Source organism: Comamonas sp. MYb69 (assembly GCF_037479315.1).
GTDB lineage: Bacteria > Pseudomonadota > Gammaproteobacteria > Burkholderiales > Burkholderiaceae_C > Comamonas.
In genome coordinates, this window is record NZ_JBBGZG010000014.1 from 1 (window position 1) to 56,038 (window position 56,038).

The window sequence follows — 56,038 nt, forward strand, 5'->3', positions numbered from 1 at the left end:
CTTTACCATTCAGTTCGGAGACCGCATCTCCATCAACTGAAGCCCGTCCCGTTTACACAAAATATCGGACACGCCCCTTGTCGGGAGTGTGAGTCTCGGAGCTGGAGCCGATAATTTACAGGCGAGCGGGGGCGCAATAATTGGCAGCATATCCATGGGGGATGGTGATGACGTCATCACTCTCTCTGGGGACATTGATGTGACCCAGGTTCCCCTGTTCGATGGAGGGGCAGGCACGGACCAGTTCAATATTGATGGCATCAGCTTGCGTGCTTTCACTGCCAGTGCGAACAACCCCTCTCTTGGAGCCAACCTGACACTTTGGGAGACGGTTGATGTCCAAAATGGCGGGGCACTGCGTTTGACCGGTGATTTGTTCGATACTGCCAATACGGGTATCTTGAAGCTCTCCAATGCGGCATCAACCCTGGATCTGCAAGAAGGGACGACCGCGACAACCACTATCCATGGCGACTTTGATAGCGTCGGTGTGGCGAAGGTCGATACCGTGCTGGGAGACAGCAGCTCTGCCTCGGATGTTCTTCATATCACAGGTGGTACAGCAGGTTCCACCGTTTTGCAGGTTAACAACCTGGGTGGAACGGGTGCGCTTACTACCGGCAATGGCATCCTGGTTGCGCAGGTTGACGGAAGCTCTTCGGGTACGTTTGCCTTGCCCGGTGGGGCACTGATAGCAGGTCAGTTTCTCTATTCTCTCCAGAAGATTGGCAACAACTGGTACCTGCAATCCCAGGCTAATACGGGCACGGTACAGGTGTCCAAGACGGTCGTGGGCCCTGAGGGTGCTCCAGCATTTAGTGGCAGCATTCCGTTCACGCTCACCTGTGTCTCGCCCGACCTCAGCCAGCAAGGCAGCATCGCCGTCGTGAACAATGCAGGCGCAGCCGATCCGATCACGGTTACTGCTGGCAGCACCTGCTCAGTAGCAGAGGGTGCGTTGCCTGCTGCGCCCAGTGGTTATGGGTGGGGAGCTGCCACGCTGCCCGCAGCGACTGGGCCTGTGCCATTGGGAGGCAACTTGACGCTGGCCATCACAAACACGCTCGTCAAGCAGAACACCCCGACTGCGATCCCCACACCAGTGCCTTCGCTCAGCCAATGGGCACTTGCACTGCTGTCCTTGGTTATGGCCGGCTTCACCGCGATGGGCTTGCGCCGCTCCAGAATGCGCTGACCTGTTGAGGGTGGAGACTGCTCGTTGCCCCAGGTGGTACTCGTCAGCTCCACCCCTCCAACTCACCCATCCCTGGTCTAGCCAGGGTAGTAGCTACAGAGACCCAGGCACCGGAGAGCATCTTCGCAGTGCTTGCCCGTCACCAGCCGCCATGGTCCCCGTGCTGGTGATGGGCACCCTCTTGTACATCACAATTTCCAAGAAATCTGCGTTTCTTCCCGAGACCCGCAAATTGCCTGCTATAATTTCAGCTTCGGCGCTGCGGAGAGGTGGCAGAGTGGTCGAATGTACCTGACTCGAAATCAGGCGTACGTGCAAACGTACCGAGGGTTCGAATCCCTCCCTCCTAGTTAAGAATTTATGAAATACGGGCCCATGTGGCCCGTTTTGCATTTCTACCTTCCAGGTTACCTACTGTGATCCTGGGCATATGGGAGTATCACTGGGAGTATTTGCAGCGTCCTTGCTTATCGCATATCCGGATATCGCTGTATTTAATATAGCACCCGATGTTTTGGGTGCCGTCTATCTTTCGGCTTATCCTGCATTCTTTACGATTACATGGTCATAGTCGATTCGACATCGCTAATTTTGCGGCGAGCCAGTGCGAGGTTAGCGCGGCTCTTATCGAGTACGTAGTAAATGAACACGCCATCGACCTTGTGTGAGGGGCGCAGGACGTGATACTGCTTGCCCAATGTAATCAAGATATCGTCAATCTGTTCATTGAGGCCGAGCGACTTCATTGTTTTGACCTTGGCGCGCATGACTTCGGTGTTGCCAGCTGCGGCCAGTTCCATGTCGATGCCTGAGCCAGCGCTGGCCAGGGTCATCCCGCTGGTGTAGTCGACGATTGCTGCGCAAGTTGCGCCTTCGAGAGTCATCAGTTCGTTCAAGCTGTCTGTAAGGTTTGCCACAATTAGTCCTATCAATCTGGAGTGTGATCTGATCTGATCTTGGTGATCATTTCTGATCGATTGATCATAGTTGATCAGATCTGACTTTCTCTGATGGATGACCTTAGTTTACAATCTGATGTCGGGTGATTTGATATCGATGCTTGACTTCTGATGCGGAACCACCTTGTGCTCATCCAGTATTGACGGGGAATAGGTCAGCAGTCGCATCACCTCGATAAATATCATCGATGTTTAATGATCTCTGATGGGTAATGGCATTATTTTCCAGTAGCGATCTGGTTCACTTCTTGCTGCCAATAGCATTTGATAGCAGTTCATTGCGCCATCCTATGATTGTTTTGCGATGCTCTTTATTTCCGATTGCAAATTGAAGCAGATACTCGAAGCTGTCAATGCCCAGAAAATTCGCATATTCAATGAGAATGTTAGCCGTTTCAATGTGTTGAAGGTCAGATATTTTTATTCCTAAAATATCTGCCATTTTTTCAGACCTTTCTTTCACTTGAGTCTTTGCGTGGGGGTGGTGCTTAAGGAATCGCTGATAGCCGAGCTCAATTTGTTCTTTGGTCAATAGTTCGTAAATCATTGATCTTGCCCGGTGTCGATAGTGCTTAATTTCGGTTAAATAACATTTGCAAATAGCTATTTGAACGCTCCGTGCAATGCTTGCTCCGTCATGCTTACTTTATCGTGACATTGATCTGGGCCGTTGGCTTGTTGTCTGCACCTATGATTAGTTAACATTTTCGCGGGTTGCCAACCATCCCATGCGTATGTCGTGCTCCTGAAGTTACTCCTCGTTCACTAGACCTCATCCGTGCAATGATTACGCTAGTCGCTATCATTTAGGCAATGGAATTATCCTTGGCTTCGCTTCACTGCCGCCAAGCAATACGTTGTCTTGCCTTCATCTTTGATCGCGTAGCAAGCGCCCATGACCTGCCCCGTAGATGCGACTCATAGGCTGAAAATTGAGAATTAATGAAATATGGGTGTATATGGATAGTGTGGCATTTCTATTTTCCAGCTCACCTACGGTGTTGCAGTGTTTGGCGTTGCCTCCTGAAGCCATGCTCCGAGATGGCAAGCTTTAGAGCCTGATGGTTGACCTTAAAACTCTCTATCTTTTGACCTTCCTTCAGTACGAGAGGTGCTCAGGCAATTTGAAGTGCTATTGTATTTGTGCGTTACTATATTTTTAGTTGTTGGATGTAATCTGGCTCTTAATTTTATTCACGTCGCGAAGCAATGGCGGGATAGATAATGTGAGTAATAGTGCGGCCAACGGGAGAACAAAAATGAAACCGAAGAACTTAAAGCCAAGAGCGCCTGTACCGCCTCCAACTATGAACATCCCAAGCAAACCTAAAGACACATGGAGTCTCCGCCAATTGTGTTGAACTCTTCGGGTCTTTTTAGAGCTCATACGGGTAATGAACATTATTTTTCCAAGTTCCATGCCCAGGTCAGTAATGTTTCCAGTCATATGCGTGGTCCGGATGCTTCCGCCTGATGTCTTTGACCCTACCGCGTTTTGTAGGCCCATCATGAATGAAAGTAGCAAAACTGTAAGTGGTAATGCGAAAGGAGTGTTCCAAGTAAGCGTAACAGTACCAATCAGGCCGAAATTAAGCATCATCAATGCCTCCAGTAATAAGGGGATTGCATACACACCGTAAAGCCCGTGCTGACGCGCCCAGTTCACCAGAAAAGAACAGGTTGCCGCTCCTATCATGAACGCTATGATGGCTCCCGTTGCGTTCAGTAGCAGTTTGTTGTCACTGAGTATTAGGGCGTCAGCCAACTGCGATGCGAATCCAGTCATGTGAGACGTGTACATGTGCAAGACAAGGAAGCCGCCAGCATTTATCGCACCTGCGTTGAAGGCCAGTAGGAGGCCGAGAGCTATATTTGTTGATGGGGAGCGATGCCGGTTAGTGAGGTGACGCAGCCTGCGCATGTCTAGGCTTCCATGAATTAGATAGTTCTAGTATCACTTATCTCGGTGTTGAGCCAGACACGCCTTGCGTGCATCCTGCTCCTTGATCGCGTAGCAGTTACTGCGCGTCCCCTTGATCTCTGCCATGCACTGATTGCGCTTGTCGCCATCCTTGATTCGATGGCAGTACCCATAGTCCCTCTTGACCACCGCCAGGCAGTACGCCCGTTTGTCCCCATCTTTGATCGCGTAGCAATCGGAGGATGCAGCCATGACCTCCCCCATGGCCAATATCGCGGCGGCACACGGTAGGGCCAGGAGGGTATTTCTCGCTATACCGGAGATTCGGGCTATCCTCATGTCCGGGTACCTGCTAGATCTGCTGTGCAATGCTTGCAGCGCACAGCATCCCGCTTGATCGTCTCGGCGCAGTAGGGGCATGCAATGGTGTCTGACTCATTGATGATGGCGGTTCCCCATGCCTCGACATAGCCCGCTGTCGAATGCGTCTTGTCCTTTTGCTCATAGCGCACATTGATGATGGCATTGCCGCCTAGTGCCAGCGTCTGCTCTCTCAGGCGTTGCGCGGCATCTTCTTGCGTGAACTTCTGCTCGAATGGCGTCCATCGCACCAGTTTGATGTGTACTTCCGATAGCGTGCGGTAGTGACCATCCGGTGCCTTGGGCAGTATTTGGACGTCAATCGTTCGCGCACCGCTGGCGTTGGTAACGACGGCGCCGTCCGCCACCTCGGACCATCCCGCCTTTGCATAGTGTGCTCGGACGATGCGCTTAGCGATGAACGGGTAGATGAACACCCATGACACGCCACCCGTGAATACCGCAATGACTGCCGCAATCGCCGCTTGCAGCCACATCTGTTTGTAGGCCAGATAGATGGGGCCGAGTAGCAGCATCCATAGCCATGTGGCTTCCCCGAATTCTTCAATGTGCCCGCTGGCTGGATTACGAAATCGCATGATGTTTCCTTTTCTATTTGTGGATCAGATGTGTTGATTGACCGGTGTTGTGGCCGGGTTTTTTAGTTGGCGCTTTCGGTCGCGGTCGTAGGTTTTATTGCCGCAGGTTGCCCGAGGGTATGACCGTCGGTCATGGCGTAGCTGCCCCAGTCCTGCATGAGTGCGTGGCGCTTTTCCAGCATGTCTCCGCGTCGATACGCGGCTTCCACCTTGCTCGCGACGGTGTGTGCGAGGGCCATCTCCGCGACCTCATTGGCGTACTGCGTTTTCTCGGCGCACCAGTCACGGAACGTAGAGCGGAATCCATGCGGCACGGCGTCCACATTCAGGCGACGGAGGACTGCAGTTAGCGTCATGTTTGAGAGCGGCGCTCCCGTCTCTGGATCGGCACTTGCCCGGTAGCCCGGGAACACATAGAGGCACGATGCAGGTACGACCTCGCGTTGGTTCTTGAGGATCTCTATCGCTGCATCTGACAAGGGGACGCGGTGCTCCTTATGGGCCTTCATCCGCTCGGCTGGGATCGTCCATACGCGGTTGGCAACATCGATCTCATCCCACCTTGCTCCCCGCACTTCGCCCGACCGTGTTGCCGTCAGGATCAGGAACTGCAGGGCCAACGCGCCATTGCCTTCCTGGCTTCGCAACTGCACCATGAACGCGGGTAGATCGGCATAGGGCATAGCACGGTGGTGCACCGTCTTGGTAACCTTTGCTGGCGCCGGTAGTAGCTTGTCCAGGAGTCCCTTCCAGCGCGCCGGGTTGGCATCCTTGCGATAGCCCCGGGCCACTGCCCAGTCCAGTACCGATTCGATCCGGCCCCGCACCCGATTGGCTGTTTCCGTCTTGGTGGTCCACATGGGCTCGATCACCCGCAGCACCATCTCTACATCGACTGCTGCCACTGGTACCCTGCCCAGTACAGGATTGGCGTAGGTAGCGAGGGATGAGCGCCACTGCGCCACATGCTTGATGTTCTTCCAGCCCTTCTCATGCGCGTCGATGTACTTGGTAGCGGCGTCTGCGAACGTGATGGCTCGTTGCATCTCCTGGGCCAGTTGGGTACGTAGGCGCTGTGCGTCGGCTACTGGATCGATACCGCGTGCCAGTTTGAGGCGAGCTTCGCGTGCCAGGTCCCTGGCTTGGGCGAGGGTGACCGAGGGATAGGACCCCAGACCCAGGTCGCGACGGCGGCCGCCCACCTGGTAGCGCAGCAGCCAGCTACGCGATCCGTACATCGTGACGTTCAGCACTAGGCCGCGCACGCCTCCGACGTGTGTCGATCCCCTCCGCCAGATGTTGGCCACCTGCTGGGCTCCTAGTTCCTTAGCGGCCATAGGTACCACCTCCGGATCGGGTGTTTGCAATCTCAATGGGCATGTCCTGCTTGTCCTTCTCGTGTGCTGTGATGGGTAGATGGACAAAATTTTCAGCAGCGTTTGCAGCGGTCGGAAGGGGGGTAGCCGCGGGCGTGCCGAGCCCTATGCGGACGATGGCACTGCAGGAGTTTTCTTGCGAGGATTCGGTGCGAGGCCGACCAGAGATGCAGGGCGTGTGCCGCGGACTAGTCCAGCGTGTAGGGTTGGAACTTCCAGTCGTAGTTGAGGCGGCTAGGGTGTCTTGGATGGCCGCTGGCGGTGGGCTCGCCGAACATGCACCACTGCGGCGAGAGCTTTGCGACCCGCGCATACAGCTCATCCCGAGCCTTCAGGAAGTACGAGCGCCGCACCACAGTCTCACCCCACGCAGCCCATAGCATTGGGGTCTCGTACTGCGCGATCAATTTTTCCATCTCATCGAGATTGCGGGCGTAGGCTTCGGCATCAGCTCGGGTGGGTAGAGCACTCCAATCAGTGGCTCGCACGGGGTAGAGGTTGAGCATCACGAATCCGTCGTATCCGTTGAGCGCGGCGACCTTCTGCACCCTGGCTACGGTGGGGTCAGATTTTTCCTGCGTGGCCGTGCTTGGATTGAGGCCGATAGTGATCAATGGACGTGTGCCTGATGTGCCCAGGGTGTAGCGCCATTGGTCGTTTTGGTCTGCGTGGTAGAGGTCGTACATGGGCTTTCTGGACATCCTAGAGTGCAAAATATACGAATTAGTGTTTATGTGAATTAGAGCATAACACCGAGAGTTGGAGGGGTGAAGACCCTAGCCCAGCACTTTGGAGAATTCGTACGAGACAAGCGACTTGAACTTGGATTGAGTCAAGTCGAGTTTGGTGAGAAGTGCGGCTTCTATCAGACATACCTCAGCCGTATTGAACGAGGTCAGGCGAACCCTACCTTGAATGCGATGGAGGTGATTGCAAACGGCCTTGGTATTTCAGTTTTCGAGATGTTTGAAGCGGTTGGGGTCGCTGTGAGCAATGCGCAAGTCAAGCCTTCCCGCAAGCGCATTTGAGCTAACCAGGGGCTGAAGGTATTTGGCTCGCTTTGAGCCTGTCAAAGCTTGGCTGTCTCCGCCGGTGTATGCGGGATGGCTTGAACGCCTTAAATTTTCATCCTTCAATCGAGACACCCTAATCCCGCCCGGCTACCCCGAAATTCGGGTGGGTGTGTACCGTTCTAGCGGTGCCAGGCCTTGCTAGCTGGCTTCGGCATGCGACGTGGTACCGAGGTGAGTTTCGTGGGCGCTTGGACTATGGGGGTAGCGGCTAGTTTTTCCGTGCAGCGTTTTGGTACCACTCCGTGCCACTTTGGCACTATCGCGGGTCGATGGCTCCTATGCTGTGGCCTTTGATCTGAGCTTGGGTTCCTGCTGCTACCCGTTCACATTCCTGCATGGACCCTACCACCCCGGTCCCCCCCCCCCCTCCCCCCCCCCCCCCCCCCCCCCTTTTTGGGGGGGGAGGGCGGGGGGGAGTTCGGGTCGTGGGTTTGGAGTGGGCTGCCATTGCTCGGCCTACCATGTGTCTGCGTCCGACACCCCAGCGCCCCGCCCGCCACGACGCCCCCATAGGGGGCTGTCGGGCGGGGCGCGGGTGTCGGGCATGGGATCGTAGACCACGTTTCCGGGGTGTTGGGTTGGCTTCTGTATGCTGCTTTGCTCGTGGTTGAGCTTCGGCATGCGAGATGGTTCCGAGACGAGTTTTGTAGGTTCCTGGACTATGGGGGTAGCGCCCAGGTTTCCCCTGCTGCGCTTCGGTACCTCTCCGTACCACTTCGGGACTATCGCAGTTTGATAGTTGCTTGCAGCTGCACTACACTTCCGGAATATATTGCGACATTCGAACTGATCATCCCGCCCGGCCCCGCAGGGGTTGAGGGCGGGGCGGGCTGTCCGGTAACGGCCAGTAGCAGCCGTCGGAATGGCGACCTGGTGGACCGCTTATCAGTCGGCACCTCGGCAGGCTATGAATCTGCATCGCGGTGAAGGGTGTCAAACGTTTGCCTAGCTTCTCGAAAGTGGTCTGCATTTTCGACGATCCATGTCCACAGCGGCACCATGCGCAAGAGCAGCTCCAAGCCGGTTTCTGACAACTCGTACTCCACTCTAGGTGGCACCTCTTCAAAGTCATGGCGGAGCACCAAGCCATCACGTTCCAGTAATCTCAGTGTCAGCGTAAGCATGCGTTGGGTGACTCCGTGCATACGTCTGCCGATCTCCGCGTGGCGCAATTTGCCATACACGCCCAGCGTGTGAAGAATGCCAAGTGACCAGCGGTTTCCGGCGTGTGCAAGCAGCTCGCGTCGCACCCCATCGTCATCGTCCCGCAGGCCGTCGCAAACGGCTTGCGCGTGTTGCAGAATTTCGTCTCTATTCACTGTGGTTTTGCTCCCGGTATCACGCGTGTGCCTTCTTACATTGACTGCGATGAGTGGCTAGACTGGTCCAACTCACATTTTGTTTGGCTATACGATGAACCAATCAGATCCTAACGCTAATTCTCAAAACATCCTCGTCCTCGGTGCCGGTGAACTGGGCCTGCCGGTGCTCCGCAACCTCGCGCGCCGCGCCAAGAGCGTGGCTGGTGCCAAGATCAGCGTGCTGCTGCGCACCAGTGCCGTGAAATCCTCCGAGCCTGCCAAGCAGCGAGATATCGCGGAGATTCGAAGCCTTGGCATCGAAATCGTCCTGGGTGATCTTGTGAATAGCTCCATCGATGAGCTTGCCTTGGTTTTCGCGCGCTTTGACACAGTGATCGGCTGCGTGGGCTATGCCGCCGGTATCAACACACCGATGAAACTGGCGCGAGCAGCGTTACAGTCTGGCATTCCTCGATACTTCCCCTGGCAGTTCGGGGTCGATTTCGACGTGATCGGTCGCGGTGGTCCACAGGATATTTTTGACGCTCAGCTCGACGTGCGCGAGCTGCTGCGTAGCCAGAACCAAATGGAATGGGTCATTATCTCCACTGGCATGTTCATGAGTTATCTGTTCGAGCCCGAGTTCGGCGTCGTTGACTTGCAAAAAGATGTAGTTCACGCGCTGGGCAGCCTCGACACCGCTGTAACTTTGACCACACCCGATGATATCGGCGCACTGACAGCGGAAGTGATGTTCGCACAACCGCGTATCCGCAACGAGATCGTGTACCTGGCAGGTGACACGGTTACTTATGGCGAGGTAGCGGACAAATTAGAAGCAGGTCTTAACCGCTCTTTCACCAGGTCGATATGGACTGTGCAGTACCTACTGGATGAGTTGGCGCGCGATCCACAAAACATGATGAGCAAGTACCGTGCTGCCTTTGCCCAGGGCCGAGGCATGGCGTGGGACAAGAGTGGTACCTTCAACCAGATCCACAGCATTCCGGTGACGGATGTGTCTTCTTGGATTAATGCAAACCTCGCATCTCGTAGCTCGAACGATGGGCTTTGAGGCACATGTTTCTGGAATAGCAGGGAGCTCTAGTGGCTTACCTCGATCTGCGGCAATTGCTCCGAAGCCAACGCATGCTAATTGGAGATGAGTGTCAGCTATGGGTCGGCAGCCGACTTTAAGCACTGATGTTTGTTAGCTAGCTGAGATGCGTTCTGCCTAGTCCTTTTTACGCTCATGAAGGGTATCCTCGATCTCCCGGAGCTTATGGATGCCGAGACCCCTAATTTTTAGCAGCACCTTGGGCTCCCTTGCAAGCAGTTGCTCAACGGTAGTGATCCCACCACGAGCCAAAGCTTGAACCGTTTCTGGGGCGAAGACACCGTTAAGAGATGAGCCTTTGATGTGGCGTACGGCCGAGTAGATCCGCGCTGGGATGAAGGACTTGCCCGGGAAGAGCGCAGCCTCTATCTGCTTGAACCGGAACATGCCCATCCCGCGCATCTTCAGCAGTTCGCTCGGATAGGCACTACGAACTCCCTCAATCGTATGGATGCCATTCCGTTCGAGAATCGTCTTCACTCGCAGCGGTAGTTGGTCGCCTATAGGTGTTTCGGATATTGACGTCTGAGTATTGGGCATGTCTGGCATCCTGGATGGCAGTCCCCGTCATATGCAAGCTTCAATTTTAATCGTCATTCAGGGCGCTGATGCATATGACACTGGAGGTCTTAGCCAAGACTGCTGGTGCGCGTTCTCTTAGGGTCGTGACAAAGAAAAGCCACCCGTGAGGGTGGCAAAGGCTGTCGATAAGAATGCCGACCCTGGTGGGGCAGGGATGCCGTGCAATTTCATTGAGGGAGGGTGTGGGAGGGCACGGCGTCGGCAAAACCAATGCGAGGATATTAGCGCAAGAATGCTGTGATGCAACGCGGGGTATCTTTATAGCGACGTTTCCGAGCAGCACCTGTTTCGTTGTCTGACGCCTCACCGTCACTACCGGCCCGGCGTGCGAGGCTGGGCCGAGAGGAATTTCTTTGGAGTTTGGACTATGAGTGTAGCGGCTAGGTCTTTCGTGAATCGCCTCGGCACCTCTCCGTGTGGCTTCGAGGCTATCTCAGTTTGATAGTTGCTTGCAGCTAGCCTACACTCCCGGAATATATTGCGACATTCGAACTGGTCGCCCCGCCCGGCCCCGCAGGGGTTGAGGGCGGGGCGGGCTGTTCGGTAACGACTGTGAATTCAACTGGTCAATGCAACACAATATCTGCCTAAGGCTGAAGGAGTGTTTGTATGAAGCAAAGACCGCGGATTTACTACACCGAAGCTCAGAAAGCGCTGATGTGGGATCGCTGGAAAGCAGGCGATACCTTGCACGAGATCGGCAAGCTCTTTGACCGGGCGCACACCTCAATCCACACCATCCTAAGTGCAACGGGCGGCATTCGCCCGCCAGCCAGGCATCGGTCTCGCTTAGCGTTAACGATGTCTGAGAGAGAAGAGATCTCCCGAGCATTGGCTGCTGGCGAATCGATTCGCTGCATCGCCAGACGCTTGAGACGAGCTGCCTCCACCATCAGTCGCGAGCTGCTGCGCAATGATGGCAGAACTTGCTACCGAGCGGCTAAGCCTACGCTAGTTGAGGACGGGATTGGTGCAACAACGCTACTTGCGGGTATACCTATTTCTTTCAGAGGACCTCTGTGAATGTATTTCACTAACTAGAGGCCAGATTTTCGAAATAAATTTGGAATTGTTTGCAGTTGTTGTTATACATAAACCCTCAATTTTTTATGTCCGCATCCTAAACTGTTCCACCAATCATCTTGCAAAGGACTTAGTTGGATGTCTTCTCCGCCCGCTCTTCTACGCTCTAATCTTCGGTCTCTCTCATGTGTCGCAAGCATTGTTACAAGTGCGGTCCTTACGCCTTTGGCGCAAGCTGCCTGCATTGATAACGCTGATCGGGCGCAAGCCACTGGGGGCGACAGTTGCATCGCCACAGGCAGCAGCTACACCGGTGCCAGCAACGCCAACAACACTTTGTTGGCCAACGATGCAGGTAGCATTCTTACAATTCCCAACAACGTAGTCGCCAATGCAAACAACGTTGCATCGAGTGGCGGGCAAGGAGTTGTAACGGCTATAGCCAATGGACAAATTGTGGCGCAGGGCGCAGTGACCGTTGTGCAGCGGGGAGCAACCAATTCCTATGGCATCTCGGCAGGGGGGCAATCTGGCACCGGAGGCACCATCAACATAGGCGGTGATGTGAACGTCACCATGGCAGCCAATGGCGCAACACGCCGTGCCATCATGGCCAATGGGTCAACCGGGCTAGTGGTCATTGGTGGTCACACTGTGCTTCGCCATACTGGCGCAGGCGCACATCGGGGCCTGAGTGCCGAGGGTGGTGGCACCATTCGATACAACAGCGCCAACATCGACTTTGGCGCCCGCCCGGCAGCACCTCCCGACCCAGGTGCGCCGAGTGACCCTGGGGCCACTGGCATCCGCGTGCTGACAGGAGATGCCCGGCTGTTAGGCTCCGGCAACACTCAGATTCGTGTGGATGGCGCGGGATCGGTGGGCTTTCTCACCAATGCAAATGCACAATCTACGATCAACGGTTGGCTGCGTATAGACGTAGGCAGCGGGGGCGCTTCAGCCGCTAACATCCAAGGCAACGCGACCCTTAGTATGGGTCCTGATTCGGCACTTAATCATCCGACAGGTACTGCGGTCAGCATCTCCAGTGCCCATATTTCGCCACTGGTGGCAGGAAGTGGCTTGGCGATGACGGCGGTGACTGGATTCGCTTATTCAGGCGCCATAAGTCCTACTACCAATTTGACAAATGCCACCGTCACTGCCACCACCTTATGGAGTGCCGCGACGGGCGCGCAGCCCAGCTTCCGAGCCAGTGGTGGTAACTACACTGGCACCAGCGTGCAGGACTCTGCCAGCGCTCTGACAGTAACTCTAGCCGACGCTGCCGTTTGGAACCTGACTGCAGACGCCTCGCTAGCCTCCCTGAATTTGGAAGGCAATGGCACTCTTGCTGCAGCCAGCGCCTCGCGTACCGTGATTGGTAATGTGAACAATATCTCAGGTTTGGTGGACCTCAGCGGCACTACGCCGCAAACCGGTGACACCTTCACCGTAGATGGCGGGCACGCGGGCAGCGGCGGAACTTTGCGTCTCGACACCGCCCTCGGCGACTCCAGTTCTCCAACAGACCAGATACACATTACTGGCGACACCACTGGTAATGCCCTGCTGGATGTGCGCAACCTAGCCGGTACGGGCGCCGCAACCACGGGTGACGGAATACTGGTAGTGCAAGTTGATGGAAACTCGGATGGGACATTCGCACTGGCAGGAGGCGCGGTGGTAGCGGGCCAGTATGCGTATCAACTGCGGAAGGTGGGCAACAACTGGTACCTGCAATCCCAGGCTAATACGGGCACGGTACAGGTGTCCAAGACGGTCGTGGGCCCTGAGGGTGCTCCCGCATTTAGTGGCAGCATTCCGTTCACGCTCACCTGTGTCTTGCCCGACCTCAGCCAGCAAGGCAGCATCGCCGTCGTGAACAATGCAGGCACAGCCGAACCGATCACGGTTACTGCTGGCAGCTCCTGCTCGGTAGCAGAGGGCGCGTTGCCTGCAGCGCCCAGTGGTTATGGGTGGGGAGCTGCCACGCTGCCCGCAGCGACTGGGCCTGTGCCATTGGGAGGCAACTTGACTCTGGCCATCACAAACACGCTCGTCAAGCAGAACACCCCGACTGCGATCCCCACACCAGTGCCTTCGCTCAGCCAATGGGCACTTGCACTGCTGTCCTTGGTCATGGCCGGCTTCGCCGCGATGGGCTTGCGCCGCTCCAGAATGCGCTGACCTGTTGAGGGTTGGGACTGCTCGTTGCCCCAGGCGGGACCCGTCAGTTCCAACCTTCCCAGCTACCCGGCCCCGGCGTTGCTACTAAGATGGACTGTGACTGCTGAGACAAGCGTTGCGACCCTTGCTTGCCCTGTCATGGCGGCAGCCCATTGCGGGCCGCAACGGCTCCATGACCGTGCTGACCAACTTCCAGCACATCAATTTTTCAGAAACCCACGTTTCTTCCCGAGACCTCCCAATTGCCTGCTATAATTTCAGCTTCGGCGCTGCGGAGAGGTGGCAGAGTGGTCGAATGTACCTGACTCGAAATCAGGCGTACGTGCAAACGTACCGAGGGTTCGAATCCCTCCCTCTCCGCCATAGCATCGATAATTAGCGGCTGTAGCTCAGCTGGATAGAGTACTTGGCTACGAACCAAGGGGTCGTGGGTTCGATTCCTGCCAGCCGCACCAAACGTCAAGCCTCAGAGTAGAAATACTCTGAGGCTTTTTCGTGTTTGTGCCATGCGGCGCATGGTTGGTCCTGTTGTTCTTTGATTTGAAGGTCTCAAGGGCGCTGCGGGATTGGAGATCCCGCTCAGACATAGCCTCCCGCAATTCAGGCCCTCAACCCAGCCCCAGCGCCGCGATCACCCCGAGGGCCAGCACGATCAACACCCCACCAGAGATGCGCTCCAGCCACGGCAGTGCCTGCGCAAAGTGCCGCAGCACCGCCGGGTTGCCGATCAGTGCGGCAATCAGCAAGTCCCAGAGCAGCACGATGCTGAACATCCAGCTGCCGTACACCAGCTTCCAGCCCACACTGGCATGCGGGCCCGTCAGCATGGCGGCCAGGCTGGCGTAGAACAGCGCATTCTTGGGGTTGAGAATGCCCGAGAGAAAACCCATGCCGGCGGCGCGGCGCCAGCTGGTGCGGGCAGGCGCAGCCTGGCCCGGGCTGACCGCAACACCCAGCGCGCTTTTACCTGCATGGCGGATAAACAGCAGGCCCAGGTAGAGCAGGTAGCCGCAGCCGGCCAGCTGCAGCAGGGTGAACAACTGGCTGCCCGGCTGGAGCGCGGCGACACCGGCAAAGGCCATGACGATAAACACGCCATTGGCCAGCGCGATACCAAGGCAGGCGGCGCCAGCGCTGCGCCAACCGCTGGCCAGCGAGGTGCGGGCGATCAGAAAAAAATCAGGACCGGGGGAGAGCAGCGCCAGAAAATGGGCTGCGGCGATCAGCAAAAACTCTTGCATGCAAAAGGACCAGGCGGGGGATGGCCTTGCATGGTGGCGGCTGCCGCATGCCTTGTATTGAACGAAATTGCAGCGCTTGCTATGGGCTACGACTAATGGGTCTTGCGAAAGCAGCCCGGCGTGACGCCGGTATGCGCCTTGAACACCCGCTGAAAATGCGCCTGGTCGGCAAAGCCCAGCTGTTGCGCCACGGCGGCTATGCCATCGGGCCCGCGCAGCTGCTGCTTGGCCAGATTGATGCGCTGGTTGAGCTGCCAGGCATGGGGCGCCATGCCCGTTGCCTTGCGAAAGGCGCGGATGGTCTGGTAGCGGCTCATGCCTGTCAGGGCTGCCAAGTGGTGCAGTGGCACGCTGGCGCAGGGGCTGGCGCGCAGGCAGTCCAGCGCCGGGCGGATCTGCCGCGCCAATTGCGTTGGTACCGCTAGGGCGTGGATGTGCAGGCCTTGCTGGCTGTCGAGGTCGCCGATGAACTCGACCAGGCTGGCTTCCTTGTCGGCCACGTCGGCCTGGGAGAACAACTGGGCATTGAGCTGGCAGAAGCGCTGGTAGCGGGCCGGGTCATTGACGATGCGCACTGGCTCATTGGCCATGCTGGCCGGGTCGGCGTATTCCTCACGCAGCGCCTGCAGCCAGGCGGCATCGAGGTGCAGCATCTGGTAGCTCCAGGCGGCATCGGGCGCAGGGTTGCAGGCATGCACACGCTCGGCCGGCACAAAGACCAGGGCGCCTGGCGACAGCCGGACGGGGCCGGCCTCCGCGCCGGTGAAGACGCTGTGGCCGCCATCGACCGCGCCGATGGAAAAGCTCGGGTGGTGGTGCGGCTTGTAGCAGGCCCGGCTCTGGCTGGCGCGGCGGCTTTCCACAAAGGGCAGGGCCGGGTCGCGCCAGAACGCCTGGGCCGGATGAATGACTGGCATTGTGGAGGACATGCAATGGCTTTGACAGGGTCTGGGCTGAGCCAGGCGGGGATTCTCGCATGGCCGCACCTCGGCGACCGCAGCGCCTGCTGCCCCCGTGCGATGGAACGACTGGCGTCGTCAGCAGCGATGCCAGGTCATCGGTCTGTTGCCCCATCGCGACAGAAGGCGGGGTTTGGCGAAAGCTAAGTGAAATTAATAACGAGAATCGTTATCATTGCGAGTTAGCGCTTGCTCATGTTCTGCGGTCTGGACGGGTTTCTTCCTCCAAGCCGATGGATCTGCAAGCGTTTTCTTTACTTTGCTTTCCTCGTTTATGACAAAACCAAATACATATATCAAAAGTCGCAAACATGGAGCTGCTGTTCCTGCCCCTACGGCAGGACTGGTGGCTGCGACTGCCATCGCGGTACTGGGTATGCCGGCTTTGGCGCAGAACGCACCCGCGTCCGCGCCCGCACCAACCGTGACGTTGAAAGAAGTGACGGTGGAGGCGCCGCGTGAGACCGGCTATGAGCCCAGCCAGCTGTCCTCGCCCAAGTTCACCCAGCCCCTGGTGAACACCACGCAGACGATCTCGGTGGTCAAGGAGCAGGTGATGAAGGAGCAGGGCGCCACCACCCTGACCGAAGCGCTGCGCAATGTGCCGGGTGTGGGCACTTTCTACGCGGGCGAGAACGGCAACACCAGCACGGGTGATGCCATCTACATGCGCGGTTTTGACACCTCGAGCAGCATCTATGTGGACGGTGTGCGCGACGTCGGCGCGCTGTCGCGCGATGTGTTCAACACCGACCAGGTCGAAGTGACCAAGGGCCCCGCCGGCACCGATTACGGCCGCAGCGCGCCCACCGGCGCGATCAATATGGTCACCAAGCAGCCCAACATGACCGACAGCTTTGGCGGCTCGCTGGGCTTTGGCAGCGGCAGCTACAAGCGCAGCACCATCGATCTGAACCGCAGCCTGAGCCACGAGAACGGCACGGCATTCCGCCTCAATGCGATGGTGCAGGATGCCGGGGTTGCTGGCCGTGACCAGGTCAAGAACGACCGCTGGGGCCTGGCGCCATCGTTCGCCTTTGGTCTGAACACCGATACGCGCGTCTTCCTGAACTTGCTGCACGTCAAGCAAAGCAATGTGCCCGACGGCGGTGTACTGACCATGGGCCTGCCCGGCTACAGTGCGCCCGACCGCAGCAACTACCCCGGCTACCGCAACTTCCTGAACAGCGCATCGCGCGTGGATTCGAGCAATTTCTACGGCACGGCCTCGGACCACGACGATGTGACCGCCGACATGGCTACCTTGCGCCTGGAGCATGACATTGCGCCCGGCACCACCTTGCGCAACACCACGCGCTGGGGCCAGACCAAGCAGAACTACCTGCTGTCGGCCTTCATGGCCACCGGCTATTCGCAGAACGCCACCACTGGCGCCTGGACGCCAGGCTCCTTGCTGACGCCCAATCCGGCTGATCCCGCCACCTGGACGATGTCGCGCAACATCAATACCAAGGACCAGGTCAACCGCATCCTGACCAACCAGACCAACCTGACCACGGCTTTTGCGACCGGCTCGATCAAGCACAGCCTGAGCACCGGCCTGGAGCTGACGCGCGAGGAGCAAACCAACTACGGCCTGGCGACGACGGGCACGGTACCCACGGTCAGCATCTACAACCCGGATTCCAGCGTGTCGCTGCCTTCCTATTCGCGCAACGGTGCGGACAGCAAGGGCACGACCGACACCGTCGCGCTGTATGCCTTTGACACCTTGCAGTTCAATGACCAGTGGCAAGCCAACATGGGCCTGCGCTGGGACCACTACAAGACCAAGTACAACGCAATGGCCGTCTGCACGGCCACCTCCACCACCCAGCCTTGCGGCGCCAACCCGGCTGGCACCGTGGTGCCCACCACGTCGGATGGCCTACAGGCCTCGGGCAATCTGCTGAGCTGGAAGGCCGGCCTGCTGTACAAGCCCGCACCCAACGGCAGCGTGTATGTGAACTATGCGCTGTCGCAGCAACCACCGGGCGGCAGCAACTTTACGCTGTCTGCGGTGGGCAACAATGCCGGCAATCCCAACCTGGCACCGCAAAAGGCCAAGACGGCGGAAGTGGGCACCAAGTGGGAGCTGCTTGACAAGCGGGTGCTGCTGACCGGCGCACTGTTCCGTACCGAGATCACCAACGAGATCGTGACCGACTCCGATGGCTCAGTGAACCAGACCGGTAAGAAGACGGTGCAAGGCCTGGAGCTGGGTGCCACCGGCCAGATCACCCCCGCCTGGGGCGTGACAGCGGGCTACACCATCCAGAACACCAAGGTGGCCACGGGCGCCAACGTGGCGCAGGACGGATCCAGCGGCCTGACCTACACGCCCAAGAATGCGCTGTCGCTGTGGAGCAGCTACCAGTTCTCCTCGGGCCTGACCATCGGCGGTGGTGCACGCTACTCCAGCGGCCTCAAGCGCGGCACCGATGGTGCTGTGGGCACGCCCAACTTTACCGAGTCCTACTGGGTGTTTGACGCACTGGCCAGCTACCGCATCAACAAGAACGTGGATATCCAGCTGAACGTCTACAACCTGTTTGACAAGCGCTATGTGGCGGCCATCAACAAGAGCGGCTACCGCTACTTCCCCGGTATTCCACGCTCAGCGCGCGTGACGGCGAACTTTAGTTTCTAATTCGTCTTTTTGGGTACCAGCCCCGCGTCTGCCGGGGCTTTTTTTCATGGAGGAGCTCTCACCATGATGCTGCACATTCCCCATGTACTCACGCGCGACGAGGTGGCCGCCATGCGCGCGGCCATCGACGCTGCCGACTGGATAGACGGCCGTGCCACGGTTGGCAGCCAGGGCGCGCAGGTCAAGCGCAACCGGCAACTGCCCGAGAACTCACCCGTGGCGCTGGAGCAGGGCCGCATCATCCAACGCGCGCTGGCGGCCAATACGCTGTTCTTCCAGGCCGCGCTGCCCGCGCGCACGATGGCGCCGCTGTTCAACCGCTATGCGCAAGCCGAGACCTATGGCCTGCATGTGGACGGCGCTGCGCGCCGCGAGGCCGGACAGGCGCAGTGGCTGCGCACCGATGTGTCATCGACCTTGTTCCTCTCCGACCCCGAGGACTATGACGGCGGCGAGCTGGTGGTGGTCGATACCTATGGCATGCACGAGGTGAAGCTGCCTGCCGGTGACCTGATCCTCTACCCCTCATCCAGCCTGCACCGGGTTGAGCCGGTCACGCGAGGTGAGCGGGTCAGCTCGTTCTTCTGGACCCAGAGCCTGGTGCGCGATGATGCGCGGCGCACGATGCTGTTTGAACTGGACCAGAGCATCCAGCGGCTGCGCAACCAATTGGGCGAGACGGAAGACACCGTCGCCCTGACGGGCCACTACCACAACCTGCTGCGCATGTGGGCGGAGACCTGAGCCCTGCCCATGTCTCCACTGGGTAAAGTATTTGAAAATGAGAGTCATTAGCATTTATTTTCCTTAGAATCCCTGCTTTTGCCCGGCGTAGGCATTCGCCTCTGCCGGGTCCGAAACCTGCCTCTCTCCGCATGAAAGCCAACGCGTCTTCCTCCTCGCAGCGGGCCTACTGGCTCAAGACCTTGCATGAATGGCACTGGGTCAGCTCCGCCATCTGCCTGGTGGGCATGCTGCTGTTTGCGGTGACGGGCTTTACGCTCAACCATGCCGGGCAGATAGAGGCCAAGCCCAGCGTGGTGCTGCGCGAGGGGACCTTGCCCGCGCCGCTGCTGCAGGGCCTGCAACAGGCGGCTGCAAGCCATAAAGAGGCCGCAGACACGGCACAGGCGCTGCCCGCCGATGTGCAAGGCTGGCTGCGCGCAGAGCTGGGCGCCGACACCCGCCAGCGTGCGGTGGAGTGGAGTGAAGACGAGGTCTATGTGGCCTTGCCCCGGCCAGGCGGTGATGCCTGGGTGCGCATTGCGTTGGGCGATGGGCAGGCCGAGCATGAATCCACCGACCGGGGCTGGATCTCCTACTTCAACGATTTGCACAAGGGCCGCCATGCGGGCCTGGCCTGGACCTGGTTCATCGACATTTTTGCGGGCGCCTGCCTGGTGTTCTGCATCACCGGTCTGTTCATTTTGCAGATGCATGCAGGCCGCCGCCCCATGACCTGGCCCATGGTGGGCCTGGGGCTGCTGGTCCCGGCGCTGCTGGCGCTGCTGCTGGTGCACTGACGACACCCGCACCGACTTTTTCTGAGGAGAGCACATGACAAGCACTGTTTCGCGTTTCACCGTGGCCTTGACGGCGGTGGCCGGGCTGCCGGCCGTTGCCGGTGGGCTGAATGTCGGCGTTGAGCTGCCACGCCTGGAGGTGGCCGAATACCACCGCCCCTATGTGGCCATCTGGCTGGAGCGCGCCGATGGAACAGTGGCAGCCAACCTGTCGGTCTGGTATGAGGTGAAAAAGCGCGATGCCGAAGGCGCCAAATGGCTCAAGGACATGCGCCAGTGGTGGCGCCGCACAGGCCGCGAGCTGAGCGTGCCCATTGATGGCGTGACCCAGCCGACCAAGCCGGCAGGCAAGCATGCGCTGTCCTTCTCCGAAGGCAGCAACCCGCTGCCCAAGCTGGAGCCGGGCCAGTACAAGCTGCAGATCGAGGCCGCACGCGAAGTCGGTGGCCGCGAGCTGCTGAGCATTCCTTTTGAATGGCCCGCCAAGCAGGCCACCAGCCTGTCGGCCCAGGGCAAGACGGAGCTGGGCGAGATCAAGCTCGAACTCAAGCCCTGATCCAACACACCTACATTTTTGAGGAGAGTCCCCATGTTTTCTGCCACCCGTATTGCCGCCGCGCTGGCGCTCAGCTGTGCCGCCCTCGGTGCCCAGGCCCACAGCGTCTGGATGAAGCCTTCGAGCACCGTGCTGTCCAAGGCGGACTGGGTCACGGTCGATGCCGCCGTGTCCAATGACATGTTCTTCTTCAACCACCGCCCGCTAGGCCTGGACAAGCTGGTGATCACCGCGCCCGATGGCAGCACGGTGGAGCCCAAGAACGCCCACAAGGGCGAGCTGCGCAGCGTGTTTGACCTCAAGCCCGAGCAAGCGGGAACCTACCAGCTGGCCATCGTCAACAGCGGCGTCATGGGCTCCTACAAGGATGCAGCCGGCCAGATGAAGCGCCTGCGCGGCAGCGCCGACGAGATTGCCAAGCAGATCCCCGCCGATGCCAAGGAGGTGCGCGTGGCAGAAAGCATCAGCCGCATCGAGACCTTTGTGACCATGGGCAAGCCCAGCCCGCTGCGTTTGAGCGGCAAGGGCCTGGAGCTGGTGCCTGTCACCCACCCCAACGACCTGGTCGTCGGTGAGGAAGCCACCTTTGCCTTCCACGTCGATGGCAAGCCGGCGGCCGATGTCGAAGTGGTGCTGGTGCCCGATGGCAAGCGCTACCGCGATGCCGTCAACGAGATCAAGCTCAAGACCGATGCGCAGGGCCACGTCAAGGTCAAGTTCCCCACGGCGGGCATGTACTGGCTGGATGCGGACGTCAACGACGACAAGACCTCGAACCCCATCGCCAAGGAACGCCGCCTGGCCTATGTCGCCACCCTGGAAGTGCTGCCTTAAGGCGCGGTCGCCGGTGACAGCAACACGGACAAGCGCTGGCCTGATCGCGGAGCGGCTATGAGCACGGCACCGCGCATCCACTATGGCACCGGCATCTGGCAGATCCCCCAGGCTCAGGCCCGGGGCGAAGGCCAGCCTGCCCTGGCGGGTCAGGCTTTAGCCGGCCGCTCCTTTGCATCCCCAGCGTGGAGGGCGCCTGCGATGCAGCATGCGCAGCACGGCGGCCTGCACAGCCTGCAGGGCGTGACGATGGGCACCACCTGGTCGCTGCGCCTGGCCAACCCCGACTACGCCCCGCTGGCGCCGGTACAGGCGCTGGTGCAGCAAACGCTCGATGCCGTCATCGCGCAGATGAGCAACTGGGAGGCGGACTCCTGCCTCTCGCGCTTCAATGGCGCCGCTGCAGATACCTGGCACGCGCTGACGCCTGAGCTGGCGCAGGTGCTGGATGCGGCCCTCTACTGGGCCCGTGCCTGCGATGGCGCCTATGACCCGACCGTCGGCGCGCTGGTTTCGCTCTGGGGCTTTGGCCCGCGTGCAGACCCGCAAGCGCCGCACAGCGGCCAGCCACCTGCGCAGGCCGCTATTGACCGCGCGCTGCAGGTCTGCGGCCACCAGCGCCTGCAGTGGCAGCCGCAGCAGCGGCGTTTGCTGCAGCCCGGTGGCCTGCAGCTGGACCTGAGCGGCATCGCCAAGGGCTATGCCGTCGACTGGGTCGCCGAGCGCCTGCGCGCCGCGGGCTGGCAGCATGCGCTGCTGGAGATTGGCGGAGAGATCCGGGCCTGGGGGCACAAGCCTGGCGGCCAGCCTTGGCGCGTGGCCGTGGCGGGTGTTGCCGGCGATGAGCCGTTGGCGGTGCCGCTGGTCGATGGCGCGCTGGCCAGCTCGGGCGACCACTGGCATGTGTTCATGCATGAGGGCCGGCGCTTTTCACACAGCCTGGACCCGCGCAGCGGCCGGCCCGTGGCCCATGCGCTAACCAGCGTGACTGTCTACCACCGCGACTGCATGCATGCCGATGCGCTGGCCACCGTGCTCACGGTGCTAGGCCCCGAGGACGGCTGGCAGTTTGCGCTGCAGCAGCAGCTGGCGGCGGTATTCCACACCCATCCCGACGCCGGGCAGCCGCAAGGCCTGCGCCGCATGACGCCGGCCTGGCAGCAGCGTTTTGCAGGCAGCATGAAGCGATGATCGATTGGATAGCAAGCCCTGCGCGGTTGGCAGGCGCAGCAGGCTTGGTGGGTGGATATACGCTCTTGTGCGCCGCTGTGGCTGGGCGCCTGTGGCGCCAGCGCCGGGCTGAGCGCCAGGAGCAGCTCGCGCTGCAAGCGGGCACGCAGCAGGGCGCACCCGTGCTGGTGGCCTATGCCAGCCAGACCGGCCGGGCCGAGGCCCTGGCGCATGAGACTGCGCGCGTGCTGCATGCCGGCGGCTGCGCGGTGCAACTGCGGCCAGTGCAGGCGCTGCGCCTGGGCGACTTGCAGGCCTGCGCGCAAAGCCTCTGGCTGCTGTCCACCACCGGCGAGGGTGATGCGCCCGATGACGCCCTGCCTTTTGTGCGCCAGGTGCTGGAGCAGGCGCAGCCGCTGCCCGGGCATAGCGCCCAGGTGCTGGCGCTGGGCGACAGCGAATATGCGGCCTTCTGCGCCTTTGGCCTGCGCGTGCAGCAGTGGCTGCAGCAGCAGGGCGCCAAGGCCGATGTGCTGTGCATGGACAACGGCGATGAAGCGACTTTGCTGGCCTGGCAGGGCCAGACGGCCGAGCTGCTGCAATCGCTGACCGGCCAGGCCGGCGCTGGCTGGAGCCAGCCGGAACCTGCCCAGCCCTGGGTGCTGCGCCGGCGCCAGTTGCTCAACCCCGGCAGCCAGGGCGGCCCGGTGTACCTGCTGGACTGGCAGCCGCAGTCCGGCGCCTTGCCGCTGTGGGAATCGGGCGACCTGGTATCGCTGGCGGTGCCGGCCGATCCGCAGCGCAGCCGAGATTACTCCATCGCCTCGGTGCCCGAAGATGGCTGCCTGCAATTGCTGGTGCGCCAAAGCAGGCGTGCCGATGGCACACCGGGCCTGGCATCGGGCTGGTTGTGCGAGGGCATGGCCGTGGGCGATGTGCTGCCGATGCAGCTGCGTGCGCACAGTGGATTCAGGTTGGGAGACAACGCCGAGCGCCCCTTGCTGCTGATCGGCAATGGCACCGGCCTGGCGGGCCTGTGCAGCCACATCCGCGCACGCATTACTAAGGGTCGCTCAGACCAGTGGTTGCTGTTTGGTGAACGCAAGTCCGGTGAGGATGCGCTGCTGGACGCGCAACTGCAGCAGTGGCTGGCCGCTGGCCAGCTGGAGCGCTTGGACCGCGCCTGGTCCCGCGATGCCACCGACCCTTGCTATGTGCAGCAGCTGCTGCAGCGCCAGGCGCAGCGCCTGCGCGACTGGGTCGCGTGCGGCGCTGCAATCTATGTCTGCGGCAGCCAGCAGGGCATGGCGCAGGGCGTGGATGCCGTGCTGCGCCAGGTGCTGGGCGGCGCGGAGGTGGATGCGCTGGCGCTGGCGGGGCGCTACCGGCGTGATGTGTATTGAGGCCGGGCCCGCCCAGAAAGCCTAGGCGGTGGCCAGGCTGCTGTCGGCCTTGCTCGCCAGCTCCGTTTTCGCAAACGCAATGGTTGCCCCATGCGCCAGCTTGGCAGCAGCCTGGTCCCAGCTGCCCGTGCCACCCTTGAGCACAATCGCCAACGGCCCTTCGCCCTTGCTTTGCAGTTGGGGCGCCGTCTGCGTCAGCTCCAGCACGCTGTTGCCCAGCGCGATGGTGGCGCTGCTGCCGCCATCGGCCGCGTGGATATGGGCCTTGTCGCCCAGCAGCGCGCGGTAGCGCTCCAGGCTTTGCAGCAGGTCGCTGACGGCAACCGTCAGGCGCGCCACACCGGTGGCACCGTTGGCATGCTGGCGCACTTCGCCCTCGGGCACGCGCAGCTTGCGCGGGGTGATATCGCCGCAGAGGAAGGGCAGGTCATGTGTGTGCGGGCGGCCGGTCTGCCATTGCAGTTTTTCGCCATCGGGGCGCAGGCGGCCGCCATCCAGCGGGCCTTGCAGCTCTAGGCCGCGTGCCTTGGCCGCAGCAATCACCTCGGCGGTGCTGGGGGGCAGCAGCGCAAAGTCGATGATGCCCTCGCCATGCTGGTCCAGCAGCTGCCACCAGCGGTCTTGCGGCGCCGGGCTGCGCCAGGCGATCAGCTCGAAATAGGCGCCATCTTCAAACACCACCAGCGCATTGTGGGTCGGGCGGCCGGGGTGCTCACCGCCGCGCACAACGGTAAAGCCGAGGGCCGCATAGTCGTCAATGGTTTTGTCGAGGTCGTGGACCGCGATCACGATGTGGTCAAGTGTCAGTGCCATGGGATAGATCCGATAAAGGGGAGGGAAGGGGTCAAGCCGCTTGCTTCTGCGTCTGGGCCAGCGAGTCGCTGTGCTCAACGCGAGCGCGGATGGTCTGCGGCTGGCGCAGCAGGTTCAGGATCGGGCAGGTGCGCTCGACGGCGGCAAACAGCGCATCGATGTCGGCACGCGGCGCGGGCGAGTCGATATGCACGGTGTAGGCAATGTCATGGGGCCAGACCGGCGTGGCCTCGTGGCCGGGCTTGCCGGCGCGCGGGTCGATCACGCCGCTTACCTCCACTTCCAGGCTGGTCAGCGGCACCTGCTGCGCCGATGCCTGGATCAGAAAGATATGGGTGACGCAGCTGCCCAGCACACCCAGCTGCAGCTCGGGCGAGCTGGGGCCCAGGTTGTAGCCGGCAAAGCTCGGCGGGCTGTCGCTGATGACCTGGTGCTCGCGGATGCGGATGCGGCGCACGCCGCTGCGCCCTTCGGCGCTCACGCTGGCGCGCAGGGCCGTGGCCTGGGCCGTGCCGGCATCGATCTGGGCATCGCGGGCCAACACGGCACCGCGCTTTTCAGCCAGGTAGTCATTCAAGGTAGCAGGGCTTGCACTCATGGAGTCTCTTGGAAATGTGCTGCATCGGCGGGAGGTGATGCATGCCGAAGACCATTGTTGGTGTTGAGAGCCTGCGCATGAACTGCGCAGATCGCATGTGCATATGCGGCTGCCGCGCATGTGCTTATGCGCAAACCCTCTATGCGGCAGCGGGCCTGGTGGCCGCGCGCTTCCTTGGTTTGCGCATATCGATGCTCCGAAAAATACCTTCTCGCCACGCGCCAAATGCCTAGCATGACAAACCCAGATGGCGGCATTTTCAACAAAGGTGCTGCTGGCCGGTGGCCGCGGTTGGCGCGCCGGTGCAGGCAAGGTTGCCCGATGGTTAGCGAGGGTGGTGTGTGGTGGTGAAAGCAAATAAATTCAAGAAACTGGCGGTATGGACTGCGGCATGGTTGGCGCTGGGTGGGCTGCTGTCGGCCTGCTCCAAGACCGAGAGTGTGGCGGACGCCAAAACCGATAACGGCCCCGCCAGCGGTGGCGCGCTGGTGTACCTGGAGCAGCAGGCGCATACCAACCTCTACCCGCCAGCCGGTGGCTTCTACCCCAATGGCGGCGTGCTTAACCAGATAACAGACAAGCTCACCTACCAGGACCCCAAGACGCTGGAGATCCAGCCCTGGATTGCCAAGAGCTGGACCATCAACGACACGGCCACCGAGTTCACGTTCGAGCTGCGCCCGGGCGTGACTTTCTCCGACGGCACGCCGCTCGATGCAGCAGCGGTGGCCAAGAACTTTGACACCTATGGGCGCGGCAACAAGGCGCTCAAGCTGCCGGTTTCCGAAGTCATCAACAACTACGAGCGCAGCGAGGTGCTGGGCCCGCTGACAGTGAAGTTCTACTTCAGCAAGCCCTCGCCGGGCTTTCTGCAAGGCACCTCGGTGATCGGCTCGGGCCTGGTGGCTTTGCAGACGCTGGAGCGTCCGTTTGACGAGCTGGGTGACGCGACCAAGATCATTGGCTCGGGCCCCTTTGTGGTGGCGAGCGAAACGCTGGGCAAGGAGCTGCTGCTGTCGGCCCGCAAGGACTACAACTGGGGCCCCGCGCAGCTGGCGCACCAGGGCCGCGCGCGGCTCGATGAAGTGCGCTTTATCGTGACGCCGGAGGACAGCGTGCGCATTGGCGCGCTGCTGTCGGGCCAGGCCGGTGTGATCCGCCAGGTGCAGGCCTATGACGAAAAACGCGTCGAGGAGCAGAAGTTCGTCATCTACGCGCCGTCCACGAGGGGCGTGAACAACAGCATTGTCTTCCGCCCCGACAACGCGCTGGTCGCCGATCTGAAGGTGCGCCAGGCGCTGCTGCATGCCACCAATACCCAGGAGGTCGTGCAAACGCTGTTCTCGCACAACTACCCACAGGCCACTTCGGTGATCGCGGCCAGTGCGCAGGGCTATGTCAACCTGGCGGGCAAGCTGGCCTACGACCCGCAAAAGGCCCAGCAGCTGCTCGAGAGCGCCGGCTGGACGCCCGGGCCCGATGGCATCCGCCAAAAGGACGGCCGCGCGCTGGTGCTGGCCGCCTATGACTCGCTGCCCCAGCCGCAGAACAAGGAAACCCTGCAACTGGTGGCCCAGCAGTGGGGCAAGGTGGGGGTCAAGCTGCAGGTGCTGAGCGGCGATGCCGGTGTGCGCGTCGTCGACAACCTGGACCCGGAAAAAACCCCGGTTGCGCCCGGCATGGTGGGCCGCGCCGATCCCGATGTGATCAAGAGCAACTACTACCCGACCAACCGCAATGTGCTGCTGCAGCAAGGCGGCGTGAGCCAGAAGGTCAAGGGTTTTGTCGATCCGCAGCTCAATGGCTTGCTGGAGGCGATTGCCGCGCAGACCGATGCCCAAAAGCGCCTGGCGCTGACGGCCGAGGTGCAGAACTACCTGATCGACCAGGCCTATGTGATCCCCATTTTTGAAGAGCCGCAGGCCTTTGCCGCAGCCCCCTGGGTGCGTGAGGTGGGCTTTGAGGCGGTGGGGCGCCCGAGCTTTTACAGCACCTGGCTGGCCAAGCGCTAAGGCGCAGTCCCGCTGAACGGCAAGGAGCATCCCGATGTCCTTCTATCCCTATCTGGCCCGGCGCAGTGCCCAGGCGCTCTTGGTGCTGTGGGCGGCGTTCACCGCGTCCTTCGTGCTGCTGCAGCTGCTGCCGGGCGATGCGCTGCTGATCAAGTTCTTGAGCCCCGATCTGGGCCTGGGCCCGCAGGAGGTGGCCGATATCCGCGCCGCCTATGGCGCGGACCAGCCCGTGTGGCAGCAGTACTGGCACAGCCTGACGGGCTTTGTCAGCGGCAACTTTGGCTACTCGCTGCAGGCCGGCGTGCCAGTCAGCCAGGGGCTGGCCACGAGCCTGCCGCCTACCTTGCGGCTGGCGGGCCTGGGCTTTGCCTTGGCGCTGGTGCTCGCCCTGGTGCTGGCGCTGCTCGCCCAGCTGGCACCTTGGCGCTGGCTGCGCGGCGCGCTCTATGCGCTGCCCTCGGTGTTTGTCTCAGTGCCCGTGTTCTGGCTGGGCATTGTGCTGATCCAGCTGGTCTCGTTCCGCCTGGGCTGGATCCCCGTGATCAACCCCGGCAAATGGCAGGGCCTGGTGCTGCCGACCCTGACCTTGGCGATTCCCATTGCCGCGCCGCTGGCGCAGATCCTGCTGCGCAATGTGGACGAGGTGCTGACCCAGCCCTTTGTGGCCGTGGCCCGTGCCAAGGGTGCTCCGCGCCTGTGGCTGCTGCTGCGCCATGTGGCGGGCAACGCCGCACTGCCAATGCTGACGATGGCCGGCGTGCTGTTTGGCGAGCTGCTGGGCGGCGCTGTGGTGACCGAGGCCGTCTTTGGCCTCAATGGCCTGGGGAGCCTCACGCAGCAGGCCGTCGGCAACCAGGACAGCGCCGTGCTGCAGGCGGTCGTGGTCATCTCGGCCACCGCCTTTGTTTTGATCAATCTGGTGGTGGACTTGCTCTACCCGCTGTTCGACCCGCGTTTGCGCAACCGTTTGGGAGTTTGACCATGTCTGCAAGCACTTCTTCGACCGCCAGCCTGGGGGCCTTGGCCGCTGAGCCGGCCCTGCTGGGCGCAGCCCGTGGCGCTGCCAGTGCGGCGGTGCAGGCGCCGGCGCAGCGGCTTGCCGCGCCGCGCCTGGCTGCGATCTTTGCTGCCGCTCTGCAGCGCCTGCGCGCCGCACCGCTGGGCCTGTTGCTGGCCTGGGGTGTGCTGGCGCTGGTGGCCTTGTGGGCCATCGCACCGGGCCTGTTTACCAGCTACAACCCGGTGCTGGGCACCGCCGGCCAGCAGCTGCAGGCGCCCAGTGCCGCCCACTGGCTGGGAACGGACGCGCTGGGCCGCGACAGCTATGCGCGCCTGGTCTATGGCGCGGTGCATTCGCTCAGCGGCGCCTTTGTGGCCGTCAGCGTTGGCTTGGTGCTGGGCAGTCTGCTGGGCCTGGTCGCAGGTGCTACGGGCGGCTGGGTGGAGGATGTGGTGATGCGCATCGTCGATGTGCTGCTGTCGGTGCCCTCGCTGCTGCTGTCGCTGTCGGTGATCATCATCCTGGGCTTTGGCACGGTAAATGCCGCGCTGGCCGTGGGGGTTGTGTCGGTGGCCAGCTTTGCGCGGCTGCTGCGCTCGGAAGTGGTGCGTGTGCGCCGCTCTGACTATGTGGAAGCGGCACTGGGCAGTGGCGGGCGCTTTGCCGCCGTGCTCTGGCGCCATGTGCTGCCCAATTCGCTGACCTCGGTGATCGCGCTGGCGGCGCTGCAGTTTGGCTCGGCCATTCTGGCGATCTCCACCCTGGGCTTTCTGGGCTATGGCGCGCCACCGCCCACACCCGAATGGGGCCTGCTGATTGCCGAAGGCCGCAACTACATCTCCACCGCCTGGTGGCTGACGGCCGCGCCCGGCCTGCTGGTGGCAGCGGTGGTGCTGGCGGCCAACCATATCAGCGCCGATCTGACCCGGAGGCGCGCATGACGGACACCGCCATTCCCGTTTTGCAGGTGGAGAACCTGTCGATCGCCTACCACGATGGCCAGGCCGAGCAGCGCACCGTGCATGAGGTCTCGTTTTCCATCGCCGCTGGCGAGGTGCTGGCCCTGGTGGGCGAATCCGGCTCGGGCAAGACGACCACCGCCCAGTCCATCATGGGCCTGCTGGCCGACAATGGCCGGGTACAGGCTGGCAGCATCCGCATCAATGGAACCGATGTAGCAGGCTGGTCGCAGCGCCAACTGCAAGCACTGCGTGGCAAGGTGGTCAGCCTGATTCCGCAGGACCCGACCACCTCGCTGAACCCAGTGCGCACTGTGGGCGACCAGGTCGGCGAGATGCTGCGCCTGCATGGCTGGCGCGACAAAAAGCAGATTGCCCAGCGCGTGCTGGAGCTGCTGCAAAAAGTGGGGCTGTCGCAGCCCGAGCTGCGCGCACGCCAGTTTCCGCATGAGCTCTCGGGTGGCATGAAGCAGCGCGTGCTGATTGCCATCGCGATTGCGCTGCAGCCAGCGCTGATCATTGCCGATGAACCGACCAGCGCGCTCGATGTGACGGTGCAGCGCCGCATTCTCGATCTGATCGACGACCTGCGCCGCGAGTTTGGCACTGCTGTGCTGCTGGTCACGCACGACCTGGGCGTGGCCGCCGACCGCGCCAACCGCCTGGTCGTTCTGCAGGCCGGCCGTATCCAGGAGCAGGGGCCCACGGCCGATGTGCTGCGCAATCCGCAAAGCCGCTATACGCGCCAGTTGCTGGCCGATGCGCCATCGTTGGGCCATGTGCCGGCACGCGCGCCCCGGGCCGTGGATGCCGAGCCGGCCATTGTGGTGCAGGGCCTTGTGCATGACTTTGCGGTGGCGGGCCAGCGCGGCCTGTTCCGTGCCGTCGATGGCATCTCGTTTGACGTGCCCCGGGGCAGCACGCATGCGATCGTGGGCGAGTCCGGCTCGGGCAAGACCACGACCATCCGCGACGTGGTCGGCTTTGGCAAGCCCACATCGGGCAGCATCACGGTGGAAGGCGTGGATGTGACGGCCTTGCGCGGAGAGGCCTTGCGCCAGTTCCGCAAAACCGTGCAGCTGGTCTACCAGAACCCGTTCAGCTCGCTCGATCCGCGCCAGAGCATCTACGCGATCATCGAAGAACCCTTGCTGAACTTTGAGCGCCTGCCACCTGCCGAGCGCGAGCGCCGCGTGCGCGACATGCTGGCCCGTGTGGGCCTGCCGCCTGCAGTGCTGACACGCCGGCCGCGCGCGCTCTCGGGCGGCCAGCGCCAGCGCGTGGCGATTGCCCGGGCGCTGATCCTGCAGCCCCGCGTGCTGGTGCTCGATGAGGCCGTGTCCGCCCTCGATGTGACCGTGCAGGCGCAGATTCTGGCCTTGCTCGACCAGCTCCAGCGCGAGCTGCAACTGACCTATCTCTTTATCTCGCACGACCTGGCCGTGGTGCGCCAGATTGCCGACACCGTCTCGGTGCTGCAGGGTGGCCGCCAGGTCGATGCCGGGCCGGTGGACGAGGTGTTCTCGCGCCCCAGCAGTGCCTATACGCGCGAGCTGATCGCCGCCATTCCCGGAAAAAAGCATGCCTATGAACCAGAGCCTCTCCCCGCACTCGCCGCCTAGAAAACGCCTGGGCTTTTTCAGCCGCCTGCTGGACCAGGCCAGCGCGGCCGAGCGCTACCGCCTGGTGAGCGAGCAGATCCAGCATGCCGAGGCCCATGGCTTTGACACGGCCTGGGTGGCGCAGCACCACTTTCATGAAGCCGAAGGCGGCCTGCCTGCACCGCTGGTGTTTCTGAGCCATGTGGCCGCGCGCACGCAGCGCATCCGGCTGGGCACCGGCATTGTCACCTTGCCGATGGAAAACCCCATCCGGGTGGCCGAAGACGCGGTGGTGCTCGATCTGCTCTCGGGCGGCCGCCTGGAGTTTGGCGTGGGCACCGGTGGCACGCCCGAATCCTTTAGCGCCTTTGGACTGCGCAGCGACGACCGCGCCCGCATCTATGCGCAGCACCTGGCCGTGCTGCGCAATGCCTGGGCGGGGCTGCCGCTGCCCGGCGGCGATCGTCTCTATCCCGCTGGGCCGCAGCTGTTGTCACGTATCTGGCAGGCGACGTTCTCGGCCGCCGGGGCCGAGCGCGCCGGCCTGGCTGGCGACGGGCTGATGCTGTCGCGCACCCAACCGCGCAGCGCCGAGGCACCGCATGCCAGCCTGGCTGATATCCAGAACCCCTTGATCGACACCTACCTGGCCGCGCTGCCGGCAGGTGCTGCGCCGCGCATCCTGGGATCGCGCACTCTGTTTGTGGCCGAGGACCGCCAGCGTGCACTGCAGTTGGCCGAGTTGGGCCTGCGCCGCAGCCTGGCGCGTGCAGCGGCTGCCAACCCGGGCGGCCCGGCCAGCCAGTGGGGCACCGATGCACCGCTGGCGCAGCTGCTGGCCGCCTACGACGTGCATGTGGGCACGCCCGATGAGGTGATTGCCTCGCTGCGCGCCGACACGGCGCTGGCGCGGGCGACCGATATCTCCTTCCAGGTGCATTCGATCGACCCGCCGCATGCCGACATCCTGCGCTCGATTGCGCTGACCGCGCAGTACGTGGCGCCGGCGCTGGGCTGGCAGCGCGAGGATGCACTGGTGCCACCGGCGGCCGCCTCTTATCCCCTGCCAGTACCGGCGCTGGCCTGATTTTTTGGAGTGATACCGCTATGACTTCTGCATGGAACCCATCGCCTGGCGATGATGTGATTGACCAGCTCGCCGGCATAGCGCCGGGCAGCCATCTGGATGCCGTGCGCCGCCACCGCCTGCAGGCGCGCGAGCAGGCCCAGCAAAGCTTTCTGGCGCTGTTGGCGCCGCGCGCGCCGCTCAGCAGCGATTGGCCGCTTGCAGAGCGCCTGGCCGTCGCCGCCTTTGTGGCCGGCCTGCACCAGCAGCCGCAGGTGCAGCGCTTTTACCGCGATGCGCTGGCCGCCCAGGCCAGCCTGGCGCTGGGCAAGGCCATTGACGCCGAAGTGGCGCAAGGCCTGGCCCGGGGCCCCTATGGCCAGTACCCGCAAGGCCCCTTGAGCGCCGAAGACCAGGCAGGCCCGGTCTATGCGGTGGGCGCGCAGAGCCGTGCCGTGCTGGGCGAGCGCCTGTCCGCCGGCCTGGCGCATGCGCATCTGCTGGTGTTCCACCCCCGTGATGCCCAGCCCGCGCATCTGCAGGCCTTGCTCGATGCCGGCTGGAGCGAGACCGACATCGTGGTGCTGTCGCAGCTGGTGTCCTTCCTGGCCTTTCAGATCCGCGTGGTGGCGGGCCTGCGCCTGTTGCAGGCGCATCCCGCTCCAGCCACATCCGCCCAACAACCCACCACCGAGGAGAGCGCGGTATGAGCAAGCAGACCCTGCACTATCCGAACAGTACCGCACCCCAGGTCTTTACCCAGGCCCAGCTGGATTGGCTGCCCTGGATCGAGCCGCTGCCCGAGGCCGAGCTGACCCCGAGGCACTTTGACGGCCTGGTCGATGCAGCGCGTGCCAAGTCGCCGTACTTTCGGCTGCTGGCCCGCGATCCCGACACCCTGGGCGCGCGCACCCGCACCGACAAGGACATCTTCTACAACCCCGATGGGGGCCTGCCCCGCGCCGAGCGCGAGTTGGCCGCTGCAGCCACATCCCGGCGCAACGGCTGTATTTACTGCGCCTCGGTGCATGCACGCTTTGCCTCGCATTTCTCGCGCCGCGAAGAGGATGTGCAAAAGCTGCTGGATGATGGCGTGCAGGCCGATCTGGGCCCACGCTGGAATGCGATTGTTGCCGCCTCGGTCGCCTTGACCGAGACCCCCCTGGCGCTGGATGCTTCGCATATCGATGGCCTGCGCCAAGCCGGGCTGGATGACTATGCGATTGCCGATGCGCTGCAAGGCGCGGCCTTCTTCAACTGGGCCAACCGGCTGATGCTGAGCCTGGGCGAGCCAGCGCTGGAGACGGCACCGGCCTAGAGCGCCCAAGCAGCTTGAAAAGCCCTGGGAGGAGGCGCGGTGCCACCCAGGGTTTTTTCTTGGGAAGGTTGCCGCCGGGCGGTAGAAGAAAAAGCGGATACTTTGGCGCTGTATCCCTTTAGTCCATGGCCTCATGCTCTTTCCTCTGCATCCTTCTAGCGGCGGTATGCCGCAGCAGCTGTCCGTGCCCGGGCGGCGGGCCAGGGGCTCGGTATGAGCGCCTTGCAAGTCTTGCGTGCCTGGCTGGGGTTGCTCGCGCTCAGCCTGGGCCTCGCCGGCGCCCAGGCTGCGCCGCCTGACTACCAGGATCTGTATACCCACCCCGAGCGGGCCTTGCCGATGCAGCAGCACTGGCAGATGCAGCCGGTGTCGTCGTCTGCGCCACCCTGGGCAGAGATCTTCATGTTCCAGACCCGCTTTGATCCCCGCCTGGTCGATCGCCTGCGCTGGCTGAGCCTGAACCCTGACCCCGACACGGCACTGGCCCCCGCCTTGTTCGATGCCCTGGACGGCCGCACGCTGTTTCTGGCGCCGTCCGCGCGCAGCCTCTGCAATGGCCGCTGGCAGGTGGTGCGGGTCGAATCCATCAGCAACTCCAGCGTCAACAAGGTGCTGCAGCCCGCTACCAAGGTCTGGCTGGTGCAGCACAAGCCAGGCGGCACACTGGAGGCCACCACCGCCTACGGGCGCCTGGATGCGCAAGGCCATTGGGCCGTGCCGCCGCTCACCTGCGACGGCAGCACCACCAACGCGGTGTTCTCCGCCGATGCGCTCGCCTATCTGATGCCGGACGATGCCCAGTCCCTGCCCTCGGACCTCCAGCTGGACCTGGTGTATGCACAGCCGGGCCTGCGCGATGCCCGGGGCCGCTGGCTCGCGCCGGTGCCGCCCAGCGATATCACCACCGCGCAGTGGATGGACTACAAAAAGCAGATCGTCACACCGGGCTCGACCGGCTCGGGCCTGATCGATCCGCAAGGGCGCATGGTGATTCCGTTCATCTTTGGCATGCTGCCCGATGCGACGGCGCAGCGCCGCATCCAGCTGTGCAGCAACGCCGGGCTGCGCCTGCTGCGCGACGCCCAAACGCCCCGGGTGTGCCGCTGGCAGCGCCTGCAGCGCAGCCAGGGTGGGGAGGGGCTGCGGCCCGTCCAGGACGCGGCCACCGGGCGCTGGGGCTACCAGAATGCACGCGGCCACTGGGTGATTGCGCCGCAGTTCCACGAGGCGCGCCGCTTTCGCCATGGCTACGCGGTGGTGGCGGCGCCGTTTTCCGAGGACTGGCGCCCGGCCGGCTGGCAAGACGCGTGGCCGATGGTCCGGCAGTACTGGCGCATGGGCCGCTATTGGGTGGCCGAGGCGCTGGTACGCAATCCATCGACCGCCGGGCAGTGGGCCATCCGCTATGGTCTGATGAACGATGCCGGCCAGTGGCTGGCGCCGCAGGCGCAGCTGCCGCCGCAGGCGCAGCTGCCGCTGCAGATCACCGTGCCATCGCCCGCCGGTGACCGCAACGGCCACTATGCCCAGATGCTGGCCGCCCATTTGCCGGCGCTGCTGGGCCGCCAGGTCGAGGTGACACATCTGCCCGATGCCAGCGTGGCCGACTACGAGCGGCTGGCTGCCCAAGGCGGCAACCTCCAGGTTCTGTTCACCGCCATGACCCTTCCGCGCGGCGGACTCCCGGGCCTGCACCAAGGACCCCCTATCGATACGGCGCTGCGATCGCTGCAGCCGGTGACCCTGGTTGCGTCGCAGCCCTTGGTGCTGGCCATCGATAGCACCCAGGCCGATGCGCTGGGCATCCATAGCACCGATGATCTGCTGGCCTACGCCCGTTCCCACCCGGGCCGGTTGCGGGTGGGAACCGGAGAGGATGGCTGGATCGGGCAGCTGGCGTTGGCTCAGCTGCTGGCGCGCAGCGGCGTGGACCTGCAGCGCGTGGTCTTCCCTGGCAGGTACCCCGACTCCGATGTGGTGACGAAGGCGCATGCGGTAGAGCTGGTGTTGGCGCCTGTGAATGGCCTCGCCACTGCGGTGCGGCGTGGCCAGCTGCGGGTGCTGGGCACCACGGCCGACCCGGCCCATCCGCAAAGCCTCGATGGCATCACCTGGCCCACCTTGGGCGCCCATGCCTTGCTGGCAGGTTTGGCGGTCTACGACCACTTCATCCTCTGGGCCGCTGCCAACTCCGATGCCGCCGCCAACCGCGAACTGCAGCAGGCCGTCGCCCAGCTGCTGGCCAAGCCCGAGATCCAGCAGCAGCTGCAGGGCGTCCAGGCCGTCGGCGGCGGCGGCTCGCCCGAGAGCCTGCTGGCGCTGGAGGCGCAGATGCGCGAACAATGGCTGCGCGCCCAGGATTTGGCGGTGCCGTGACTGTGATGCACCTGCGATTGGTCAAATAAGCCTATCAGGCAGTTGCGTTAGACTGCAGCATCCTTGCGCGGGGCCTGCCCGCGCTCCCACCATGACTTTTTGCCGGTCCGGCGACTGACCATGCGACGGGTGCTCTCCAACCGCTCTCCTGGGCGGGCTGCGGCAGCCGGTGTGTCTGAGACGACCGTGCGGGCCTCCCAACACGATGAGCACTTCCACCCCCTTGCTGACCGACAGCGCAAGAACCGATATCGCACAGCGCGCCTTTGTGCTCGATACCCAGGCCGAGCTGGCCAGCACCGTGCTGCCGATGCTGGCCCACCATGACCTGCTGCGCACCGGCCTGCTGGTCGCACAAGGGGGCCATGGTGGTGATGTGCGCGATGCCATTGCCGCGATCGCCGAGGTGGCCAGCCTGTCGCTGACGACGGCCTTTGTGTTCTGGAGCCAGCGCGCCTTTATCCATTACCTGCAAGCCAGCGGCAATGAGGCCGCGCGCGAGCGCTGGTGGGATGCCTTGCTGCGCGGTGAGATCGCCGGGGCGGTGGGCCTCTCCAATGTGATCAAGTTTCTGTCGCGCATCGAGGCCTTGCAGGTGCAGGCCAAGCCACTGGCGCAAGGCTGGAGCCTCGATGGCGTGCTGCCTTGGGTTTCCAACGTGCGCAGCCAGGGCTTTGTCGTGGCTGCCGCCGTGCAGCCCGAAGGCGGCGGTCTGCCGATGGTGATGGCGCTGGAGAGCGGGCTGCCGGGCCTGGTGCGCTCGCCCGATCTGGACCTGCTGGGCATGCGCGCCAGCAATACCGCTGCGCTGCAGCTCAACCAGGTGGTGGTGCCCGCGCATGCGCTGCTGGCCCAGGCCGGGCCTCCGTACCTGAAGGCCGCGCGGCCAGGCTTTTTGGGCATGCAGTGTGCGTTGTCGATCGGGCTGGCGCGGGCCGCGCTGCAGGCTGCTGCCCAGGGGGGCGGCGCGCGAGGCCCCTTGCACAAACGTGTGGCTGAGGCGCAGAAGCTGCTGGGCCAGATCGAGGCCGAGCTGCTGGACGGGGTGCTGGATGACCGCTGGGTCGCCGATGTCAGCCCCTTGTTTGCGTTGCGCATGCGCCTGGCAGGCCTCGTGCAGCAAGCGCTGCAGCTGGAGCTGCAAGCCACGGGAGGCCGCGCCTATCTGCAGGACCAGCAGCCCGATTTTGGCCGCCGCTGGCGCGAGTCGGCCTTTATCCCGATTGTCACGCCCAGTCTGACGCAGCTGGAGGGCGAGCTGGCCCAGCAAGCGGCGCAGGTGTCGGCATGACGGCAGCCCTTGCACCCCGCCAGGCCTTGCAGGGCCGGGGCCTGGCCTATGGCTACCGGGCCGGCCAGCCGGTGTTTGCCGGTATCGATATCGATATCGACAGCCAGGAGATTGTGGCGCTGCTGGGCGGCAGTGGCTGCGGCAAATCGACCTTGCTGCGCACGCTGGCCGGACTGCAGCCGCCCGATGCGGGAACCCTGCAGTTTCTCGATGCGCCTTTGCGGGCGCCGCACCCGCGCGCGGCCGTGGTGTTCCAGCAGGCCAGCCTGCTGCCCTGGCTGAATGTGCAGGACAACGTGGCCTTTGGCCTGGACTTCAAGCACCAGCCCCAGGCCACGCAACCGGTGATTGCGCAGCGCGTGCAGGCCAGCATCGAGGCCGTGGGCCTGCGCGGCAAGGAAAAGCTTTTTCCGGCCCAGCTCTCGGGCGGCATGGCCCAGCGGGCGGCGCTGGCCCGTGCGCTGGCGCGCGAGCCGCGCCTGCTGCTGGCCGATGAGCCGTTCTCGGCGCTTGATGTGCTCACCCGCAGCGACATGCAGGCGCTCTTGGTGGAGGTCGTGCACCGCTGGCATACCGCAGCGCTCCTGGTCACCCACGATATCGATGAGGCCCTGCTGGTCGCAGACCGGGTGCTGCTGATGGGCAGCACGCCCGATGTGCAAGCCGGCGCTGGCCGCATCGTGCAGAGCTGGCGCATCGACATTCCCCACCCACGGCGCATGGACGACGAGCGCGTCGCTGCGATGCGGCTGGAGATCTTGCATGCATTGCAAAGCCTGCGCGGGCAGACCACGGCCGTCTGACAAACCTGAGACACACCCCAACGACGAGGAGAGAGAACCATGACTTACCAGCACATTTGCACCTCTAGCCACTGCGACTGCGGCATCAGCCGGCGCGACTGGCTGCGCATTGCCGCCATCAGCGGCGCAGCGGCCACGCCTTTGCTGCGCGCGGGCGATGCCTTCGCACAAAAGTTCAAGGGCGACGATGTGCCCGTGCGCATCGGCTACCTGGCCATTACCGATGCCACGCCCTTCTTTGTGGCGCACAGCCGCAAGCTGTTTGAGGCCGAAGGCCTGCAGACGGAAAAGCCGCGCCTGTTTCGCAGCTGGGCGCAGCTGATCGAGGCCTTTATTGCCGGCCAGGTGAACGTGGTGCACTTGCTCTCGCCCACCACCTTGTCGGTGCGCTATGGCTCCAAGTTTGGTGCCAAGGTGGTGGCCTGGAACCATATGAGCGGCTCGGCCATCACTGTGGCCCCCAACATCAACAGCGTGGCCGATCTGGCCGGCACCACGTTTGCGATTCCGTTCTGGTACTCGATCCACAACATCCTCATCCAGCAGGTGTTGCGCAAGAACGGGCTCACGCCGGTCAGCAAGCCCAAGGGCACGGCGCTGGGAGCCAAGGAGGTGAACCTGGTGATCGTGCCGCCCGCCGAGATGGTGGCCGCGCTGGCCTCCAAATCGGTCTCGGGCTTTATCGTGGCCGACCCGTTCAACGCGGTGGCCGAGACCATGGGCGTGGGCAAGGTGGCGCGTTTCCTGGGCGATATCTGGAAGGACCATGCCTGCTGCCTGGTGACCTTGTCCGAGCGCGACATTTCCGAGCGCCCCGAATGGGCCCAGCGCGTGACCACGGCCATCGTCAAGGCGCAGCTGTGGACGCGCGACCACATGGGCGAGACGGCCGAGCTGATGTCCAAGGACGGTGCCAACAAGTACACGCCGCACCCGCTGCCGGTGCTGCAAAAGGTGTTTGACCTGAAGGACTTCGAACAGTACCGCGCCAAGGGCGTGCTACAGCACCCCGAGTGGAACCAGCGCCGCATCGACTTCCAGCCCTATCCCTTCCCCAGCTACACGCAGGAGCTGGTCAAGGCCATGCAGGGCACCTTGATGGAAGGCAATGTGGACTTTATCCGCGAGCTGGACCCGGCCTTTGCTGCCAAGGACCTGGTCGATGACCGCTTTGTCAAGCAGGCGCTCAGCCAGGTGGGCGGCTTGAAGGCCTTTGGCCATGCCGATGACTTCAGCCGCAAGGAAGTGATTGCCGCATGATGCAGGCTGGCAAACGCTGGGCGGCGCGCCTGGCCTGGCCGCTGCTGGGCATGGCCATCACGCTGGCGCTGTGGGCGGTGGCGGCCCGGCATCTGTCCGATGTGGAGGCCATCCGCGCCGCCTTTGCGCCGCAGGCCGGGCTCCAGGCGCTCGTGCATCTGCTGGGCAGTGGCGAGCTGTGGCCGCATATCCGCATGAGCCTGGAGCGCATTGCGATTGCGCTGGCCCTGGCGCTGGCCATGGGCGTGCCGCTGGGGCTGTGCCTGGGGCTGTCGCCGCTCTTTGCGCGCATCAGCGGGCCGACTTTTCAGTTCTTGCGCATGGTCTCGCCGCTGTCCTGGATGCCGCTGGCGGTGATGGCGCTGGGCGTGGGCGAGGCACCGGTGATTTTTCTGCTCAGCTTTGCCACCGTCTGGCCCATCATGCTGAACACCGCTGCCGGTGTGGCTGCGCTGGACCCGGCCTGGATGCGGCTGGCGCACAGCCTGTCGGCCACGCGCTGGGAGACCATTGCCCGCGTGGTGCTGCCCGGCTGCATCAGCCATATCCTCACCGGTTTTCGGCTGGCGGTGGGCATTGGTTGGATTGTGCTGGTGCCCGCCGAGATGCTGGGCGTCTCCAGCGGCATGGGCTATTTTGTGCTGGACACGCGCGACCGCCTGGCCTATGACGAGCTGATGGCCGGCATCGTTGTCATCGGCTGCCTGGGCTTTGTGCTCGACTGGCTGGCCCGGGCCCTCAGCAGCCGCTGGACGCAGCGCGGCCAGCAGGGCTGAGCGCCTGCCCAGCCGCTGCCAGCCCTGCTCCTCCCAATCAGTGCGGCGCGCTGCTGGCGCCGCGCTTGCTGCGCAGCGCCAGTTGGTGGATGCCGGCAAAGTCAAATTTTTCCAGCCGGTCCAGCAGCTGGGCGGTGAACAGCGCATGGGCTGTGTGGTCGGTGTGGCGGTTGATCCAGCCTTCGATATCGGTCAGGCGGCCATGCAGGGCCAGCTCGGCGAGCTCATCGAGCGCGGCATCGCCAGGGGTGGCTATCGCAGCGACGGGCGCCAGCGCTGCGCGGGCCGGCTGCCCCGGCTGCGCCGTGGCCGCTGCGCCGCTGCCGTCGATGATCGGCACCGAGAGCTCGAACGAGAAGGTGGTGCCCTGGCCGGCGGCGCTGCTCACCTCTAGGCTGCCGCCCATCGCCATCAGAATGCGCTGCGAGATGAACAGGCCCAGGCCCGTGCTGCCACCCTCGGCCTGGATTTGCTGGAAGGCATCAAAGATATCGGGCTTCTGGGCCAGGTCGATGCCGATGCCGGTGTCGGCCACGGCCACATGGAGCACGCAGAACTCGCCGTCCTGGCGGGCGTTGACCGACAAGGTCACCACGCCATCGCGGGTGAACTTGGCGGCATTGGAGACCAGGTTGAGCAGCACCTGCTGCAGGCGCTTGCCGTCCATCGCGATGCGCCGGGGTAGGGCGCCGCTGACATGGCTGTGGAAGTGGTTGTTCTGCTGCGAGCACAGCGAGACGGCGTAGTCGGAGATGTCGTCCAGCAGCGCCTGCAGATCGAGGGGCGCGGGGCGCACCGCCAGCGGTTGCAGCTCGGACTTGGCATATTCCAGCAGCTCGTCGATCAGGTCCAGCTGGTACTTGACGCTGCGCTGGATGGTCTTGACCAGGCCCTGCTGCTTGTCGGGGGCTTCTGTCAGCAGCAGATCCGAGTAGCCCTTGATCGTTGCGAGCGGCGCGCGCAGGTCATGGCCGATATAGCCCAGCACTTCCACCTTCTGGCGCTCCTTGGTCTGGGCGTCGCTCAGCGCCGTGCTCAGGTCGGCATTCAGGGCCGAGGTGACCATGGCCGCGTACTTCTCATCCTGGCGGCGCACCACCATCTGGCCCAGGATATGGCAGGACAGCAGGATCAGCACGGTGCCGACCGCAGCGACCAGAATGGCGGTCCACAGGTGCTGCTCGCGGATGGCAGCCAGGGGCTCCAGCGATGCGAGCGTCATCAGCTCGTACTGGGTGTTGGTCAGCGGCTGGTGCTTGATGACATAGGGCGTTCCGTCGATCAGCCATTGGTCCGATCGGTTGTGGGTGGACATGGGCTGGATCGCCATGGCCTCGCCCAGGTCTTCCCCATCTCCGTCGTCCCGGGGGTGCAGGAATCCAGCGGGCAACAGCGCCGCCACATTGCGCAGCATGAAGGGCTCGGACGAGCTGGTGGTCACGCGCCCCTGGCGGTTGACGATCAGCGCAATATGCCGGCCCGTCAGGTAGTGCGCCATATCAGGCGCATCGAACTTGACGGTCACGGAGCCCTGCACAACATCCTGGGCATCGTCGATGCGGCTGGCGACAAAGTAGGAAGGGGTCTTGTTGATGCGCGCAATGCCAAAGGAATGGCCGCTGCCATCGCGCAAGGCATTGTTCAGGTAGATGCGGCCCGAGTAGATCATGCCGACGATGCTGTCGGGTGCCGCCCAGTTGCTGGCCGTGATCGTGTCGTCGGACAGGTTGTTCTGGTAGATGCGGGCGTAGCGCAGGTCGGCCCCCAGCGCGTCCATGAAGTCGCCCACCTTGCGCACCAGCGGGTCGGAGGTGAACTGGGCCGCGCGCTGCTGGCGGGTCAGCGCTTCGAGGCCTGGCGGGTCGGTGCGGTAGCGCGTGGCCAGCTCGATCACCTGGCTTTGGCTGGCCACCATATTGGCCACGCTCACCATCTGGGTGAAAAGCCGGTCCACCACGCGCGCCGTGGTCTCGGCCTCATAGGCGGCGCTGGAGGCCTGACTTTGGGTCCACTGCGTGGCTATGCGCTGCGATAGCCACCAGCCCAGACCTGCCACCAGGCAGAGCCAGAACAGTACCAGCGCAACGGTGGCGCGGCGCACCAGGGGCAGCATCTCCCGGCCGCGTTTCATCGCAGCGGGCGGCTTGCGGGTGGCAGCGCTGCTTGGGTCAGCGAATGGCGAAGGCGGGGCGGGTATGTCCATGGTCTTGGTGATGCGCAGAGTCAGGTGGCAGGTGCAGGCCACGGGTGCAGGGCGCCGATACAGGGCACCGGGGCAGATGCGGGCAGGCCCCCGGCCTCAGTGGAACTTGGAGGCGACCAATTGTTGCAGCACCTCAGGGTCGGCCTGGCACTCGCTGCGCAACTGGGTGGGCGATTTTTGCCAGAACTTCTTGAACTCGGTGGAGAAGTTGGCCGAGTTCAGATAGCCCACTTCCAGCGCCACATCGGCAATGCTCAAGGTGCTTTGGGCCAGCATCAGCGCGGCTCGGCGCATGCGCTCCTGGCGGATGAATTCAAAGGCCGACAGTCCGTCGCTGGACTCGAACACCATGTTCAGGCGCCGCATGGACAGGCCCAGGCTGGCGGCAACGTCCGAGCTTTTCAAGTCGGGGTCCTGGATATTGCCCAGGATGTATTCGGTCGCCACCTGCTTGAGCGTGAGGTTGGCCGGAGACTGGCTTGGCGGCGCTGCGGCGCGCTCGGCCTGGCCCAAGTGCCCCTCCTGCGCCTGCGCCACGGTTTGCCGGGCCAGCATCAGGTGGATACGCACGCGCTCCTGGATCTCTTCGACAAAAAAGGGCTTGGTGATGTAGTCCACGCCACCGGCGCGCAGGCCCGAGAGCCGGTCGTCCTGCTCGATGAGGGCCGACAGAAAAATGATGGGGATGTGCTGGGTCGCCGGGTTGGTCTTGAGCAGGCGCGCAATCGTGATGCCGTTGCGCCCTGGCATGCGTACATCGAGCAAGATCAAATCAGGCAGCAGCACCGCTGCCCGGGCATAGCCCTGGTCGACATTGAGTGCGACGCTGACCCGGTACGAGGTATTGCGCAATGCGGCGACCAGCAAACGGAGCTGGTCTGGATCATCATCCACGATCAACACATGTGGAGACTGCATGTCAGCATTGCTCATAGCTTCTGTTGGACCTTGATACACCTTTAACGGTTGTTAATTGTCACACATGGTGTCTGGCATGTTGCTTGTTTGTTTTAAATCAATGTTAACTGCGGCATCCATGCGGGGTGCTTTACAAAGCCTGTGAAAACGGGGTTTAGACCCATGAGTACCTCTGTAAAGGCTGATTTTCTCTGTTTTTTAAAAAATGTCTTTGGTATTTTTTTGAATTTTCGGATGCCTATAGAGAAACTAGATAACAAGAAATGTTACCTATTTTCCAGTCCCGAGGGTGCCGTGCCGATCCCTGCGCTGCCCCAGCCAGTGCGACGCGGGGGCGCTATATACCGTCTTCTTATAGATGGCACTGCCTAGTGGTGGCCATGCTCGGCGACCGTGCCAAGGCGCTGGCGACGCTTGGCCGCATGGGTGTCCCACAGCGCCACGCCCAGGATGAGCAGGGTCGTCATCCAGCCCAGCACCAACAGATTGCAGACCTGGCCTAGAGGCACGAGCACCAGCACCAGCACCAGCAGCATCAAGGCGCCCAGCCAGTGCGACGCGGGGGGCGCGCTATAGATCGTCTTCCTATAGATGGCACTGCCTAGTGGTGGCCATGCTCGGCGACCGTGCCAAGGCGCTGGCGCCGCTTGGCCGCATGGGTGTCCCACAGCGCCACACCCAGGATGAGCAGCGTCGTCAGCCAGCCCAGCACCAACAGATTGCAGACCTGGCCCAGAGGCACCAGCACCAGCAGCATCAAGGCGCCCAGCCAGTGCGATGCGGGCAGCGCGCCATAGACGGTCTTCTTGTAGATGGCGCTGCCCAGCAGATAGATGGCCGGCCCGGCAAGCAAGATGGCGATCTGCGGCGCTGCTGCCAGCGCATGGGGGTGGGCCAGCACCAGGTCGTTGCCCACCGCAGAGGCAATCACCCCGGCGATCAAGATGGCGTGCACATAGTGGAAGTAGGCGCCAATGCGGCCCGGATCCTCGGCGCGGGTGATGGCCTCGGTGGCGTCCTTGCTGGAGGTGCCAAAGTACAGCCACCACATCGCCAAGGTGCCAATAAAGGTGGCGCCCAGCGCCATCAGCACATCCCACTCCCAGGTCTTGGTATCGGCCAGCGTGGCGCCGCTGGCCAGCAGCGTCTCGCCCAGTGCCACGATCACGAACAGCTGGCAGCGCTCGGCCATGTGGCCGCCCTCGATGGTCCAGTCCTGCGTCTGGCTGCGGCCCAGGCCCGGCAGTGCAAAGCCAAACATCGGTGACACATACTCGCACAGCACGGCCACAAACCACAAAAGCAGGCGCAGCTGCGGGTCTGCCAGCCCTCCCGCAATCCAGAACACGGCAGAAATACAGACCCAGCCGAGCATGCGGCGGTAGTTGAGCGCCAGCGGGTGCCAGGCAGGCAGCTGCGACCAGATGAAGGCGGTGCGCCCCACCTGCATGGCCACATAGGCCAGCGCAAAGACCAGCCCGCGCTCGGCAAAGGCTTCGGGAATGCTGGAGGCCATCAGCAAGCCCAGCAGCATGGTGGAGAACAGCATGCCGCGGATACGGGGTGTCTGCGGATCGAACCAGTTGGTGACCCAGCAGGTGTACTGCCAGCCCAGCCAGACGGCAAACCAGAGCACCAAGGTCTGTGCCACACCCATGAAGCCCAGATGGTGCAGCAGCTCATGGCTCAGCTGGGTGACGGCAAACACATAGACCAGGTCAAAGAAGAGCTCTTCATAGGTCACGCGGGCGTGGTGACCGTCACGCTGGCGCAGCAAGGGATGGGAGAAGGCGGGGGTTATCGGCATGGCAGTTCTGCAGTTGCGGGCATGGCCTCAGGCCTGCGAGAGGATGCGGGTGACAAAGGCGGCCAGCAGCACCGGCACCATCAGCACGATGAGCAGGATCAGCGCTTCGTCGCGCACGCTGTAGCCCGCCTGGGTGACGCCGACCCACATATTGGTGCAGGCAATGAGCAGCCACACCGGCATGAACAGCTTGGCTGCGACCACCATGCCTGCAACGCTGGCCGACCACAGCCAGCCAAACAGCACAAACACGCCGAGCAGCAGCAGGCCCCCGCCCATCACCATCAGTACATGCATATCGATACTCTCAAAGGTTCAGAATCCAAGACGCTGCGCCTGCTGGGCAAAGGTGGCACAGCACCACCCGGGCCCCATGCCAGGGGCAGTGGCCGGCGTGGGCCGCGCAGCGTTTTTGCAGGGCCATAGCCGTAGCCACGGCCCCGCACAAGCATGCTGCGGTTCACCGTCCGCCGGGTGACGTCACTGGCGGGCGGCGGTGCAGCGCATCCGAAGGCGCAGGAGGCTGGCCTGCAGCGATCGGCACGCCCACCGCTCGCGCCATTTACTTGGTGGTGTAGCCGCCGTTGATCAGGATCGTCTGGCCGGTGATCCACCAGCCGTCGGTGACCAGATGGCGGATGAAGGGCACAACATCTTCGATATCGGTCAGGCCCGTCTTGCTGAAGCCCGACAGCGCAGCGGCCGTCTTGTGGTAGGCCACCGCATCGGCCCCTTCTGCCGGGTAGAAGAAGGCGGTGTCCATCGGGCCGGGGCCGACGGCGGTGACCGAGATGCCGCGTGCGCCAAACTCCTTGGCCGCTGCACGGGTGTAGTGCTCGACAGGCGCCTTGGTGCCGGCATAGGACGAGTAGAACGGGGTGAAGGCACCCAGCAGCGAGGTCACCAGCGTGACGATCTTGCCGTTGTCATTGAGGTGCAGGCCCGCTTCCTTCAGAAAGAAAAACGCTGCCTTGCTGTTGGCGTTGGACATCTCGTCGAACTCGGCCTCGGAGATATCGACCATCGGCTTCTTGAGCACCTTGCCGACGGTGTTGATCGCGATGTCGGGGCGGCCCAGTGCGGCCACGGTGTCGGCAAACAGCTTTTGTACGGCAGCAGCGCTGCTCAGGTTGCCCTGCAGTGCGATGGCCTTGGCGCCCAGTTTCTCCACGGCGGCCACGGTGGCCAGTGCTTCATCACGGCTGGCGGCGCTGTTGTAGTGGACCGCAACCGCTTTGGCGCCCTGGCTGGCCAGGTCACGGGCAATCAGGCCACCGAGGTTTTTGCCTCCCCCTGCAATCAGAACGACTTTGTCTTTGACGGTGTGGGCTTCGCGCATGCTGCATCTCCAAAAAATGACGTGAATCGGCGTGTATCACAGTGGAGATTTTTATTGTCTTATTCAATCGGGTGAATTTGCAAAATGGAGGAAGTTTTTGCTAAACCTGCGATTGGTCATTGATTTTTTGTATGTAAGGAAAATGGTGCCGGCCGTATCCCTTTCGCGCGCGGGCCATGGGTGCTGCATGGCCATGGATTCCAGGCGCTAGGCCATGGACCGCAGCCACGCCAGCAGCAGCTGCTGCACACTGCCCGGCAGCAAGGCTTGGGGTGAGAGCAGGCAGTAGTGCGAGCCGTCCTCGACAAAGCCCAGCGGCGCGGCGAGCAGACCATGGGCAAGGTCGTCCTGCACCAGATGCCAGGGGCCGATGGCGACGCCAAGCCCGGCAACGGCCGCTTGCAGGCTGAAGTAGAAATGCTCAAAGCTGTGCCCGCTCGCGGCGGGCAAGGGCCGGCCTGTGGCCGCGAACCAGTCCTGCCAGGCGCCGGGGCGCGTGCGGCTGTGCAAGGGCACGGCCTTGGGCTGGAGTGCCGTGCCGCGCGGGCCCGTGCGGAACCAGGCGGCTTGCCTGTCCGGGCGGCAGACCGGGCCGATGCGCTCTGCAAACAGGGGCTCGGCATGGCAGCCGGAGGGCCAGGCGAAGTCATCCCGGCGAATCGCCAAGTCGATACCGCTGGCAAAGGAGAAGGGGCCGCCACCTGCGACCAGGTGCAGCTCCAGCCCGGGGTGGCGCGCCTGGAAGTCTGGCCAGCGCGGGATCAGCCAGCGCATCAGCAAGGTCGGCTCGCAGGACAGCACCCAGCGCCGCTGCTGCCGCGCGCGGGCGCGCAAATCGGCAACGCCCTGGCGCATCAGATCCAGCCCCTGGCCAACGGCCTGGGCCAATGCGCGGCCCTCGGCAGTCAGAAAGACGCGCCGGCTGCGCCGCTCGAACAGCGCCAGGCCCAGGTCGTCTTCCAGCAGCCGCACGGCGCGGCTGACGGCGCCATGGGTCAGGTGCAGCTCGTCTGCAGCGCGGCTGAAGTTTTCCAACCGGGCGGCAGCCTCAAAGCAGCGCAGCGCCAGCAAGGAGGGCAGGCGGCTGTCGGTGAGTGGTGAACCAGGCTCACCATGGCTGTCAGAAATCATCGTTTTTCATGGCGCATATTTGCAGGCACCATGCGAGCAGTTTTTACTGTTGCACAGGATACGCGATGACCGAATTGTTAGCTGTTATCACCATCACCTTGCTCGCTGTCATCAGCCCGGGGCCCGATTTTGCGATGGTGACGCGCAACAGCCTGCTGCTGTCGCGGCGCGCAGGCGTGCTGACCGCTGTGGGCATTGGCTTGGGCGTGCTGGTCCATGTGGCCTATACCTTGCTGGGCCTGGGCCTGCTGATCCAGCAGTCGCTATGGCTCTTTAACGCGATCAAGCTGCTGGGCGCCGCCTATCTGGTCTACCTGGGGCTGAAGATGCTGCGCAGCCAGCCTGCGCAGGCCTGCGCCGAGGTGCCCCTCGCGCCGCTGTCCGACAGGGCGGCGCTGCGCACAGGCTTTCTCACCAATGCGCTCAATCCCAAGACCACCGTCTTCATGGTCAGTCTGTTCTTGCAGGTAGTGCAACCCCAGACGCCGTTGGCCGTGCAACTGGGCTATGGCGCCTTTATCTCGCTGGCGCACATCGCCTGGTTCAGCCTGGTGGGGCTGTGCTTCTCGGCGGGTGCTGTGCGCAGCCGCCTATTGGCGGCGCGCCACTGGATTGACCGCGCGTTTGGTGGCTTGTTGCTGGGCTTTGGCGTCGTGCTGGCGCTCTCAGGGGCCTCGCGCTGAGCGCTCGGCCACGGCGGCCGTCACGCGCTGTTGGACTGGCGGCGCTGGCGTATGCCAAGCCAGCCCAGCAGCAAGGCCAGCAGTGACAGGCCATACGCCCCGGTTGTCGGTACCGGTGTTGGGTTGGTCGCCACGGCATGGGGCTGTGGCGCCGACACGCGCACGGTGGCCGTCGCGCAGACCGCCTGGTTGGGCGCTGCCAGGCAGATGTTGTACTGGTAGCTCACCGGGCTGGTCAGTCCACCCGCAGGCGGCACATAGGTGCAAACGCCTGCCTCGCAGCTGACGGTGCCTGCTGTGGGTGGCGTGGCGAGGGTGACGGAGGCCGGGTCCACCACCCCACCGGTGCTGCTGTCGTTGGTGGCCACCGGCGTTGCAGCGCTGGCGGTGTTGCTGGTCAAGGTCACCCCATCGTCCTGCGCTGTGATGGTGGGGGGGACCAGCGCGAGATCTGCCGAGTTGTTGGTGCTAATCGGATCGGCGGGGCTGCCTGCTTGGGGCTGTGCGGTCACGGTATGTGTGCTGGCTGCCGTGATGCCCGGACCGGTCCAGGTCACGGTATAGACGGCGGTGTCGCCAGCGTTCAAGGCTTGAACCACGGCGCCGATAGGACCCATGCCGGAAGGGGTGGCGCATGGCAGGCCGGAAGGCTGCACGATGCAGGACCAGCTTGCGCTGGCGCCATTGGCCGCCGTCGGCAAGGGGTCAGAGACGACGGCGCGGGTCGGGTCGGGGCCGTTGTTGTAGACGTTGAAGCTGTAGCTGTAGTCGTTCTGGGCGCCAGCGGGTATGGCCGTGACGGCGCTGGCGCTGACGATGATTTCTGCCAAGGTCTGGCGGCTCATCGTGAACAAGGTGTCGTCCCAGGATGCGCGCCCATCGGTGTTGGCTGCCGTGCGGTACAGGTAAAAGCGCAAGGCGTAGGGGGTGCCGGGTTGCAGCGTGATGCCGGGACCAGGGCCATCCGAGGGGCGGACAAACTCAAACCCATCGCCGTGCACCATGCTGACATCGGCTATCTGCGGCAACAGCTCGCTGACCGGATGGCCGCCAGCGTCCACCACGAAAGCGGCATAGCCAAAGGCGCGCGGGTGCGCGTTGTTGTTCAGGTTCCAGCGCTTGGCCGTGACGACCGCATTGACATAAAACAACGCCGCCGATGCGGTGGCGTCCGCATACTGCATCGTGCCGGTGGTGAATGGGAACTCGATGTACTGCTGGTCGGCCATTGCCGCATCGGCCGTGCTGGTCCTGAGGCCGGAGATGATCTGAAAATCTGGAAAAGTGGGGTCGGGGCTGGCGCTCAAGCCTGCGCCAAAACGCTGCGGGCCCGTGCTCGAGAGGAATGTGCTGTCATGCGTGGGGCCCTCCACTGCATCGGTGCCCGTGCTGCCCTCTACAGAGCCTGGATACCAGTCCTGGGTCAGCGTGCCTGGCGGACGATTGCTCATCCAGCCTGCGACCCAGCCATCGATACCCGACAGCGTGCTGGGCGCGTACACATAGGACTGGGCCAGGCTGGGGCCGGCGGCCGCTGACAGCAGCACCGCGCCGATGCATAACCGGTACTGGCCTTGCGCCCGAACAAAAATAGATCTCATGGACAAACCCATTTCTAACGCATACGCCTGTCTTCGAGCTGGACGGAAGCCTGGCCTGGTTAATCGTTAGAACAAGCCACAATTGTGGCTAATCGTAATAATTATCATCAGACTTGCCCGGTTCTGCAGGCTTCATCGACCTGATTCTCGATCTGTCGCAAAAATAAAACGGCTTGCGCACCTGCCCGATTGCTTGCGGCGCAGCTAGCGCAGCTAGCGCGGCTGGCGCAGTGCGCACTCGCGCTGTGCCCGTGTGCGAACCTGTGCCAGCGCCGGCGCTGGGGCGCGGCCAGCAGCGATCATGCGCCTTCCGAGGTCGACGCCGCCGAGCCCTTCTGGATGTAGATCTCGATGGGCCCCACCGTCACCCGGTCGCCCGTGTAGAGCACCTGGCGCTTGACCTTGGTGCCGTTGACGAAGATGCCGTTGGTGCTGTCGTGGTCCTCCACCACCAACACGCCTATGTAGTAGCTGAAGGCGCCATGGTCTCGGCTGACCCCTTGGTCATCCAGGCGCAAACCGCAGCCCTGACCACGGCCAATCAGGGTCTGGCCTTTGCCCAGTTTGAGCTGGCTGGGCGATGAAGACTGGGGTGATCGAACCTGGATAAGCGCTGGCATGGAAAACCTCCCATCGTGGAAGGCCAACCTGGGGACACAGACCCTGGTGGCTATCTTGAGACCAGGGATTCTGTATGAAATTTTTGAAATGGATTGTCAGCAATCTCTAACCTGGAGCATCGGCAGATCGGCATTGCCGCGCCGCCGCTTTTTCGCATCTGGTTTGCAATTAATTACAACCATGACGGAGCCCGGGCCGGTCCGTAGCTTGACTTTGCGCAAGCAAGGCTTACATTCTTAAGTCATTGACTGAATCGATTAAGAAGTCTTTTGTGAAAGGAGTTGGGTATGCAAAACCAGCCATCATTTCCGATGCTGACCATGCCGACTCGTCCGCTGGTGGCCCATCGCGGCGAGAAAGCGAAGCGCTATGTGCCTTCGGTCTCCACCGATATCAGCAAGACTTTTGAGAAATACCGCCGGCTGGCAGCGATGCAGCATCCCAAGCCACTGGGGGATTGATTCGGTTTCATGCCGCGCGCATGCTGCTCACTCCCAGTCCCACAGACGTATTGCATGCGCCGCCCGCAAGGGCAGCGGCTTTATTACAGCGGAACGCCCAGGCCTGATCGCCCGTTGGCAGCATCACTGACGGCGGGCTCTGAGCGCAGCATCTGCAGGCTGTGTCACTGAGCGGGCGGCAGATGTCTGCTCGCCTTATTGGCAAAAATGGGCTGCCCAGTGGGCGACTGCAGCTCGTGCGCAAAGGCCTGGGGCGTGCGCATGGTTCTCGCCCTGGCGATGCAAAGGCCGGAGGCTATGTGGGATGGCGTGGCAGTTGGCAGCGATAGTGTGGCCATTCAGTCCTGCTGCAGGTGCTGGTAGACGGCCTGCGAGACGCGCATCAGCTCGGCCCGGTCGGCCCCGGCCGAGATGGCATAACCGAGGTGGTTTTCCACCCAGTAGAAGACGTTGACAGGGCCGTCCTGGCCAAACTTGAACTGTGCATCGCTCTGGCTGCTCACCTCGCGGGTCACATACAGGGTCAGGCGCAGGCCCGCCTCGGTCTCGTACATGAACTGCGCCACCGGCCCGCTGTCACCGGGCAGCAGGCGGCCGCCCATCAAACGGTAGCCCAGCGCATTGAGCGGAGGTGGGCGCACCTGGGTGCCCATGCGCTTGGTCAGCCAGGTGACCAGCGCCTGCTCCTGCTCGGCGCCAATCTCTACCGGGCGCCGCACATCGGGGCTGAAGACCACATGCGCTATCGCAGCGCGCTGGGCAAAGCCGCTCAAGGCTGCGCCGCTGGCGGGCAGCAGCTGGGGCTGGGCGGTTGGTGGGCGGGTGGCTGCGGGCTGGCCCGCCATCGCGAGTTGGATGGCCTTGGCATCGACTGCGCCGCGGATTGACCAGGCCGCCCCCGCGCTGACGACCGCCACCAGCAAGCTCGCAGCCAGGCTGCGCCAGGGCAGGCTGCTGTGCGTGGGGCGCAGGGGCAGGCCCATCGGCAAGGGCTCGTCCATCACCGGGGCCAGCATCTCGCGCAGCCGCGCATTCTGCTGCTGCCAATCCTGCACACGGGCGCGTTCTTCCGGGTGCTCGTGCAGGTACTGCTCGACCTGGAGGTGGCGTGCGCTGGGCAATTGCCGGTCCACATAGGCATGCAGATCGGCTTCGGTCACCGGCGGCATGGGACTGGCGTCCAGGGCTTTGAGGTTGGGCTGGTCCATGGTCACTTCACCCGTTGAATTCTTTGCGCTGCATGGCTGACTTTGTCCTGCTCCCTGCTCTGGCCCGGGCTCGCCATCTCATCGCGCAGCCGGGCGCGTGCCCGCGACAGCCGCGACATCACCGTGCCCAGCGGCACGCCGGTGATCTGCGCCACCTCTTGATAGCTCAGCTCCTCGACGCTGACCAGCAGCAGCACCTCGCGCTGCTCGGGCGGCAGGCGCTGCAGCAGGCGGTCAAGGTCACGCACTTCCAGCGCATCGGTCTGCTGGGCCCGTTGGGGCAGCTCGGGCAACTCGTCGCCTGCGCTGTCTTCGGGCCGGCTGCGCTGGGCGCGCAGGCGGTCGATGAAATGGTTGTGCATGATGCCGAACATCCAGGCACGCAGCTCATTGCGCTTTTGCCACATCGACAAGCGCGACCAGGCGCGCTCCAGCGTGTCCTGCACCAGGTCATCGGCGCGGTCGGGGTCCGAGACCAGCCCGCGCGCATAACGCCGCAGGCTGGGGATGCAGGCCACAATCTCCGCTTCGTCCTGTGCGCGCATGGGGCAGTGGGGTCCGGGGGTGAGGAGGGGAATCAGCAGCAGCCAGCGCTTACTTGACGACGTGCCAGACGTCCTTGAAGTTGTCGCCCGTGGCGTCGCCGGCCTTCTTGTCCGCAGTATAGGTATAGAGCGGCTTGCCCTGGTAGGCCCACTGCTTGCTGCCGTCGTCGCGGGTGATGATGCTGTAGTCGCCTTCGGGCTTGGCATCGGCTGCCGCAGCGTGGGCTGGCCACAGCGCGATGCAGGGGCCGTTGCACATGCTCTTGTTGCTGCCGGCCACATCCTTGTCAAAGGTGTAGAGCGTCATGCCGCTGGCATTGACCAGCATGCCATGGGCCATCTTGGCCGCCGGCTCAGCCTGGGCCAACGGGGCCAGCAGCGCGGCCAGTGACAGAGCGATCAGGGATGCATAAGGGGTTTTCATGGCGGCCATCTTTCAGGGTTGGGTGGAGGAACACCTCTGTAGACGGATGGCCTGCCGGGATTATTCCCGGCATGCTGAAAATTTTGATGGCGCGCAGTTTGCGCTGGTCTGGAGCGCTGAGGCGACGCCCAATCTCCAGACCTTATGGACCGCTTAGAGCGACCAAGCCTTGAACCGGCCACGGTCCCGCGCCATGCCCAGCAGTGCCAGCAAGGCCGACAGCGCCAGCAGACCCCAGGTGCCCAGGCCAGGAACAGGTGTTGGCGTTGATGCCACGGGCGCTGCCGTGATGGTAATGCTGAAGCTCTGCGTTGCGGTATGGACAGCCGCCGCCTTATCAAAGGACTGTTGCGCGCTTACGCTGTCCGTGACCGTGATGCTGAACTCTTCCGTCTGCACCGTAGTGGGCGTTCCGCTGATCACGCCGGTATTGGTGTTGAGACTGAGGCCTGCAGGCAGGTTACCGCTGAGTGCAAAGCTGTAGGGGAGCAGGCCACCACTGACCTGTATCGGTGCGTTGTAGTTCTGGCCTATGGCGCCTTGGGGCAAAGTAATGGTGGGACCGGCGCCAGAAAAGAGCAAATCTGCGCTGGGGATGACGGCAACGCTTGCAGCTGAGGCGGCGCTGCTGCCGCCCAGATTCTTGGCCACCACCGTAAAGGTGTAGGGGGTGCCGTTGGTCAGACCGGTGATCAGGCAGTTTGTCGACACCGATGTGCAGTTGCCCTGGGGCAGACCCGTCACAACATATTCCGTGATGGCCGAACCATTGTCTGCAGGTACGGACCAGCTCAGCTCTACCTCTGCATTGCCTGCAACGGCCGAAGTGATGGTCGGGGCATCAGGAACCGGCGCTGCTGCAACAAGCGTATTGTTGGATGTGCCGACGATGCCGGGGACGACTATATCTGTAGCTACGATAGTTTGTGTACCTGTGGTGAGGAATGTTGCCGAGAATGTGCTCTGGCCATTCACCAGTGTTGCACTGACCGGCAGCGTCGCAGCTGCATCCGAGCTGGAAAATTGCACCGTACCGGTATAGCTCGGCACTTGGTAACCTACGGCATCGAGGGCGGTCACCCTGAAATCGAGCGCCGTGCCTTGGGTTGCGGTGGCAGGTGTTTTGACGGCCAGGCGGCTGGCGGGGCCCACGACGTCGTAGTGGATGGCACCGTTCCAGACCCGAGGTTGGTATACCGCTCCCGTGTTGTTGGTAAAGGGGTATTCCATACCGCCTCCCTCGAAAAATGACAACACGCTGTCTGACGCAAAAAGCCTTCCGACGTTGATCCCATCGCTGTAATTCAAGCTGACATTGGTCGATGTAGACGTGATGTAGAACGCATATGTCTCATTGGCAAGCAGGCTTAAGGGGGTCTCCAGTGCTACCGGTACACCTGTACCTGACACATTTGCCGATACCGGTCCTGTTTGCAGCAAGGTCCAGTCAGCAGGCGAATTGGCATGGCCTACCCAGGTGCCGATGCGGTAGTAGATTTCATAATCCGTATTTCCCATCGGCGACATATCAAACTGCGTAATGGCAATGGCCTGGTTGGCCATGACATCGAACATATTGCCTCGATGGTTATTGCCTGCGTTATACGTGGTCGTCAGTGTGGCTGCATGGGCAAGCGCAGTACATAAGAGTGCGATGAGAAAAAGCGATGCGCGCCGCAATAGGTGAAGGGATGTGTGCATGGCAGGGGCCTGGGCAAAATGGTCGGTGGTGGTCGAAGTGGTGAAGAGATGGCAGCAAGCCACCCCGTTGGGGTGGCTTGCTGCGCTTATGCGCCAGGGCGTCTGCGAACTGCAGTGAGTCCGACAAGTGCCAGCAGGGCGGACAAACTGAGTGCGGCCCATGCGGACAGCGTAGGCACCGCCATTGGCACTGCTGCCACAACGGATTGGACAAAGGCTTCGCTCTGGAGTGCTGGGTAGTTGGCATCGCCGCTGTAACTGGCAACGAGGCTGTGCGCTCCGGCAGTAGCAGGCAGTACGGCATTGATGGTGGCTACGCCATTTACGAGTGCAGCACTCCCCAGCGATGTGGAGCCGTCCAGGATCTCGACCGTTCCCGTGGGCACTGGCGCTGCTTTTGCCTGCAGAGCAGCGGTCTTGTTGGGATCAAAGGCTACCGATACCGTGAACGTCACGCTCTGACCCGGCTGTGAAGGGTTTTGGCTGGAGTTGATGCTGATGCCCGATCCACCTTGAGCGACAGCGACCGTCTGTTGCACCTGGGTGGCATCGCTGTAGTTGGCGTTGCCCAGTTGGTTCGCGTTGATGCTGCAGTTGCCGGCGCCATTGAAGGAGACCAGGTTGCCGCTGATGCTGCAGACTGAAAGGCTGCCGCTGTCGATCGAGAAGCTAACGGCGTTGCCAGAGGCGCCACCATCGGCTGAAACGGTATAGCTGCCGCCTACCTTGGCATTGGCGGGGATGAACGAGCTGAAGCTGATGGTCTGCGCTGCCTTGTCAACGGTGACGTTCTGAGACTGGGACGGCGCAGCTGTGTAGTTCACATCCCCAGCTTGCTGTGCGACGAGTGTGCAGATGCCACCACTGTTGATGGAGACATTGGTGCCTGCCACCGTACAGACCGCTGGCGTGCTGCTGTCATAGCTCACGGGCAGGAGGGAGCTTGCGCTTGCCTGAGGATTGATCGAGAAGCTGCCCCCGGGTGTGTACAGCTGGCTGGCAGGGCTTTGCGATGGGAAGCTAATGGATTGCAATCCCTGTTCCACAGAGATGGAATAGGGCTGGGCGCCCGAACAACCGCTCGCATCGTTCGCCGTGACCGTGAAGTTGGCGGCTCCGGCGGCTGTGGGGGTGCCAGAAATGGCGCCGCTGCTCGACAACGTCAAACCTGGTGGCAGTGCCCCCGAGGTGACGGCGAAGTTTGGAGCGCCCAGCGCGCCACTCTGGCTGAGTGTGGTACTGTAGCTTTGGCCCACGCTGCCTCCAGCAAGGGCGCCCGCAGGCGTCAGCACGACAGAAGGGCAGACATAGGGCGTATAGCTCACAGTGTCGATGCCGATGTAGTCAGAGTTCGTTCCGGAAAAACCGCCACTGGTAACGAAATAACGGAAGGCCATGCGCGAGGACGTGGGGGCTGGCAGGCCCGAAACGGTGACGGTGTACTGCGTCCAGGAGGTTGGATAGACCCCCAAGGTGAGGCCAGGGTTGACA

At 62.8% G+C, this 56,038-nt stretch carries 52 protein-coding genes, 3 tRNA genes and 2 pseudogenes (1 of these 57 cut by a window edge); 29 read left to right on the plus strand and 28 right to left on the minus strand.

Annotated features, from left to right (window positions below):
• Positions 1 to 199 precede the first annotated feature (199 nt).
• Both WH303_RS18130 and WH303_RS18135 read left to right on the plus strand, forming a co-directional pair.
• Positions 200 to 1,195 (plus strand): IPTL-CTERM sorting domain-containing protein, encoded by a 996-nt coding sequence (locus tag WH303_RS18130; protein ID WP_339520166.1) that lies wholly within the window; start codon positions 200 to 202, stop codon positions 1,193 to 1,195.
• 263 nt (positions 1,196 to 1,458) lie between these two features.
• Positions 1,459 to 1,543: transfer RNA gene (locus WH303_RS18135), tRNA-Ser, on the plus strand.
• Between the two features lie 209 nt (positions 1,544 to 1,752).
• Here WH303_RS18135 and WH303_RS18140 read toward each other — a convergent pair.
• The 7 genes from WH303_RS18140 to WH303_RS18170 all read right to left on the minus strand — a co-directional run bounded on the left by WH303_RS18140 (position 1,753) and on the right by WH303_RS18170 (position 7,096).
• Positions 1,753 to 2,112 (minus strand): hypothetical protein, encoded by a 360-nt coding sequence (locus WH303_RS18140; RefSeq protein ID WP_182345822.1) that lies wholly within the window; start codon positions 2,110 to 2,112, stop codon positions 1,753 to 1,755.
• 283 nt (positions 2,113 to 2,395) lie between these two features.
• Positions 2,396 to 2,701 (minus strand): hypothetical protein, encoded by a 306-nt coding sequence (locus WH303_RS18145; RefSeq protein WP_339520169.1) that lies wholly within the window; start codon positions 2,699 to 2,701, stop codon positions 2,396 to 2,398.
• Positions 2,702 to 3,313: 612 nt separating this feature from the next.
• Positions 3,314 to 4,075 carry a YoaK family protein gene (locus tag WH303_RS18150; RefSeq protein ID WP_339520170.1) on the minus strand — a complete coding sequence of 254 codons (762 nt, stop codon included), beginning with the start codon at positions 4,073 to 4,075 and terminating at the stop codon, positions 3,314 to 3,316.
• Between the two features lie 33 nt (positions 4,076 to 4,108).
• The gene (locus WH303_RS18155) at positions 4,109 to 4,327 is read right to left on the minus strand and encodes a hypothetical protein (protein ID WP_339520171.1); all 219 of its coding nucleotides are present in this window, start codon (positions 4,325 to 4,327) and stop codon (positions 4,109 to 4,111) included.
• 83 nt (positions 4,328 to 4,410) lie between these two features.
• Positions 4,411 to 5,034: a heavy metal-binding domain-containing protein gene (locus WH303_RS18160; RefSeq protein ID WP_339520173.1), complete on the minus strand. Its 624-nt coding sequence runs from the start codon at positions 5,032 to 5,034 to the stop codon at positions 4,411 to 4,413.
• A gap of 62 nt (positions 5,035 to 5,096) precedes the next feature.
• Positions 5,097 to 6,371: a tyrosine-type recombinase/integrase gene (locus WH303_RS18165; protein ID WP_339520175.1), complete on the minus strand. Its 1,275-nt coding sequence runs from the start codon at positions 6,369 to 6,371 to the stop codon at positions 5,097 to 5,099.
• A gap of 227 nt (positions 6,372 to 6,598) precedes the next feature.
• Positions 6,599 to 7,096, minus strand: a complete 498-nt coding sequence (locus WH303_RS18170; protein ID WP_339520176.1) for a DUF1643 domain-containing protein — start codon at positions 7,094 to 7,096, stop codon at positions 6,599 to 6,601.
• Between the two features lie 81 nt (positions 7,097 to 7,177).
• On the opposite strand from WH303_RS18170, the gene WH303_RS18175 reads away from it, so the two are divergent.
• Positions 7,178 to 7,438 (plus strand): helix-turn-helix domain-containing protein, encoded by a 261-nt coding sequence (locus tag WH303_RS18175; RefSeq protein ID WP_339520178.1) that lies wholly within the window; start codon positions 7,178 to 7,180, stop codon positions 7,436 to 7,438.
• A 950-nt stretch (positions 7,439 to 8,388) separates the two neighbouring features.
• On the opposite strand, the gene WH303_RS18180 is transcribed toward WH303_RS18175, so the two are convergent.
• Positions 8,389 to 8,802, minus strand: a complete 414-nt coding sequence (locus WH303_RS18180) for a winged helix-turn-helix transcriptional regulator (RefSeq protein WP_339520180.1) — start codon at positions 8,800 to 8,802, stop codon at positions 8,389 to 8,391.
• A 94-nt stretch (positions 8,803 to 8,896) separates the two neighbouring features.
• Here WH303_RS18180 and WH303_RS18185 point away from each other — a divergent pair, with 94 nt between their 5' ends.
• On the plus strand, positions 8,897 to 9,859 hold the full coding sequence (locus WH303_RS18185; RefSeq protein WP_339520181.1) for an aromatic alcohol reductase: 963 nt from the start codon (positions 8,897 to 8,899) through the stop codon (positions 9,857 to 9,859).
• A gap of 159 nt (positions 9,860 to 10,018) precedes the next feature.
• Here the strand turns inward: WH303_RS18185 and WH303_RS18190 are convergent, their stop codons facing one another.
• Positions 10,019 to 10,441, minus strand: coding sequence for a DNA-directed RNA polymerase subunit alpha C-terminal domain-containing protein (locus WH303_RS18190; protein WP_339520183.1), 423 nt, complete (start codon positions 10,439 to 10,441; stop codon positions 10,019 to 10,021).
• A gap of 651 nt (positions 10,442 to 11,092) precedes the next feature.
• Here WH303_RS18190 and WH303_RS18195 point away from each other — a divergent pair.
• The 4 genes and pseudogenes from WH303_RS18195 to WH303_RS18210 form a co-directional block, all read left to right on the plus strand.
• Positions 11,093 to 11,428: pseudogene (locus tag WH303_RS18195) on the plus strand (helix-turn-helix domain-containing protein); the annotation flags it as partial.
• Positions 11,429 to 11,731: 303 nt separating this feature from the next.
• Positions 11,732 to 13,696, plus strand: coding sequence for an IPTL-CTERM sorting domain-containing protein (locus WH303_RS18200; RefSeq protein ID WP_339520185.1), 1,965 nt, complete (start codon positions 11,732 to 11,734; stop codon positions 13,694 to 13,696).
• Between the two features lie 273 nt (positions 13,697 to 13,969).
• Positions 13,970 to 14,059, plus strand: a tRNA-Ser gene (locus WH303_RS18205).
• Between the two features lie 15 nt (positions 14,060 to 14,074).
• Positions 14,075 to 14,151: transfer RNA gene (locus WH303_RS18210), tRNA-Arg, on the plus strand.
• 153 nt (positions 14,152 to 14,304) lie between these two features.
• Here WH303_RS18210 and WH303_RS18215 read toward each other — a convergent pair.
• Positions 14,305 to 14,937 carry a LysE family translocator gene (locus WH303_RS18215; RefSeq protein ID WP_339520186.1) on the minus strand — a complete coding sequence of 211 codons (633 nt, stop codon included), beginning with the start codon at positions 14,935 to 14,937 and terminating at the stop codon, positions 14,305 to 14,307.
• A gap of 92 nt (positions 14,938 to 15,029) precedes the next feature.
• Complete coding sequence (locus WH303_RS18220; protein ID WP_339520187.1) at positions 15,030 to 15,854, minus strand: helix-turn-helix transcriptional regulator; 825 nt, start codon at positions 15,852 to 15,854, stop codon at positions 15,030 to 15,032.
• Between the two features lie 316 nt (positions 15,855 to 16,170).
• Between WH303_RS18220 and WH303_RS18225 the strand changes: the two genes are divergently transcribed.
• The 7 genes from WH303_RS18225 to WH303_RS18255 all read left to right on the plus strand — a co-directional run bounded on the left by WH303_RS18225 (position 16,171) and on the right by WH303_RS18255 (position 24,032).
• Positions 16,171 to 18,546 (plus strand): catecholate siderophore receptor Fiu, encoded by a 2,376-nt coding sequence (locus tag WH303_RS18225; protein WP_339520188.1) that lies wholly within the window; start codon positions 16,171 to 16,173, stop codon positions 18,544 to 18,546.
• A gap of 63 nt (positions 18,547 to 18,609) precedes the next feature.
• Positions 18,610 to 19,290: a Fe2+-dependent dioxygenase gene (locus WH303_RS18230; protein ID WP_339520190.1), complete on the plus strand. Its 681-nt coding sequence runs from the start codon at positions 18,610 to 18,612 to the stop codon at positions 19,288 to 19,290.
• A gap of 131 nt (positions 19,291 to 19,421) precedes the next feature.
• Complete coding sequence (locus WH303_RS18235) at positions 19,422 to 20,069, plus strand: PepSY-associated TM helix domain-containing protein (RefSeq protein ID WP_339520191.1); 648 nt, start codon at positions 19,422 to 19,424, stop codon at positions 20,067 to 20,069.
• Between the two features lie 34 nt (positions 20,070 to 20,103).
• Positions 20,104 to 20,625, plus strand: a complete 522-nt coding sequence (locus tag WH303_RS18240; protein WP_027011134.1) for a DUF2271 domain-containing protein — start codon at positions 20,104 to 20,106, stop codon at positions 20,623 to 20,625.
• A 33-nt stretch (positions 20,626 to 20,658) separates the two neighbouring features.
• Positions 20,659 to 21,459, plus strand: a complete 801-nt coding sequence (locus WH303_RS18245; protein ID WP_339520194.1) for a DUF4198 domain-containing protein — start codon at positions 20,659 to 20,661, stop codon at positions 21,457 to 21,459.
• Between the two features lie 201 nt (positions 21,460 to 21,660).
• Complete coding sequence (locus WH303_RS18250) at positions 21,661 to 22,650, plus strand: FAD:protein FMN transferase (RefSeq protein ID WP_445228313.1); 990 nt, start codon at positions 21,661 to 21,663, stop codon at positions 22,648 to 22,650.
• 77 nt (positions 22,651 to 22,727) lie between these two features.
• Positions 22,728 to 24,032, plus strand: coding sequence for a sulfite reductase subunit alpha (locus WH303_RS18255; protein ID WP_339520198.1), 1,305 nt, complete (start codon positions 22,728 to 22,730; stop codon positions 24,030 to 24,032).
• A 21-nt stretch (positions 24,033 to 24,053) separates the two neighbouring features.
• Here WH303_RS18255 and WH303_RS18260 read toward each other — a convergent pair whose 3' ends face one another.
• A complete protein-coding gene (locus WH303_RS18260) occupies positions 24,054 to 24,845 on the minus strand; it encodes a VOC family protein (protein ID WP_339520200.1) in 792 nt (263 codons plus the stop codon).
• Positions 24,846 to 24,876: 31 nt separating this feature from the next.
• A complete protein-coding gene (locus WH303_RS18265; RefSeq protein WP_021025282.1) occupies positions 24,877 to 25,443 on the minus strand; it encodes an OsmC family protein in 567 nt (188 codons plus the stop codon).
• A 347-nt stretch (positions 25,444 to 25,790) separates the two neighbouring features.
• Between WH303_RS18265 and WH303_RS18270 the strand changes: the two genes are divergently transcribed.
• The 12 genes from WH303_RS18270 to WH303_RS18325 all read left to right on the plus strand — a co-directional run bounded on the left by WH303_RS18270 (position 25,791) and on the right by WH303_RS18325 (position 39,905).
• On the plus strand, positions 25,791 to 27,455 hold the full coding sequence (locus WH303_RS18270; RefSeq protein ID WP_445228310.1) for a TIGR04028 family ABC transporter substrate-binding protein: 1,665 nt from the start codon (positions 25,791 to 25,793) through the stop codon (positions 27,453 to 27,455).
• 34 nt (positions 27,456 to 27,489) lie between these two features.
• Positions 27,490 to 28,434 (plus strand): ABC transporter permease, encoded by a 945-nt coding sequence (locus WH303_RS18275; protein ID WP_339520201.1) that lies wholly within the window; start codon positions 27,490 to 27,492, stop codon positions 28,432 to 28,434.
• The gene (locus WH303_RS18280) at positions 28,431 to 29,396 is read left to right on the plus strand and encodes an ABC transporter permease (protein ID WP_339520203.1); all 966 of its coding nucleotides are present in this window, start codon (positions 28,431 to 28,433) and stop codon (positions 29,394 to 29,396) included. The genes WH303_RS18275 and WH303_RS18280 overlap by 4 nt, the downstream gene beginning before the upstream one ends.
• Complete coding sequence (locus WH303_RS18285) at positions 29,393 to 31,036, plus strand: ABC transporter ATP-binding protein (RefSeq protein ID WP_339520205.1); 1,644 nt, start codon at positions 29,393 to 29,395, stop codon at positions 31,034 to 31,036. The genes WH303_RS18280 and WH303_RS18285 overlap by 4 nt, the downstream gene beginning before the upstream one ends.
• Positions 30,996 to 32,102 carry a putative FMN-dependent luciferase-like monooxygenase gene (locus WH303_RS18290; protein ID WP_339520206.1) on the plus strand — a complete coding sequence of 369 codons (1,107 nt, stop codon included), beginning with the start codon at positions 30,996 to 30,998 and terminating at the stop codon, positions 32,100 to 32,102. The genes WH303_RS18285 and WH303_RS18290 overlap by 41 nt, the downstream gene beginning before the upstream one ends.
• A gap of 20 nt (positions 32,103 to 32,122) precedes the next feature.
• The gene (locus WH303_RS18295) at positions 32,123 to 32,791 is read left to right on the plus strand and encodes a CMD domain protein (protein WP_339520207.1); all 669 of its coding nucleotides are present in this window, start codon (positions 32,123 to 32,125) and stop codon (positions 32,789 to 32,791) included.
• Complete coding sequence (locus WH303_RS18300) at positions 32,788 to 33,399, plus strand: alkylhydroperoxidase domain protein (RefSeq protein ID WP_445228311.1); 612 nt, start codon at positions 32,788 to 32,790, stop codon at positions 33,397 to 33,399. Before WH303_RS18295 ends, WH303_RS18300 begins: the two co-directional genes overlap by 4 nt.
• Positions 33,400 to 33,612: 213 nt before the next feature.
• On the plus strand, positions 33,613 to 35,775 hold the full coding sequence (locus WH303_RS18305; protein ID WP_339520209.1) for a tripartite tricarboxylate transporter substrate-binding protein: 2,163 nt from the start codon (positions 33,613 to 33,615) through the stop codon (positions 35,773 to 35,775).
• 205 nt (positions 35,776 to 35,980) lie between these two features.
• Positions 35,981 to 37,066, plus strand: coding sequence for an acyl-CoA dehydrogenase family protein (locus WH303_RS18310; RefSeq protein ID WP_339520211.1), 1,086 nt, complete (start codon positions 35,981 to 35,983; stop codon positions 37,064 to 37,066).
• Positions 37,063 to 37,869, plus strand: a complete 807-nt coding sequence (locus WH303_RS18315) for an ABC transporter ATP-binding protein (protein WP_339520213.1) — start codon at positions 37,063 to 37,065, stop codon at positions 37,867 to 37,869. Before WH303_RS18310 ends, WH303_RS18315 begins: the two co-directional genes overlap by 4 nt.
• Before the next feature lie 39 nt (positions 37,870 to 37,908).
• Complete coding sequence (locus WH303_RS18320) at positions 37,909 to 39,129, plus strand: ABC transporter substrate-binding protein (RefSeq protein WP_339520214.1); 1,221 nt, start codon at positions 37,909 to 37,911, stop codon at positions 39,127 to 39,129.
• Positions 39,126 to 39,905, plus strand: coding sequence for an ABC transporter permease (locus WH303_RS18325; protein WP_339520216.1), 780 nt, complete (start codon positions 39,126 to 39,128; stop codon positions 39,903 to 39,905). Before WH303_RS18320 ends, WH303_RS18325 begins: the two co-directional genes overlap by 4 nt.
• A 37-nt stretch (positions 39,906 to 39,942) precedes the next feature.
• On the opposite strand, the gene WH303_RS18330 is transcribed toward WH303_RS18325, so the two are convergent.
• The 8 genes and pseudogenes from WH303_RS18330 to WH303_RS18365 form a co-directional block, all read right to left on the minus strand.
• Entirely contained in the window at positions 39,943 to 40,572 is a 630-nt protein-coding gene (locus tag WH303_RS18330; protein ID WP_339520365.1) for an ATP-binding protein, read from the minus strand.
• A gap of 156 nt (positions 40,573 to 40,728) precedes the next feature.
• A pseudogene (locus WH303_RS18335) lies at positions 40,729 to 42,036 on the minus strand (sensor histidine kinase); the annotation flags it as partial.
• A 168-nt stretch (positions 42,037 to 42,204) separates the two neighbouring features.
• A complete protein-coding gene (locus WH303_RS18340; protein ID WP_339520218.1) occupies positions 42,205 to 43,026 on the minus strand; it encodes a response regulator transcription factor in 822 nt (273 codons plus the stop codon).
• 368 nt (positions 43,027 to 43,394) lie between these two features.
• Positions 43,395 to 43,565, minus strand: a complete 171-nt coding sequence (locus WH303_RS18345; RefSeq protein ID WP_339520219.1) for a hypothetical protein — start codon at positions 43,563 to 43,565, stop codon at positions 43,395 to 43,397.
• 62 nt (positions 43,566 to 43,627) lie between these two features.
• Positions 43,628 to 44,833 (minus strand): low temperature requirement protein A, encoded by a 1,206-nt coding sequence (locus tag WH303_RS18350; protein ID WP_021026353.1) that lies wholly within the window; start codon positions 44,831 to 44,833, stop codon positions 43,628 to 43,630.
• A gap of 27 nt (positions 44,834 to 44,860) precedes the next feature.
• Complete coding sequence (locus tag WH303_RS18355) at positions 44,861 to 45,130, minus strand: hypothetical protein (RefSeq protein WP_021026352.1); 270 nt, start codon at positions 45,128 to 45,130, stop codon at positions 44,861 to 44,863.
• Positions 45,131 to 45,395: 265 nt separating this feature from the next.
• Entirely contained in the window at positions 45,396 to 46,172 is a 777-nt protein-coding gene (locus WH303_RS18360; RefSeq protein ID WP_021026351.1) for an SDR family oxidoreductase, read from the minus strand.
• Positions 46,173 to 46,379: 207 nt separating this feature from the next.
• The gene (locus WH303_RS18365) at positions 46,380 to 47,303 is read right to left on the minus strand and encodes a LysR family transcriptional regulator (RefSeq protein ID WP_339520222.1); all 924 of its coding nucleotides are present in this window, start codon (positions 47,301 to 47,303) and stop codon (positions 46,380 to 46,382) included.
• Between the two features lie 65 nt (positions 47,304 to 47,368).
• On the opposite strand from WH303_RS18365, the gene WH303_RS18370 reads away from it, so the two are divergent.
• Entirely contained in the window at positions 47,369 to 47,986 is a 618-nt protein-coding gene (locus WH303_RS18370) for a LysE family translocator (RefSeq protein WP_339520224.1), read from the plus strand.
• A gap of 20 nt (positions 47,987 to 48,006) precedes the next feature.
• On the opposite strand, the gene WH303_RS18375 is transcribed toward WH303_RS18370, so the two are convergent.
• Both WH303_RS18375 and WH303_RS18380 read right to left on the minus strand, forming a co-directional pair.
• Complete coding sequence (locus WH303_RS18375; protein ID WP_158400507.1) at positions 48,007 to 49,587, minus strand: IPTL-CTERM sorting domain-containing protein; 1,581 nt, start codon at positions 49,585 to 49,587, stop codon at positions 48,007 to 48,009.
• 299 nt (positions 49,588 to 49,886) lie between these two features.
• Positions 49,887 to 50,207, minus strand: coding sequence for an FHA domain-containing protein (locus WH303_RS18380; RefSeq protein WP_084635753.1), 321 nt, complete (start codon positions 50,205 to 50,207; stop codon positions 49,887 to 49,889).
• A gap of 288 nt (positions 50,208 to 50,495) precedes the next feature.
• On the opposite strand from WH303_RS18380, the gene WH303_RS18385 reads away from it, so the two are divergent.
• Complete coding sequence (locus tag WH303_RS18385) at positions 50,496 to 50,669, plus strand: hypothetical protein (protein ID WP_021026347.1); 174 nt, start codon at positions 50,496 to 50,498, stop codon at positions 50,667 to 50,669.
• Positions 50,670 to 51,007: 338 nt separating this feature from the next.
• On the opposite strand, the gene WH303_RS18390 is transcribed toward WH303_RS18385, so the two are convergent.
• The 5 genes from WH303_RS18390 to WH303_RS18410 form a co-directional block, all read right to left on the minus strand.
• Positions 51,008 to 51,877, minus strand: coding sequence for an anti-sigma factor family protein (locus WH303_RS18390; protein WP_339520227.1), 870 nt, complete (start codon positions 51,875 to 51,877; stop codon positions 51,008 to 51,010).
• A 2-nt stretch (positions 51,878 to 51,879) separates the two neighbouring features.
• A complete protein-coding gene (locus WH303_RS18395) occupies positions 51,880 to 52,422 on the minus strand; it encodes an RNA polymerase sigma factor (protein ID WP_339520229.1) in 543 nt (180 codons plus the stop codon).
• 49 nt (positions 52,423 to 52,471) lie between these two features.
• Positions 52,472 to 52,846, minus strand: a complete 375-nt coding sequence (locus tag WH303_RS18400; protein ID WP_021026344.1) for a COG4315 family predicted lipoprotein — start codon at positions 52,844 to 52,846, stop codon at positions 52,472 to 52,474.
• Between the two features lie 153 nt (positions 52,847 to 52,999).
• Entirely contained in the window at positions 53,000 to 54,547 is a 1,548-nt protein-coding gene (locus WH303_RS18405) for an IPTL-CTERM sorting domain-containing protein (RefSeq protein WP_158400505.1), read from the minus strand.
• Between the two features lie 86 nt (positions 54,548 to 54,633).
• Positions 54,634 to 56,038, minus strand: the 3' portion of a protein-coding gene (locus WH303_RS18410; protein ID WP_445228312.1) for an IPTL-CTERM sorting domain-containing protein. Its footprint extends 5 nt past the window's final position; the window shows 1,405 of its 1,410 coding nt (coding positions 6–1,410); the start codon falls outside the window, past its right edge — the gene reads right to left on this strand; its stop codon occupies positions 54,634 to 54,636.

What these genes read in the sequence shown, in the direction of transcription:
- WH303_RS18370 (WP_339520224.1), top strand. Translation starts at nt 47,369, where the DNA reads ATGACCGAATTGTTAGCTGTTATCACCATCACCTTGCTCGCTGTCATC.
- WH303_RS18285 (WP_339520205.1), top strand. Translation starts at nt 29,393, where the DNA reads ATGACGGACACCGCCATTCCCGTTTTGCAGGTGGAGAACCTGTCGATC.
- WH303_RS18380 (WP_084635753.1), bottom strand. Translation starts at nt 50,207, where the DNA reads ATGCCAGCGCTTATCCAGGTTCGATCACCCCAGTCTTCATCGCCCAGC.
- WH303_RS18150 (WP_339520170.1), bottom strand. Translation starts at nt 4,075, where the DNA reads ATGCGCAGGCTGCGTCACCTCACTAACCGGCATCGCTCCCCATCAACA.
- WH303_RS18365 (WP_339520222.1), bottom strand. Translation starts at nt 47,303, where the DNA reads ATGATTTCTGACAGCCATGGTGAGCCTGGTTCACCACTCACCGACAGC.
- WH303_RS18170 (WP_339520176.1), bottom strand. Translation starts at nt 7,096, where the DNA reads ATGTACGACCTCTACCACGCAGACCAAAACGACCAATGGCGCTACACC.
- WH303_RS18295 (WP_339520207.1), top strand. Translation starts at nt 32,123, where the DNA reads ATGACTTCTGCATGGAACCCATCGCCTGGCGATGATGTGATTGACCAG.
- WH303_RS18385 (WP_021026347.1), top strand. Translation starts at nt 50,496, where the DNA reads ATGCAAAACCAGCCATCATTTCCGATGCTGACCATGCCGACTCGTCCG.
- WH303_RS18320 (WP_339520214.1), top strand. Translation starts at nt 37,909, where the DNA reads ATGACTTACCAGCACATTTGCACCTCTAGCCACTGCGACTGCGGCATC.
- WH303_RS18395 (WP_339520229.1), bottom strand. Translation starts at nt 52,422, where the DNA reads ATGCGCGCACAGGACGAAGCGGAGATTGTGGCCTGCATCCCCAGCCTG.
- WH303_RS18405 (WP_158400505.1), bottom strand. Translation starts at nt 54,547, where the DNA reads ATGCACACATCCCTTCACCTATTGCGGCGCGCATCGCTTTTTCTCATC.
- WH303_RS18375 (WP_158400507.1), bottom strand. Translation starts at nt 49,587, where the DNA reads ATGAGATCTATTTTTGTTCGGGCGCAAGGCCAGTACCGGTTATGCATC.
- WH303_RS18225 (WP_339520188.1), top strand. Translation starts at nt 16,171, where the DNA reads ATGACAAAACCAAATACATATATCAAAAGTCGCAAACATGGAGCTGCT.
- WH303_RS18330 (WP_339520365.1), bottom strand. Translation starts at nt 40,572, where the DNA reads ATGGACGGCAAGCGCCTGCAGCAGGTGCTGCTCAACCTGGTCTCCAAT.
- WH303_RS18230 (WP_339520190.1), top strand. Translation starts at nt 18,610, where the DNA reads ATGATGCTGCACATTCCCCATGTACTCACGCGCGACGAGGTGGCCGCC.
- WH303_RS18275 (WP_339520201.1), top strand. Translation starts at nt 27,490, where the DNA reads ATGTCCTTCTATCCCTATCTGGCCCGGCGCAGTGCCCAGGCGCTCTTG.
- WH303_RS18265 (WP_021025282.1), bottom strand. Translation starts at nt 25,443, where the DNA reads ATGAGTGCAAGCCCTGCTACCTTGAATGACTACCTGGCTGAAAAGCGC.
- WH303_RS18220 (WP_339520187.1), bottom strand. Translation starts at nt 15,854, where the DNA reads ATGCCAGTCATTCATCCGGCCCAGGCGTTCTGGCGCGACCCGGCCCTG.
- WH303_RS18250 (WP_445228313.1), top strand. Translation starts at nt 21,661, where the DNA reads ATGCAGCATGCGCAGCACGGCGGCCTGCACAGCCTGCAGGGCGTGACG.
- WH303_RS18310 (WP_339520211.1), top strand. Translation starts at nt 35,981, where the DNA reads ATGAGCACTTCCACCCCCTTGCTGACCGACAGCGCAAGAACCGATATC.
- WH303_RS18315 (WP_339520213.1), top strand. Translation starts at nt 37,063, where the DNA reads ATGACGGCAGCCCTTGCACCCCGCCAGGCCTTGCAGGGCCGGGGCCTG.
- WH303_RS18165 (WP_339520175.1), bottom strand. Translation starts at nt 6,371, where the DNA reads ATGGCCGCTAAGGAACTAGGAGCCCAGCAGGTGGCCAACATCTGGCGG.
- WH303_RS18400 (WP_021026344.1), bottom strand. Translation starts at nt 52,846, where the DNA reads ATGAAAACCCCTTATGCATCCCTGATCGCTCTGTCACTGGCCGCGCTG.
- WH303_RS18260 (WP_339520200.1), bottom strand. Translation starts at nt 24,845, where the DNA reads ATGGCACTGACACTTGACCACATCGTGATCGCGGTCCACGACCTCGAC.
- WH303_RS18240 (WP_027011134.1), top strand. Translation starts at nt 20,104, where the DNA reads ATGACAAGCACTGTTTCGCGTTTCACCGTGGCCTTGACGGCGGTGGCC.
- WH303_RS18215 (WP_339520186.1), bottom strand. Translation starts at nt 14,937, where the DNA reads ATGCAAGAGTTTTTGCTGATCGCCGCAGCCCATTTTCTGGCGCTGCTC.
- WH303_RS18160 (WP_339520173.1), bottom strand. Translation starts at nt 5,034, where the DNA reads ATGCGATTTCGTAATCCAGCCAGCGGGCACATTGAAGAATTCGGGGAA.
- WH303_RS18325 (WP_339520216.1), top strand. Translation starts at nt 39,126, where the DNA reads ATGATGCAGGCTGGCAAACGCTGGGCGGCGCGCCTGGCCTGGCCGCTG.
- WH303_RS18305 (WP_339520209.1), top strand. Translation starts at nt 33,613, where the DNA reads ATGAGCGCCTTGCAAGTCTTGCGTGCCTGGCTGGGGTTGCTCGCGCTC.
- WH303_RS18300 (WP_445228311.1), top strand. Translation starts at nt 32,788, where the DNA reads ATGAGCAAGCAGACCCTGCACTATCCGAACAGTACCGCACCCCAGGTC.
- WH303_RS18360 (WP_021026351.1), bottom strand. Translation starts at nt 46,172, where the DNA reads ATGCGCGAAGCCCACACCGTCAAAGACAAAGTCGTTCTGATTGCAGGG.
- WH303_RS18290 (WP_339520206.1), top strand. Translation starts at nt 30,996, where the DNA reads ATGCCTATGAACCAGAGCCTCTCCCCGCACTCGCCGCCTAGAAAACGC.
- WH303_RS18235 (WP_339520191.1), top strand. Translation starts at nt 19,422, where the DNA reads ATGAAAGCCAACGCGTCTTCCTCCTCGCAGCGGGCCTACTGGCTCAAG.
- WH303_RS18350 (WP_021026353.1), bottom strand. Translation starts at nt 44,833, where the DNA reads ATGCCGATAACCCCCGCCTTCTCCCATCCCTTGCTGCGCCAGCGTGAC.
- WH303_RS18245 (WP_339520194.1), top strand. Translation starts at nt 20,659, where the DNA reads ATGTTTTCTGCCACCCGTATTGCCGCCGCGCTGGCGCTCAGCTGTGCC.
- WH303_RS18355 (WP_021026352.1), bottom strand. Translation starts at nt 45,130, where the DNA reads ATGCATGTACTGATGGTGATGGGCGGGGGCCTGCTGCTGCTCGGCGTG.
- WH303_RS18190 (WP_339520183.1), bottom strand. Translation starts at nt 10,441, where the DNA reads ATGCCCAATACTCAGACGTCAATATCCGAAACACCTATAGGCGACCAA.
- WH303_RS18340 (WP_339520218.1), bottom strand. Translation starts at nt 43,026, where the DNA reads ATGCAGTCTCCACATGTGTTGATCGTGGATGATGATCCAGACCAGCTC.
- WH303_RS18390 (WP_339520227.1), bottom strand. Translation starts at nt 51,877, where the DNA reads ATGGACCAGCCCAACCTCAAAGCCCTGGACGCCAGTCCCATGCCGCCG.
- WH303_RS18145 (WP_339520169.1), bottom strand. Translation starts at nt 2,701, where the DNA reads ATGATTTACGAACTATTGACCAAAGAACAAATTGAGCTCGGCTATCAG.
- WH303_RS18155 (WP_339520171.1), bottom strand. Translation starts at nt 4,327, where the DNA reads ATGGCTGCATCCTCCGATTGCTACGCGATCAAAGATGGGGACAAACGG.
- WH303_RS18185 (WP_339520181.1), top strand. Translation starts at nt 8,897, where the DNA reads ATGAACCAATCAGATCCTAACGCTAATTCTCAAAACATCCTCGTCCTC.